The organism is Frateuria sp. (assembly GCF_035943815.1).
Lineage (GTDB): Bacteria > Pseudomonadota > Gammaproteobacteria > Xanthomonadales > Rhodanobacteraceae > Frateuria_A.
Genome location: NZ_DASZBU010000014.1, coordinates 111491 through 169161 on the forward strand (window position 1 = coordinate 111491; position 57671 = coordinate 169161).

45 protein-coding genes (1 of these 45 cut by a window edge) are annotated in these 57671 nt (G+C 66.6%); 26 read left to right on the forward strand and 19 right to left on the reverse strand.

All coding sequences use genetic code 11. From position 1 onward, the window contains the following. Positions 1–20 precede the first annotated feature (20 nt). Positions 21–308: a YcgL domain-containing protein gene (locus VGU65_RS09880; RefSeq protein WP_327475233.1), complete on the forward strand. Its 288-nt coding sequence runs from the start codon at positions 21–23 to the stop codon at positions 306–308. A gap of 63 nt (positions 309–371) precedes the next feature. Next, the gene (locus VGU65_RS09885) at positions 372–3812 is read left to right on the forward strand and encodes an ankyrin repeat domain-containing protein (protein WP_327475235.1); all 3441 of its coding nucleotides are present in this window, start codon (positions 372–374) and stop codon (positions 3810–3812) included. A 117-nt stretch (positions 3813–3929) separates the two neighbouring features. On the opposite strand, the gene VGU65_RS09890 is transcribed toward VGU65_RS09885, so the two are convergent. Both VGU65_RS09890 and hemB read right to left on the reverse strand, forming a co-directional pair. Next, a complete protein-coding gene (locus VGU65_RS09890; RefSeq protein ID WP_327475237.1) occupies positions 3930–5735 on the reverse strand; it encodes a monovalent cation:proton antiporter-2 (CPA2) family protein in 1806 nt (601 codons plus the stop codon). A 110-nt stretch (positions 5736–5845) separates the two neighbouring features. After that, positions 5846–6838, reverse strand: coding sequence for a porphobilinogen synthase (hemB, locus tag VGU65_RS09895; protein ID WP_327475239.1), 993 nt, complete (start codon positions 6836–6838; stop codon positions 5846–5848). A 187-nt stretch (positions 6839–7025) separates the two neighbouring features. Between hemB and glk the strand changes: the two genes are divergently transcribed. Genes glk through VGU65_RS09910 form a run of 3 tightly spaced genes read left to right on the forward strand, consistent with a single transcriptional unit; the run spans position 7026 to position 10004 of the window. After that, complete coding sequence (gene glk / locus VGU65_RS09900) at positions 7026–8042, forward strand: glucokinase (protein ID WP_327475241.1); 1017 nt, start codon at positions 7026–7028, stop codon at positions 8040–8042. A gap of 52 nt (positions 8043–8094) precedes the next feature. Continuing rightward, on the forward strand, positions 8095–9324 hold the full coding sequence (locus VGU65_RS09905; RefSeq protein WP_327475243.1) for a hypothetical protein: 1230 nt from the start codon (positions 8095–8097) through the stop codon (positions 9322–9324). Next, on the forward strand, positions 9321–10004 hold the full coding sequence (locus tag VGU65_RS09910) for an HAD family hydrolase (RefSeq protein WP_327475245.1): 684 nt from the start codon (positions 9321–9323) through the stop codon (positions 10002–10004). Before VGU65_RS09905 ends, VGU65_RS09910 begins: the two co-directional genes overlap by 4 nt. A gap of 125 nt (positions 10005–10129) precedes the next feature. Here the strand turns inward: VGU65_RS09910 and VGU65_RS09915 are convergent, their stop codons facing one another. The 3 genes from VGU65_RS09915 to secB form a co-directional block, all read right to left on the reverse strand. Beyond that, entirely contained in the window at positions 10130–13153 is a 3024-nt protein-coding gene (locus tag VGU65_RS09915; RefSeq protein WP_327475248.1) for an SNF2-related protein, read from the reverse strand. Positions 13154–13276: 123 nt separating this feature from the next. Then, positions 13277–14302, reverse strand: a complete 1026-nt coding sequence (locus tag VGU65_RS09920; protein WP_327475249.1) for an NAD(P)H-dependent glycerol-3-phosphate dehydrogenase — start codon at positions 14300–14302, stop codon at positions 13277–13279. Between the two features lie 12 nt (positions 14303–14314). Further along, the gene (secB, locus tag VGU65_RS09925; protein WP_327475250.1) at positions 14315–14821 is read right to left on the reverse strand and encodes a protein-export chaperone SecB; all 507 of its coding nucleotides are present in this window, start codon (positions 14819–14821) and stop codon (positions 14315–14317) included. A gap of 301 nt (positions 14822–15122) precedes the next feature. Here secB and rpmB point away from each other — a divergent pair, with 301 nt between their 5' ends. The 3 genes from rpmB (at position 15123) to VGU65_RS09940 (ending at position 16378) form a co-directional block, all read left to right on the forward strand. Further along, a complete protein-coding gene (gene rpmB, locus VGU65_RS09930; protein WP_209619039.1) occupies positions 15123–15359 on the forward strand; it encodes a 50S ribosomal protein L28 in 237 nt (78 codons plus the stop codon). 10 nt (positions 15360–15369) lie between these two features. Continuing rightward, positions 15370–15537, forward strand: coding sequence for a 50S ribosomal protein L33 (gene rpmG, locus VGU65_RS09935; RefSeq protein ID WP_017463578.1), 168 nt, complete (start codon positions 15370–15372; stop codon positions 15535–15537). Positions 15538–15865: 328 nt separating this feature from the next. Continuing rightward, entirely contained in the window at positions 15866–16378 is a 513-nt protein-coding gene (locus VGU65_RS09940) for a DUF3016 domain-containing protein (RefSeq protein ID WP_327475255.1), read from the forward strand. A 72-nt stretch (positions 16379–16450) separates the two neighbouring features. On the opposite strand, the gene VGU65_RS09945 is transcribed toward VGU65_RS09940, so the two are convergent. Next, entirely contained in the window at positions 16451–17644 is a 1194-nt protein-coding gene (locus VGU65_RS09945; protein WP_327475257.1) for a DesA family fatty acid desaturase, read from the reverse strand. Positions 17645–17778: 134 nt separating this feature from the next. Here VGU65_RS09945 and VGU65_RS09950 point away from each other — a divergent pair, with 134 nt between their 5' ends. From VGU65_RS09950 to mutM, 6 genes are all read left to right on the forward strand, one after another. Further along, positions 17779–18513, forward strand: a complete 735-nt coding sequence (locus VGU65_RS09950) for an ABC transporter ATP-binding protein (protein ID WP_327475259.1) — start codon at positions 17779–17781, stop codon at positions 18511–18513. Then, the gene (locus VGU65_RS09955) at positions 18510–19259 is read left to right on the forward strand and encodes an ABC transporter permease (protein WP_327475261.1); all 750 of its coding nucleotides are present in this window, start codon (positions 18510–18512) and stop codon (positions 19257–19259) included. Before VGU65_RS09950 ends, VGU65_RS09955 begins: the two co-directional genes overlap by 4 nt. Beyond that, the gene (locus tag VGU65_RS09960) at positions 19259–20614 is read left to right on the forward strand and encodes a GldG family protein (RefSeq protein ID WP_327475263.1); all 1356 of its coding nucleotides are present in this window, start codon (positions 19259–19261) and stop codon (positions 20612–20614) included. Before VGU65_RS09955 ends, VGU65_RS09960 begins: the two co-directional genes overlap by 1 nt. Next, a complete protein-coding gene (locus VGU65_RS09965; RefSeq protein ID WP_327475265.1) occupies positions 20614–21099 on the forward strand; it encodes a hypothetical protein in 486 nt (161 codons plus the stop codon). Before VGU65_RS09960 ends, VGU65_RS09965 begins: the two co-directional genes overlap by 1 nt. Positions 21100–21171: 72 nt before the next feature. Further along, positions 21172–22581, forward strand: coding sequence for an NADP-dependent phosphogluconate dehydrogenase (gene gnd / locus VGU65_RS09970; protein WP_327475267.1), 1410 nt, complete (start codon positions 21172–21174; stop codon positions 22579–22581). Between the two features lie 80 nt (positions 22582–22661). Then, positions 22662–23489 carry a bifunctional DNA-formamidopyrimidine glycosylase/DNA-(apurinic or apyrimidinic site) lyase gene (mutM, locus tag VGU65_RS09975; RefSeq protein ID WP_327475269.1) on the forward strand — a complete coding sequence of 276 codons (828 nt, stop codon included), beginning with the start codon at positions 22662–22664 and terminating at the stop codon, positions 23487–23489. A gap of 40 nt (positions 23490–23529) precedes the next feature. Here the strand turns inward: mutM and VGU65_RS09980 are convergent, their stop codons facing one another. Then, positions 23530–24294, reverse strand: coding sequence for a hypothetical protein (locus VGU65_RS09980; RefSeq protein ID WP_327475271.1), 765 nt, complete (start codon positions 24292–24294; stop codon positions 23530–23532). Positions 24295–24371: 77 nt separating this feature from the next. Further along, positions 24372–25004, reverse strand: coding sequence for a thymidine kinase (locus tag VGU65_RS09985; RefSeq protein ID WP_327475488.1), 633 nt, complete (start codon positions 25002–25004; stop codon positions 24372–24374). A 475-nt stretch (positions 25005–25479) separates the two neighbouring features. Between VGU65_RS09985 and VGU65_RS09990 the strand changes: the two genes are divergently transcribed. From VGU65_RS09990 to VGU65_RS10000, 3 genes are read left to right on the forward strand one after another with little or no spacing between them, the layout of a single operon-like run. After that, on the forward strand, positions 25480–27582 hold the full coding sequence (locus VGU65_RS09990) for a class I SAM-dependent DNA methyltransferase (protein ID WP_327475273.1): 2103 nt from the start codon (positions 25480–25482) through the stop codon (positions 27580–27582). After that, positions 27579–28712, forward strand: coding sequence for a restriction endonuclease subunit S (locus tag VGU65_RS09995; protein ID WP_327475275.1), 1134 nt, complete (start codon positions 27579–27581; stop codon positions 28710–28712). The genes VGU65_RS09990 and VGU65_RS09995 overlap by 4 nt, the downstream gene beginning before the upstream one ends. 43 nt (positions 28713–28755) lie before the next feature. Beyond that, positions 28756–32229 carry a type I restriction endonuclease subunit R gene (locus VGU65_RS10000; RefSeq protein ID WP_327475277.1) on the forward strand — a complete coding sequence of 1158 codons (3474 nt, stop codon included), beginning with the start codon at positions 28756–28758 and terminating at the stop codon, positions 32227–32229. A gap of 154 nt (positions 32230–32383) precedes the next feature. Here the strand turns inward: VGU65_RS10000 and VGU65_RS10005 are convergent, their stop codons facing one another. From VGU65_RS10005 to VGU65_RS10045, 9 genes are all read right to left on the reverse strand, one after another. Then, positions 32384–33190 (reverse strand): hypothetical protein, encoded by an 807-nt coding sequence (locus tag VGU65_RS10005; RefSeq protein ID WP_327475280.1) that lies wholly within the window; start codon positions 33188–33190, stop codon positions 32384–32386. An 8-nt stretch (positions 33191–33198) separates the two neighbouring features. Then, positions 33199–33606 carry a helix-turn-helix transcriptional regulator gene (locus VGU65_RS10010; protein WP_327475282.1) on the reverse strand — a complete coding sequence of 136 codons (408 nt, stop codon included), beginning with the start codon at positions 33604–33606 and terminating at the stop codon, positions 33199–33201. Between the two features lie 164 nt (positions 33607–33770). Next, on the reverse strand, positions 33771–34577 hold the full coding sequence (locus VGU65_RS10015; RefSeq protein ID WP_327475284.1) for a TIGR04255 family protein: 807 nt from the start codon (positions 34575–34577) through the stop codon (positions 33771–33773). Positions 34578–34859: 282 nt separating this feature from the next. Then, positions 34860–35714, reverse strand: a complete 855-nt coding sequence (locus VGU65_RS10020) for a site-specific integrase (RefSeq protein WP_327475286.1) — start codon at positions 35712–35714, stop codon at positions 34860–34862. Positions 35715–35890: 176 nt separating this feature from the next. Next, entirely contained in the window at positions 35891–37048 is a 1158-nt protein-coding gene (locus VGU65_RS10025) for a hypothetical protein (protein ID WP_327475288.1), read from the reverse strand. Positions 37049–37254: 206 nt separating this feature from the next. After that, positions 37255–38139, reverse strand: coding sequence for a hypothetical protein (locus VGU65_RS10030; protein ID WP_327475290.1), 885 nt, complete (start codon positions 38137–38139; stop codon positions 37255–37257). Between the two features lie 66 nt (positions 38140–38205). After that, positions 38206–38421, reverse strand: a complete 216-nt coding sequence (locus VGU65_RS10035; RefSeq protein WP_327475291.1) for a helix-turn-helix domain-containing protein — start codon at positions 38419–38421, stop codon at positions 38206–38208. A 629-nt stretch (positions 38422–39050) separates the two neighbouring features. Next, positions 39051–40376, reverse strand: a complete 1326-nt coding sequence (locus VGU65_RS10040) for a tyrosine-type recombinase/integrase (protein ID WP_327475292.1) — start codon at positions 40374–40376, stop codon at positions 39051–39053. Positions 40377–40610: 234 nt separating this feature from the next. After that, entirely contained in the window at positions 40611–41909 is a 1299-nt protein-coding gene (locus tag VGU65_RS10045; protein WP_327475293.1) for an NAD(P)/FAD-dependent oxidoreductase, read from the reverse strand. Positions 41910–42046: 137 nt separating this feature from the next. Between VGU65_RS10045 and VGU65_RS10050 the strand changes: the two genes are divergently transcribed. Together VGU65_RS10050 and VGU65_RS10055 are read left to right on the forward strand one after the other, a co-directional pair. Further along, positions 42047–44026 (forward strand): UvrD-helicase domain-containing protein, encoded by a 1980-nt coding sequence (locus tag VGU65_RS10050; protein ID WP_327475295.1) that lies wholly within the window; start codon positions 42047–42049, stop codon positions 44024–44026. Between the two features lie 25 nt (positions 44027–44051). Then, positions 44052–45626 carry a tetratricopeptide repeat-containing sulfotransferase family protein gene (locus tag VGU65_RS10055; RefSeq protein ID WP_327475297.1) on the forward strand — a complete coding sequence of 525 codons (1575 nt, stop codon included), beginning with the start codon at positions 44052–44054 and terminating at the stop codon, positions 45624–45626. A gap of 51 nt (positions 45627–45677) precedes the next feature. On the opposite strand, the gene VGU65_RS10060 is transcribed toward VGU65_RS10055, so the two are convergent. Further along, positions 45678–48518, reverse strand: coding sequence for a TonB-dependent receptor domain-containing protein (locus VGU65_RS10060; RefSeq protein WP_327475298.1), 2841 nt, complete (start codon positions 48516–48518; stop codon positions 45678–45680). Positions 48519–48697: 179 nt separating this feature from the next. Then, positions 48698–49732, reverse strand: coding sequence for an AI-2E family transporter (locus tag VGU65_RS10065; protein ID WP_327475299.1), 1035 nt, complete (start codon positions 49730–49732; stop codon positions 48698–48700). A gap of 145 nt (positions 49733–49877) precedes the next feature. On the opposite strand from VGU65_RS10065, the gene VGU65_RS10070 reads away from it, so the two are divergent. The 7 genes from VGU65_RS10070 to VGU65_RS10100 all read left to right on the forward strand — a co-directional run. Continuing rightward, the gene (locus VGU65_RS10070; RefSeq protein WP_327475301.1) at positions 49878–50750 is read left to right on the forward strand and encodes an HAD family acid phosphatase; all 873 of its coding nucleotides are present in this window, start codon (positions 49878–49880) and stop codon (positions 50748–50750) included. 837 nt (positions 50751–51587) lie between these two features. Continuing rightward, positions 51588–51962: a hypothetical protein gene (locus tag VGU65_RS10075; RefSeq protein ID WP_327475303.1), complete on the forward strand. Its 375-nt coding sequence runs from the start codon at positions 51588–51590 to the stop codon at positions 51960–51962. A gap of 42 nt (positions 51963–52004) precedes the next feature. Further along, complete coding sequence (gene plsB, locus VGU65_RS10080) at positions 52005–54617, forward strand: glycerol-3-phosphate 1-O-acyltransferase PlsB (RefSeq protein WP_327475305.1); 2613 nt, start codon at positions 52005–52007, stop codon at positions 54615–54617. Between the two features lie 98 nt (positions 54618–54715). After that, positions 54716–56035 (forward strand): metal-dependent hydrolase family protein, encoded by a 1320-nt coding sequence (locus VGU65_RS10085; protein ID WP_327475307.1) that lies wholly within the window; start codon positions 54716–54718, stop codon positions 56033–56035. A 103-nt stretch (positions 56036–56138) separates the two neighbouring features. Beyond that, a complete protein-coding gene (ubiE, locus tag VGU65_RS10090; RefSeq protein ID WP_327475309.1) occupies positions 56139–56891 on the forward strand; it encodes a bifunctional demethylmenaquinone methyltransferase/2-methoxy-6-polyprenyl-1,4-benzoquinol methylase UbiE in 753 nt (250 codons plus the stop codon). 13 nt (positions 56892–56904) lie between these two features. Beyond that, a complete protein-coding gene (locus VGU65_RS10095; protein ID WP_327475311.1) occupies positions 56905–57543 on the forward strand; it encodes a TMEM175 family protein in 639 nt (212 codons plus the stop codon). 76 nt (positions 57544–57619) lie between these two features. After that, positions 57620–57671 carry the 5' portion of a DUF2249 domain-containing protein gene (locus VGU65_RS10100; protein ID WP_327475313.1) on the forward strand. Its footprint extends 215 nt past the window's final position, so the window shows 52 of its 267 coding nt (coding positions 1–52); its start codon is at positions 57620–57622; the stop codon falls past the right edge of the window.

Genomic DNA, 57671 nt, shown 5'->3' on the forward strand with positions numbered 1-57671 from the left:
GCCGCCCATCGGAGCCGCCCATGCATTGTTTCGTCTACTCCAGCCAGCGCAAGCCCGATACCTACGTGTGGCTCGCCGCACGCGACGAATTCGGCGTGATTCCCGAGTCGCTCTCGATGTTGCTGGGCGACTTGCGCTTCGTGCTCGAGGTGCAGCTGGACGAGCAACGCCGGCTGCCGCACGAGGACAGCCGCGTCGTGCTCGACCATTTGCGCACTCAGAGCTGGCACCTGCAGTTGCCGCCGCAGGAAACGCTCGCCGTGGCCAACCAGGCGCAACGCGCCATGCCGGACGATCGCGACGCCTGATTGTGGCCCCGTGGTTAACGCGACGTTACCGTCTGGCGCTTCGACGCTTCCTATACTGGCGCAATGACTGAGCCCCGAACGCGCCACCGCCCGCCCTCCCTGCTCCGCGGAGCGGCCTGGTTTCTGCCCGGATGGGCCGCCGTGGCGATCGCCGCGCTCGGGGTCCATCCGCTGGCGCTGATCCCGCTGCTGCTGGCCAATGCGCTGACGATGGCGGCGGTCTGCCACGCGATCGGCTTCGACCCCGAGCCGCGCTTCGGCCGCACCGTGTTGCGTCGGGGCGCCGCGCACTTGGTGATGTTCACCGGCTACGTGGCGCTGGTGTTCCTGCTGATCGCCTGGCCAATGCTGCTGCTGCACCAGCTGCCCAGCCTCGGCGGCGCGCTGATGCTGGCTGCCGCGCTGGTGGTGGCGCTGGTGGCGCTGTGGCGCGTGTGGCCGGCATTCGGACTGGTGTTCGTCTGGGACGACGCTTACCCCGCACAGAGCGAGGGCTCCTGGATCTTCACCGCGACCGCGCGCAGCCTCGCCTTCGGGCGCCACCTGGCGCGCGAGGAGCGTTTCTTCAGCCACTTCCTGCCAGCCTCCTTCATGCTGCTGGTACTGGCCTTCGGCGCCATCGCACTCACCGGCCTCTACGGCGTGCTGCCGACCGAGCTGCGCACAGCTGCGCTGGTGGTCTACGGGCTGGCGGTACTGCCGCTGGGCTGCCTGCTGATCGCCAACCGCACGCTGCGCGCCCTGCTGTGCGAGCGCACGCGCCCGCGCCGCCGCGCCGAGGATGTGCACCTGCCGGCCGACTTCCCGGCGGCGACCCCGCGGCCGGTCACGCTCAGCGAGGAAGAGCGCACCGCCGGCGCGCCGGGGCAGGACGCGGCCTTGCTGGCGGCGGCTCGCGAAGGCGACATCGAACGCGCAATGGCCCTGCTCGAAGCCGGCGCCGATCCCAACGCCGCGCCCGCCACGGGCGAGCGTGACCAGCGCCCGGTGCTCACCCTGGCCGCCCTGCTGCCCGACACACGTCTGCTGCGCGCGCTGATCGCCAAGGGTGCCGACGTCAACCATGCCAGCGGCGGCCTCACCGCATTGCTCGCGGCCACCCGCGACAGCTGGCATGGCCGCGCCGAAGCGGTGATGACCCTGCTCGCCAACGGCGCCAGTCCGCTCGCCGCCGACGGCGAAGGCAACACGGCGCTGCACGGCGCGGCGCTGAGCGAGGAGCCGATCGTCGCGGCGATGCTGCTGGATGCGGCCGCGCCGGTGAACGCACTCAACAAGGCCGGGGTCAGCCCGCTCGCCGCAGCCTGCCGCGCGGCCAACTGGCCACTGGCGAAATTCCTGTTGGAGCACGGCGCTAAGCCCGCGCCCGCCCAAGGCGAGCCTGCCCTGGTCGCGGCCGCCGGCATCGCCGATGACGATCCGGCGGGCGTCAAGCTGCTGCTCAAGCATCGCGCGCCGGTGGATGGCGCCGACGCGCACCAGCGCAGCGCGCTGATGGCCGCTGCCGCCGAAGGCCACGAGCAGGTCGCCCGCGCCCTGCTCGCTGCCGGCGCCGACCCGAACCTGGCCGACCGCCACGGTTCCACCGCGCTCATGGAAGCGGCTCGCAGCGGCGCCGGCTCGCTGGTGCAGGCCTTGGCCGACGCCCACGCCGATGCCATGGCGCGCGACAACCACGGCCGCGACGCGCTGACGCTCGCCTGCCAGTCCCCGCGTGCGCATGCAGGCACCGTGCGCGCACTGCTCGCGCTGGGCGCAGATCCGAAACGCACCGGCGGCGACGGCCGCAGCGCGCTCGACCACGCCGCCGCGGCCGGGCGCTGGGACCTGGTCGCACTGCTCGATCCGCAGTCGCCCCTGCCCTCGAGCCTGGACAGCGACGACGAGGAAGACGCGGACACGCCCGTGCGCCTGCTCCAAGCGCTGCGCCAGGGCCAGTGGGCCACGGTCGCCGCGTTTGCCGAACGCGCCCGCCGGTGGCCGCAGGCGCAACTGGCGCAACTCTATCTGGACCTGTCCGCGCCCGGCCTGAGCGCCGCACGGCATTGGCTGCTCGAACACGGATTGGCATCCGAGGCGCGCCTGCCGGCTCCGGTCGAAGCCGCCGGGAGCACCTATCGAGCTACCGGGCAGCGCCTGTTCGATGCCTTGCTGCCGCAGCTTCCCGCGGCGACCGAGGCAGTCGACGACCTGCTCAAGGCCGGCGCCTCGCCGGCCGGTTGCGGCCTGCTGGCGCAGGCGTTGGCCGCGCTGGGCGACAGCGTGCAGGGGGCCGCCCTGCCGTTGAAGCTGCTGGAAGCCGGCGCCGACCTGTTCGGTGTGGACGCACGCGAGCGCACACCGCTGCACCTGGCCGCCAGCCACCGCCATGCCGCGCTGCTCGACGCCCTGCTGGCGCGCGGCTGCAACCCCGATGCGCGTGACGGCTGCGGCCGCACGCCGCTGTTCGCGGCCATCGAGCACGGCGAAAGCGGGTTGGGGCTGGTACGCGCGCTGATCGCCCACGGCGCCGATGCCGAGGCAGCCGACGCCAACGGTGAAACGCCGCTCGGCCTGGCGCTGGAACATGACGCGATCCAGCACTGGCTCGACTGGGGCGAGTGGTTGCGCCCGCGCCGTGCCCTCGCAGCCACGGATCTGCCCGCCGCCACCCGCAGCGGCGCCCTGACTGCCGTCGAGCGCCTGCTGGAATTGGGCTTCGCCGTGGACACGCGCGATGCGCAGGGCGCCACCGCGCTACTGCATGCCTGCGGCGGCGGCCACCGCGAGATCGCCACACGCCTGCTCGATGCCGGCGCGGACCCCTCGCTGGCTGCCGACACCGGCGTCACGCCGCTCGCCGCCGCGGTGGGCGCGCGCCGCGATGCGCTGGTGGACCTGCTGCTCGAGCGCGGCGTGGCGACCGACCAACGCCTGCCGGGCGAGACCACGGCATTGATGGTGGCCGCGGCGCTGGGTTATCCGGAGATCGTCGAGCGCCTGCTGACCCACGGTGCGGACATCCATGCGCTGGATGCACGCGGCCGCAACGCGCTGCATGCCGCCGCGCAATTCGGCTTCGAGCACAACGACAGCCTGCGCGTGCGGCGCCTGTTCGACGCGCTGCTCAAGCACGGTGCCGAGGTCAACCACGCCGACGCCGAAGGCAAGACGCCGTTGCTGCTCCTGCTCGGCGCGCAGCTCAAGCCGGGCGCCGCCTGCGACCCAACCCATCTGGCCGCGCTGCTGCCGGTGCTGCTGGACGCCGGCGCGCGGCTGGAACGTGCCGACCAGCGCGGCGTCACCGCCCTGCATGCCTGCGCCATGCATGCGCTGCTGCCGGCCGCACGCGTGCTGCTGGCGCGCGGTGCGGACCGCCAGGCTGGCGACGCCTTCGGCCGCACGCCGGCCGACGTCGCCCGCCACCTGGGCCTCGTCGACATCGCCCATGAACTGGCCGCGCGCAGCAACGCCGTGCCCAGCGTACGGCAGATGCTTCGCCAGCCGGCGCAACCGGCGGAGTGACGGGCGTCGTCACCTGACGCTGCCGCGGCGTCCTGTTCCCCGACCTGTCCGCGATACCCCATCGAGCTTTCCCTCGTCGACGGGGGGGGGCGGATCTGCCGGCCTTGGCGTGATCGCTCAGCCGGGCGAGGAGGGCTCCGGACGCTCGCGCTCGGCGTCCGCCTCGAACAGCCGCTCCAGGTCGGCCAGCGCCTCGCGCGTGGTCTGCACGATGCGCGCATCGTCGTCATAGACCAGGTATTGCCGCCTGAGCAGCTCGGCATCCTGCTGGCGGAAGCGCTCGACCCGCGCGGCCGCCACGTCCGCCGGCGTGCCCAGCGCCTCCAGCGTCATCCGGGTCATCTGCAGGCTGGCGCACAGGGTCTCGCGCACCGGCTCGTCGATGCCCAGATCCATCAGGCGCCACACGTGCTGGCGGTTGCGCGCACGCGCGATGACCTTCAGGTGCGGATACTGCCGGCGCACCAGCCGCGCCACGCTCAGGCTCGATTCCGGGTCGTCGCTGGCCAGCACGAACACCTCGGCCTTGTCCGCCTGCGCGGCGCGCAGCAGCTCTGGCCGCGCCGGGTCGCCGTAGAAGATGTCGTTCCAGCCGCCGAAGCGCTGCACCAGGTCGATCTGCTCCACCGAATGGTCCAGCGCCACGAAGCGGATGCCCTGCGCGCGCAGCACGCGCGCCACGATCTGGCCCATGCGGCCGTAGCCGGCGATGATGACCTTGGGCGTCTCGGTCTCGATGGTGTCGTACTCGCGCACGGCCTTCTTCGGCCGGGCGCCGAGCAGTCGCCCGGTGAACGCCACCAGCAACGGCGTCAGCGCCATCGACAGGGTGATCGCCAGCACCAGCCGGTTGTGCACTACGCCACCAAGCACGCGCTGCCCGGCGGCCAGGTTCAGCACCACGAAGGCGAACTCGCCACCGGACGCCAGCAGCACGGCCAGCCGCAGGGCCTCGCCGCGGTCGAGCCTGCCGACCAGCCGCCCCAGCGGCCACAGCAGCACGCCCTTGACCAGCAGCAGCCCGGCGACCAGCGCCAGCACGCGCAGCGGCTCGCGCAGCAGCAGCGAGAGGTCCATCGACATGCCCACGCTGATGAAGAACAGCCCCAGCAGCAGCCCCTTGAACGGCTCCAGATGCGATTCGAGTTCGTGCCGGTACTCCGAATCGGCCAGCAGCACGCCGGCCAGGAACGCACCCAGCGTGGACGACAGCCCCACCCGTTCCATCAGCCAGGCGGTGCCCATCACCACCAGCAGCGCGGTGGCGGTGGACACCTCCACCGCATCGGCCTTGGCGACGAAGCGGAACACCGGCCGCAGCAGGTAGCGCCCACCCACCACCACCGCCACGATCGCGCCCACCGTGCGCGCCACGCCGGCCAGCTCCACGCCCTGTCCGCCGCTGCTGGCCAGCAGCGGCACCGCCGCGATCAGCGGGATCGCCGCCAGGTCCTGGAACAGCAGGATCGCGAAGGCCTGCCGCCCGTAGGCCCAGCCGGCCTCCTTGCGCTCGGCCAGGATCTGCAGGCCGAACGCAGTGGAGGACAGCGCCAGGCTGCCGCCCACGATCACCGCCGCCGCCCCGCTCAGCCCGAACCACGCGAAGCCCACCGCGCCGATCGCCAGGCCGCAGGCCAGCACCTGCATCAGGCCGGTGCCGAACACCGCGCGGCGCATCACCCACAGGCGCTGCGGCGAGAGCTCCAAGCCGATCACGAACAGCATCAGCACCACGCCGAACTCGGAGATGGTCGCCACGCCGGCGGTGTCGCTGACCAGCCTCAGCACCTGCGGCCCGATCACCACGCCAGCCAGCAGGTAGCCCAGCACCGAGCCCAGGCGGAAGCGCTTGGTCAGCGGCACGGCGATCACCGTCGCCAGCAGGAACACCAGCGCGGTCTGGAGGAAGTGATGGCTGTCCATGCGCGCTCTCGGCCGAGGGAGGGAGAGGCGATTATTCCATGCGCCGGAAGCTCATCGGCCCCGTGCGGCCAGACACACCGCGGGGAGGTTGGCTTCGCGCACGCGAGCGGTCACTCGCCGCGCAGCCAGCGCGCGGCGTCGATGGCGTAATAGGTGAGGATGGCGTCGGCGCCGGCGCGCTTGAACGCGGTGAGCGATTCGAGCACCACCGCCTTCTCGTCCAGCCAGCCGTTCTGCGCGGCGGCCTTGAGCATGGCGTACTCGCCGCTCACCTGGTAGACGAAGGTCGGCGCACCGAAGGCGTCCTTCACGCGGCGCAGCACGTCCAGGTAAGGCATGCCGGGTTTGACCATCACCGCGTCGGCGCCTTCGGCCAGGTCCAGCTCCACCTCGCGCAGCGCCTCGTCGGAGTTGGCCACGTCCATCTGGTAGGTATGCTTGTTGCCCTTGCCCAGGTTCGCCGCCGAACCGACCGCGTCGCGGAACGGGCCGTAGAAGCTGGAGGCGTACTTGGCCGAATAGGCCAGGATGCGCGTGTGTATATGCCCTGCCGCCTCGAGCGCGTCGCGGATGGTGCCGATGCGCCCGTCCATCATGTCCGAAGGCGCCACGAAATCCATGCCGGCCTCCGCCTGCGCCAACGACATCTTCACCAGCGCCTCGACGGTGGGCTCGTTCATCACGTAGCCGTGCGCGTCGATCAGGCCGTCCTGGCCGTGCGTGGTATAGGGGTCGAGCGCCACATCGCCGATCAGGCCGAGCTGCGGATACCTGGCCTTCAGCGCGCGGGTGGCGCGATGCATCAGGTTGTCCGGGTTCCACGCCTGCGCCGCATCCTCGCTCTTGACCGATGGATCCGGCGAAGGGAACAGCGCCAGCGCCGGGATCCCCAGCCGCACGCATTCGCCGGCCAGCTCGAGCAGCTGGTCGATCGAAAGCCGCGCCACGCCCGGCATCGACGGCACGCTCTGGCGCCGGCCTTCGCCCTCGATCACGAACGCGACCATGATGAGGTCGCTCGGCAGCAAGGTGTGCTCGCGCATCAGCGCGCGGGAGAAGGCGTCGCGGCGCATGCGGCGCATGCGGATGGCGGGGAAGGTCATAGACGGTCCGGTGCTACGGAAAACCCTAGTGTACGCCGCGCCATTGCGCGCTCCGGCCGCTGCGGCGTTCCGACCGGGCGGCCCGGGCTTCCGGATGCGGCCGCAAGTAGCCAGCCCAGCCGGTTTCCGATACCTTCCCCCGATTGCCGCCGCGCCCGCGACGCTGCGCCCACCGCACAACGACTGCATGAGCTTCGACACCCCATCACCCGTCCTCCTCGCCGACCTCGGCGGCACCAACGTGCGCCTTGCCCTGGCCGACGTCACTCGCGCGCAGCCCCTGCTGACCGACAGCGTGCGCCGCTACCGCGTCCGCGATTTCGCCACGCTGGCCGGCGCGATCCGCCGGTATTTCGCCGATACCGGCCTGACCGCTCCGAGCGCGGTCATCGCCGCCGCCGGGCGCATCGCCGACGGCGAGACGGTGAAGATCACCAACAACCCATGGGCGGTCGCCGCGCACGCGTTACAGGCGGAACTTGGCATGGATTCGGTGCGGCTGGTCAACGATTTCGCCGCGCAGAGCATGGCCGTGCCGCTGCTGCGGCCGGAGCATCTGCAGGCGGTCGGCGAACCGCCGCTGCCGCAGCTGGACAGCTGCAACCACCAGACCTTCGTGGTGATGGGGCCGGGCACGGGCCTGGGGGTCGGCGGCCTGCTGCGCCGCGACGGCCATTGCAGCGTGCTGGAAAGCGAGGGCGGCCACGCCGGCTTCGCCGCCCATAGCCGCGAGGACATCGAGATCCTGCACCGGCTCAACGAGCGCTTCGGGCGCGTCTCCAACGAGCGGCTGATCTGCGGTGCGGGCCTGGTGAACCTCTACACCGCGCTGGCCGACATCGCCGGCGTGCGAGCGCAGGAGTACGCGCCCGAGGACATCACCGCGCACGCCAGCGCAGGGACCGACCCCCTGTGCGTGCGCACCGTCGAGACGCTCGCCGGCATCTTCGGCTCCGTCGCCGGCGACCTGGTGCTGACCCTGGGCGGCTGGGACGGCGTCTTCCTCACTGGCGGCCTGCTGCCCATCCTGCTGCCCTGGCTGCAGCGCGGCGGCTTCCGCCAGCGCTTCGAGGCCAAGGGCCGCTTCAGCGACACCATGCGCCAGGTGCCCACCGTCGCCGTGCTCCACCCGGAACCGGGCCTGCTCGGCGCGGCGGCGCTGGCGGTGATGGGCTCCGGCCGCTCGTTGCTGCCACAGGCGTAGACGCAGGCTGCGCACCCCCTCGGTATCCTTGGGTGACTCACTCGGGATGCCGATGAACCGTCCACGCGCCATCTGTCTTTTGCTGTGCCTTGCCGCGGCCACGCCGGCATCGGCGGCGGCGGCGCCCGTGCAGGCGGTCACTCCGGCCCCGGCATTGCGTTATCCCGCCAGGCCCATCGCCTCGCGCGCCCAGCTCGATGCCTACCTGCGCGACACGCCCGTCGCCACTTCGCCGCTAGGCGCACTGACGGCCGCCGGTCGGCAGCGTTTCCTGGCCACCCTGGCGTTCAGCGAGCACGGCCTGGGCGGCTTCGGCACGGACGATCTGCGCTACGACCTCACCCGCACGCAAGCCTGGCAGGTCCTGCGGCTGTTCGCCGTGGAGGGCTACGCCGCCGAACTGCCCGCGCGTACCCGGCCGCGCCCGTCGGATGGCCCAGGCGCCACGCTGGAGGCGGCCTACGATCGGCTGGCGGCGACGCCGGGCGATACGGCCTCGGCCGCCGCGCTCTACGTGCAGGCCTTCGCACCGTCGCAGGCAAGCCTGGCCTCGCTGGGCGGCCGCGACGTGGAACTGCTTTTCCGCGCGACGGCCCGCATGGCGCACGCCCAGCCCGGCCTGCTCGCCGACCTGCGCCGCGACTTCGGTGAACTGGCCCGGCGTGACCGGATCGATCGCCCGCACGCCAGCGCCTTCTACGACGCACTGCTGGCCGCCCATCGCAGCGACGAGGCCCGTGCGCTGCTGGAGGCCTACCCCGTACTGCGGCGCACCGCGCCGCCCACCCTGCGCAGCGCCTCCGACCTGCGCGATGGCCGGCCCAGCGTGTGGATCGCGCACGGCGGGCACGAACTCTGGCGGGTGCGGTTGACGCTCGACAACGCCACGCAGGTGATCGTGCTGGGCTCGCCGCGTTGCCATTACTCGCAGGCCGCCGCCCGCGACATCGACGCCGATCCGCAACTGAGCGCGTTGTTCCGCGCCAACGCGCAGTGGGTGGCGCCGCCCGGCGACATCGTCGACTTCGACGCGCTCGAGGCATGGAACCGCGCCCACCCCTCCCAGCGTCTGGCCATCCTCAACGCCGCGGGCGAACTGCCGTTCGTGCACGAGCTCGACACGCCGGTGTTCTACCTGTTGCGCCACGGCCAGTTGGCGGCGACCGTGGTCGGCTGGCCTGGCCCGCAACAGCGCGATGCGTTGCGCCGACGGCTCGCAGAGGTTGGCCTGCTGCAATCATCAGGGCCGTCGCGGTCCCCACCCTCCACGGACATCCGATGAGCCTCCCGAAAACAGCCTTCCTTTTCGATCTCGACGGCACGCTGGTGGACAGCGTCTACCAGCACGTGCTGGCGTGGAAGGAGGCGCTGGACCGAGAGGGCATCGAGCTTTCGGTGTGGCGTATCCATCGCAAGATCGGCATGAGCGGCGGGCTGTTCACGCAGATCCTGCTGCGCGAGACCGGCATCGAGATCACCGAGGAGCGCGTGGCGCGGCTGCGCCGCTGGCACGCCGAGGCGTACACCCGGCGCGCCGAGACCGGCGGCGTGCGGCCGCTGCCCGGGGCGCGCGAACTGCTGGCATGGCTCACCGAGGCCAGCCTGCCGTGGGCGATCGCCACCAGTGGCCGCATGCAGACGGCAGCGCACAACCTGGAGGCGCTCGGCGTGGACCCCTCGAAGGTGCCGGTGGTCACGCGCGACGACGTGCGCCACGCCAAGCCCGATCCGGATCTGTTCCTGGCCGCCGCCGAGCGGCTCGGCGCGGACATGCGCCACGCGCTGGTGCTGGGCGACAGCATCTGGGACATGCTCGCGGCGCGGCGCTGCCATGCGCTGGGCGTGGGCCTGCTCTCCGGCGGTTACGGCCAGGAGGAGCTGGAGCACGCGGGCGCCTTCCGCGTCTACGAGGATCCGGCCGACCTGCTGCGGCACATCGACGAAGTGGCCGCGCGGGATTGATGGCCGCGCAGCCGCCGTACCTGTGGCAACGAGCCGGCCTCGCATCGCCGCGGCAGGCCTACCCGACCCACGCGCCGCGGGAAGCCGCGCCTCGCCAGCGGTAGCGCCGCCGGTGCGCAGCGGCGCTAGCCCGGCGCCAGCAGCGCGTCCAGGTCGTCCTGGTCGAAGCTCAGCTTTTCGCGCGCGCCGCCGCCTTCGAGTACGGCCTCGGCCAGCTCGGCCTTGCGCGCCTTCAGCTCCTCGATGCGTTCCTCGACCGTGTTGGCGGTGATCAGGCGGAACACGAACACCGGCTTGTCCTGGCCGATGCGATGGGCGCGATCGGAGGCCTGCGCCTCGGCGGCCGGGTTCCACCATGGGTCGTAGTGGATCACCGTGTCGGCGGCGGTGAGGTTCAGGCCCACGCCACCGGCCTTGAGCGAGAGCAGGAACAGCGGCACGTCGCCGTCCTGGAACCGCTGCACCGGCTCGGCGCGGTCGCGCGTCTCGCCGGTGAGCATGACGTAGCGGATGCGCCGGCGATCCAGCTCGGCCGCGATCAGCTTGAGCATTTCCGTGAACTGCGAGAACAGCAGCATCTTGCGCCCTTCGGCGAGCAGCGCCGGCAGCATGTCCATCAGCAATTCGAACTTGGCCGACTCGCGCACGCCGCGCGCGGCCTCCAGTTTGACCAGGCGCGGGTCACAGCAGACCTGGCGCAACTTGAGCAGCGCGTCGAGCACGACGATCCCCGAATGGGCGATGCCGCGCTGGGCGATCACCTCGCGCAGCTCGTCGGCGAGGGTCAGGCGCAGGCTCTCGTAGAGTTCACGCTGTCGTCCATCGAGGACGACGCGGCGGGTGATCTCGGTCTTGGGCGGCAGCTCGGCGGCGACCTGTGCCTTGGTCCGGCGCAGGATGAAGGGTGCGAGGCGATGGTTGAGGCGCGCCTGGCAATCCTGGTCGCGCTGCTTCTCGATCGGCAAGCGGTAGTGGCGGCGAAACGCGCCTTCGTCGCCAAGCAGCCCGGGCACGGCCAGGTCGACCTGCGACCACAGCTCGCCCAGGTGGTTTTCCAGCGGCGTGCCGGTCAGGCAGATGCAGCGCGGCGCGCGCAGGCTGAGCACGGCGCGGCGGGCCTGGGTGCGCGGGTTTTTCACCTGCTGCGCCTCGTCCAGCACGATCAGCGCGAACGGCTGTTTCCTCAGCGTGACCACGTCGCGCGGCAGCAGCGCATAGCTGGTCAGCACGATGTCCTGCGCACCCAGTTGCAGGAAGTCGCCGCTGCGCTGCGGGCCGTGCAGCGCGAGCACCTTCAGGCCCGGCGCGAAGCGCGCGATCTCGGCCTGCCAGTTGGGGATCAGGCTGGTGGGCACCACCACCAGCGCGGGTTGCGCCAGCGCGCCGCGTGCCTTGAGCGCGAGCAGGTGGGTGATCAGCTGCAGCGTCTTGCCCAGCCCCATGTCATCGGCGAGCACGCCGCCGACGCCCGCCTCAGCCAGCGCGTTCAACCAGCGCAGGCCTTCGCGCTGGTACGGGCGCAGTTCGACAGTGAGGCCGTCGGGGATCGCATCGCTGGCGCGTTCGGCGGCGTCGCGCAGGCGCGCGGTGAAACCGCGCAGTGCCTCGGGTGCGCGCAGCTCGCCGCCGCTGGGCAGCGCCTCGACCAGCTCTTCCAGGCGGCCGGCCTGCACGCGCGGCAGGTGCAGCTTCTTCTTTGGGCGCTCCAGGTACTCGGCCAGCGGCGCCAGCAGGCCGCGCAGTTCCTTCAGCCGGACCGGAACGCGGCGACGCTCGTCCACCGGTGCGTACCACACCGCGTCGTCCGGCTCGTTCGGCGCCGGGCTCAGGTTCAACTGGTGCTCGGCCAGCGCCTGCGCCACGGCAGGCAGCAGGTTGTGGCGCTTGCCCTCGACCTCGATGCCGATCTCCAGGTCGAAGGCGTGGTCGTCGGCATCTTCGGTGGCATTGCCGTACCAGCGCACCGGACCCTCGAGCACCTCGAAGGGGAAGCTGGGCGCGTATTCGAGCATGAAGCCCTCGGCCTCGAGCTTGGCGCGCAAGGCCAGCCAGCGCGCGGGCGTGTTCACCTCGAGCGCGCCGGCGTAGCCCTTGCCGGGGAACAGCCAGGCGTCCTCGGGCAGGGTGTCGGCCAGGTCCCAGGGCAGGCCTTCGGTGTCAACGCCGGGGGTGAGGCCGGCGCGTTCGAGCTGCTCCATGGCCGAGAGCTCCTCGGCGCGGCGGCGTGCGATCTCGACCAGATGACCGTTGCGCACGCGGCGCACCAACGGTTCGCCGCCGCGGCCGGGCAGCCGCTCGCCAGCGTAGTCGAACGCCAGCCGCGCGTAGGCCAGCGGCGGTGTGCCGGCGGCCAGGCGCGCGTGGCGGGTCAGCGCGTGCAGGGTCAGCACCGGCTTGGGTGCCAGCTCCGCGCGGCGCAGCTCGTCGAACACCTGCGGCGGCGGCAGGCGCTGGCCGAGCGCACTGTTCTTCAGCGACCTGAGCAGCGGCCGGCTGTATTCGTGCCCCAGCGGCGGCAGGTCGAGCCAGTGCGATTCGCGCGGCTCGGCCTCGAGCAGGCCGACGCAGGCATGTTCGGCATCGAGGTACCACAGGTTGTCCAGCCGCAGCAGGCGCTGGTTGTGGCCCAGCCGGGGCAGCAGGCGCTGGCTGCCGTCCTGCTCGAGCTGCCATTGCCAGGTGAGCGGATGGGCCTTCCCGCGCGAGAGCCGCAGCCCGGCCAGCCCGCCCAGGAAACAGGGCGCGGTATCGAGCATCTGCGCCAGCAGCGCGTCGCCTATATGGCCGGCCAGTCGCACGTAGCTGCGGCCCTTGCGCACGCTTTGCGGCAGGCCCAGCACCGCGGCCGCAAGGTGCTGTTCGTGCGGTTCGAGCGGCGCGTGCGCCAGGTGCCGACTGTCCAGCGGGGCGGGGCGCACGTAACGGCCCTGCTCGGCGACGCCCAGCGCCACCGGCGCCACGTCGAGGTGGGCATAGGATGCGCCCTCTTCGGGCACCACTTCGAGGAAGAAGCCCAGGACCTGGGTCTCGGCCGCCGCCGCGGCCGGCGGCCTGAACAGGCGGCGCCAGGCCAGCGGCAAGCCGCCCCCGGCCAGGTCTTCCGGGGGGGAGACGCGGTCGGCAGGCTGCTTTTCGTCCGGTTGCTGCATGCGCGTGCGGTCCGCCCTGCCGGCCAAAACTGCGAGCTTAGCAAGGGGATCGGTGGTGTGCGCGTCGAGGACGCAAGTTCGTACGGCCGCGCCGGGCCGCAGTCGCCTCCCGGCGGCAAAACCTCAGTTGCGGCCGAACAGGCCTTGCGGATATTCCGGCTTCTGTTCGCGCGACATCAGCTGGCGCACGCCCTCGACCGGGGTGACCTCGCCGTGCAGCACGGCGCGCACGCCGCTGGCGATGGGCAGGTCCAGGCCGTGCTGTTCGGCCAGACGTGCTACCTCGTCGGCCGTCACCACGCTCTCGACCACCTGGCCGATCTGGCGCACCGCCGCATCCAGCGCGATGCCCTGGCCCAGGGCCAGGCCCAGCCGGCGGTTGCGCGAGAGATCGCCGGTGCAGGTAAGCACCAGGTCGCCCAGGCCGGACAGGCCCATCAGCGTCTCCGGCCGCGCGCCGAGGGCCAGCCCCAGGCGCAGCATCTCGTTCATGCCGCGGGTGATCAGGCCGGCGCGGGCGTTAAGTCCCAGTTGCATGCCGTCGGCCACGCCGGTGGCCACCGCCAGAACGTTCTTCATCGCGCCGCCGAGCTCGGCACCGAGCACGTCGTTGCCCGAGTAGGCGCGGAAGTTGGGCGCGTGCAGCAGCGCGGCGAGCGCCTTGGCGAAGGTTTCGTCTTCCGAATGGACGGTGACGGCACTGGGCTGGCCGGCCGCCACTTCGCGCGCGAACGAGGGTCCGGTGACCACCGCCGCCGGACGGCCCGGCAGCTTTTGCGCCACCAGCTCGTGCAGGAAGCGGCCGGTGCCCGGTTCGAAGCCCTTGGTCGCCCAGGCGATCGCCGTGTCCGGACCGAGCAACGGCACCAGCTCGTCCAGCATCGAGGCGAAGGCGTGGCTGGGCACCACGATCAGGATGATGTCCGCGTCGCGCACGGCGGCGGCCAGCTCGGGCTCGTAGCTCAGCCCGACCGGCAGCTCCAGGTCAGGCAGGTAGCGCTGGTTGCGGCGGCTGACGGCCATCGCCGCCAGTGCCGCGCGGTCGCGGCCCCACAGCCGGGTAGCCACGCCGTTGCGTGCAGCCAGCGCGGCCAGCGCGGTGCCCCAGGAGCCGGCGCCGAGCACCGCAAGGGTCGGTTGGTCCCGCATGGATCGCTTTCGTCAGCTGTTGAGCGTCGGCGCCTCGCCGCCGCCCATCGCACGGCGCTGCTGCTCGGCGAACAGGGCGTCGAAATTGATCGGCTGCAGCAGGAACGGCGGGAAGCCGCCCTCCAGCACCAGCGAGGAAATCACCTGGCGCGCGTACGGGAACAGCAGGTTCGGGCAATAGCTGCCGATGATGCCGGCATGGTCCTGCTCGGCGAAGCCGGCGATACCGAACACACCGGCCTGGTGCACCTCGGCCAGGTAAGCGGTGCGCTCGCCCAGCGTGCAGGTCAGGGTCAGGCTCAACACCACTTCGTAGAGGTCGTTTCCAAGGTCGGTGGCGCGCTGGCCCAGGTTAAGCTGCACCTGCGGCTGGGCCTGATCGTTCTCGCCGATCTCCTGGAAGATCTGCGGCGCGTTGGGCGCCTCGAAGGACACGTCCTTGACGTAGATCTTCTGCAGCATCAGCTGCGGCATGGCCGGGCCGTTGGCCTGGCTGGGGGCGGGCGTGACTTCGGCCATCTTCGAATCCCTCGGAATCGTGAATGCAGTGGAGCAAAGAGCACGATTGTTCCATACATCCGCCGGCCCCGCCATCCGGGACGAACCGCGAGGCTTGCGCAGGGGCCTGTTTTTCCGGGAGAATACGCGGCTCGACTCTTGGCCGCCCCGGCTCACCGGGCCTTCCGCGACGCGATGCGGAACACCGCCGGCCACCGTTCGAAGTGCAACACCCTCCAGCCATCGCGTGGCGCCCCAGGCGTCGCTGGGCCGATGCCGCCCTGGCCAACGGGCGGTCAAAACACCGATTACGGAGGCCCTCATGGCCCGTGTATGTCAAGTCACCGGAAAGGGTGTGCAGACCGGCAACAACGTCTCGCACGCCAACAACAAGACCCGCCGCCGCTGGTTGCCCAACCTGCACGAGCGCCGCTTCTGGGTCGCCAGCGAGAACCGCTGGGTGAAGCTGCGCGTTTCCAACGCCGCGCTGCGCACCATCGACAAGAATGGCATCGAGGCCGTGATCGCCCAGCTGCGTGCCCGCGGCGAGAAGGTCTGAGGATTGAACCATGGCTAACAAGACCCAAGACAAGATCCGCCTGATCTCCTCGGCCGGCACCGGCCACTTCTACACCACGCAGAAGAACAAGAAGAACACGCCGGAAAAGTTCGAGTTCAAGAAGTACGATCCGGTCGTGCGCAAGCACGTGATCTACAAGGAAGGCAAGATCAAGTGATCTTCCGGAAAAACCCGCCCACGAGGCGGGTTTTTCTTTGGGCGGCCGTATGCAGCGGCCGCTTGCCACCCGCCGATCGATGCATCCCTCGCGATGTTTTTGGCTCTGCTCGGCGAGCAACGGCACTGGCTGACAGGCCGGTGCGCCGGCTGCCGGCCCGCCCGAGCGGGCGCAGGCCTGGTGTTTGCTCGATCAGATGCGTCCCGGGGGTCCTTGTGGCACGTCCACCGGCAATCTGATCGGGACGTTGAGATGAAGATGGGAAACCTCGCGCCGCGTTGGCGTCCGGCGTCGTAGGGTGGCTTCGCTTGTTCACCGGAGACATGCCATGTCCAAGCTCCCGTTCCGCTCGACCTTCGGCCTGGCCCTTGCTCTGGTGACCCTCGCCGCCGCCGCCAGCGGCGGCACGGTCACCGTTCGCTACGACCATCCCGAGAATTTCACCGAGACACGCGAGGTGAGGGCGTTTGCGCCCTCCCGCGCCGACCCCGGCTATCTCGATACCCTCAAGGGCTACATGGAAAAGCAGGCGGCCGCCGTGCTGCAGCCCGGCCAGAAGCTCGATATCGTGGTGACCGACCTCGACCGCGCCGGGTCCTATCTGCCCTCGGCGGGCGCGCTCAACCCCGTGCGCGTGGTCAAGGACATCTATCCGCCGCGCATGGCCTTGCACTTCCGCCTGCTCGACAGCCAGGGGCAGGTGATCCGCGAAGGCGAGCGCAAGCTCGTCGATCCCGCCTTCATGTACGACAGCCCCGGCGGCTTCGCCAACACCGATCCGCTGCGCTATGAGAAGCGACTGATCGATCGCTGGCTGGGCAAGGGGGCGGCGAAGCTTTGATCCAAAGAAAAAGCCCGCCGAGGTGGCGGGCTTTTCTTCAGGTCGACAGAGTCGTTGGTTTGAACAACGGACTCAGGCGCTGGTGACGCGATAGCCCTTCAGGCGCGCGGCGAACTCCTGCAGCGAGCGGATGCCGCTCTGCTCGGCCTCGACGATCCACTGCTGCAAGCCCTTCAGGGCCTGCTCGGCCCCGCGCTGCTCCATCAGTGCTGCCAGGCGGGTGCGGAAATCGCACACGGTGCGCAGGGTCGGGCGCTTGGCCAGCACGGCCTGCAGCTTGGCGCTGCCGTCATGGTCGAGCCAACGGCCGCCATCGGCCAGTGCGCGACGCAAGCGACGCGGCATCGACTTGAGGTTGTCTCCGGCATGGGCCGCTTCCTCGCGCAGGGTCGGCACGATGACGCCGCGGTAGTAGTCGGTCATGGCCTGGAAACGATGCGTAAGCACGGCTTTGAGCGTCTCCGCGTCAGGCAGGTGCACGTTCGGGCGCACATCGAGCGAGGGCGCCACTCGCAATACCTTGGCGAGGCCCATCGCACGCAACCCACAGATTGCAGCCCAGCCGATGTCGAACTCCCACTTGCGCAGGGCGAACTTGGCCGAGCTGGGGAAGGCGTGGTGGTTGTTGTGCAGCTCTTCGCCACCAATCCAGAAGCCCCACGGAATGAGGTTGCGGGCGGTATCGGCGCTCTCGAAGTTGCGATAGCCGGCCCAATGGCCGACGCCGTTCACGAAACCGGCCGCCCAGAACGGGATCCAGATCATCTGCACGGCCCACAGCGCCGCACCGATCACGCCGAACAGCGCCAGGCTGATCAGCAGCATCAGGGTCGGACCCCAATACGGGTGGGCGCCATAAAGCTTGTGTTCGACCCAGTCGTCCGGCGTGCCGCGGCCGTACTGTTCCATGTCCTGCTTGGACTCGCAGGCATCGCGGTACAGCGAGACGCCATCCCAGAACACCTTCTTGATGCCGTAGATCATCGGGCTGTGGGGATCTTCCTCGGTCTCCACCTTGGCGTGGTGCTTGCGATGCACCGCGACCCATTCCTTGGTGACCATGCCGGTGGTCAGCCAGCCCCAGAAGCGGAAGAAGTGCGCCAGCACCGGGTGGAAATCCACACCACGATGGGTCTGGCTGCGATGCAGGTACAAGGTCACCGTGAAGATGGTGAGCTGGGTCACCACCAGCATGTAGACGAGCATGGCGAGCCAACTGGCGTGGGCCACGCCGTTGGAAAGGAAGGTCAGCACCGTGTCGAGCATCAGGAAAACACCGGGGAAGTTGAAAGGCAGTCTATCGGAGGGGTTTCCGTACCCGCCAGCATGGCGCGTCGCATTTCACGCGCGCGTGAGCGCCCGCTGTTGTGTAAAGGTGGGGGCGCCGTGACAATCATGCAATGACTCTGCCACAACCGCTGTTAAAGCTTGAGCAAGTGAGCCGTCGCCGCTCGGGGCGGCCCGCGGTGCAGGGCCTCGACCTCGCGCTCGGGCGTGGCCAGGTGCTGGGTCTGTTGGGCATCAATGGCGCCGGAAAATCGACGACGCTGGCGATGATCGCCGGCGCTTTGGCGCCCGACAGCGGCCGCGTCCTGCTCGATGGACAGGAGCTCGCCGAACAGCCGGCACTCGCGCGCCGCCTGGTGGGCTGGCTGCCCGAACGTGCCCCGCTGTGGCAGGAACTGACGGTGGGAGAACACCTGGACGCCCATGGTCGCCTGCGTGGATTGAAGGGCGCTGCGCTGAAACGGGCGCGCTCAAGCATCGTCGAACGGCTCGAACTCGCGCCGCTGGAACGGCGCCTGGCCGGCGTACTGTCGCAGGGCCAGCGCCAGCGCCTGGGCCTGGCCTGCGCGCTGGTGCACCAGCCCGCCCTGCTGGTGCTGGACGAGCCCGGCAACGCGCTCGATCCGGTGCAGCTCGCCGCGCTGCGCGCGCTGATCCGCGAGCAGGCCGCCGCCGGCACCGCAGTGATCCTTTCCACCCACGTGCTGGCCGAGGTGACCGCCGTGTGCGACCGCGTGGCGATCCTGCACGAGGGCACGCTGCGCCACGACGACGTGTTGGCGGAGCACGACCACGCCGCGCTGGAGCAGCGCTTTTTCGCCATCGCAACCACGAAGGCCGCCGCATGAGCGCAATGGCACGACTGGAACTGCGCCGGCTGTTCATGCGCCCGCTCGCCTGGGTGCTCGGTGCACTGACGCTGGCCTGGCTGGCGTGGAACTTCACCCTGCTGCTGGGCAACTTCCTGGCTGCGCAGATCCGCCTGGCCGCCCTGCCCGACGGTCCCGGCTATACCGACCTGGTCGGCGTGCCGCTGCTGGCCCAGCTCGCCCAGCTCGCCTTCCTGGTGGTGCCGCTGCTGTCGATGTCGACGCTGGCCGGCGAGCGGCGCGAAGGCCGCCTGGCGCTGCTGCTCGGCATGGGCCTCATGCCCACCCGTATCGTGCTGGGCAAGTACGCCGCCGTGCTGGCATGGCTGCTGGCCTGGCTTGCGCTCACCCTCGCCATGCCACTCGCCCTTGCCCATGCCACCAGCATCGACTGGGGCAAGCTCGCCGCCGCAGCGCTGGGCGTTGCCCTGCTGCTGGCCGGGTTGGCCGCGCTGGGACTTGCCTGCTCGGCCTTCGCCTCGCATCCGGCGCTGGCGGCGGCCGCCGCGCTGGTGATCACGCTGGGCCTGTGGGCAGTGAACCTGGGCGCGCAGGTGGCCGGGGTCGACGATGGCGCGCTCAACTGGCTGGCGATGAGCTCGCACCTGCAGCCGATGCTGCGCGGGCTGGTCGCCAGCCCGGACGTGGTGTGGTTCGTCCTGCTGGGGGTGGTCTGCCTGGCCCTGGCGATCCGCCGCGTGGGCGCCGAACGGGAGCGCGACTGATGCGCAAGCTATTCGGACGGCTGGACGGCTGGCTGTTCGCGCTGGCCCTGCTGGCCGCGGCCGGTGCGGTCGGCTTTCTATCGACCCGGCACGCCTGGGTCGCCGACTGGACCATGGGTGGGCGCGCCAGCCTCTCGGCCGAGAGCCGCGCCGTGCTGGGCAAGCTCGATGGCCCGGTCGAAATCGTCAGCTATGCCAACCCGCAGGGCGACCTGCGCTCGACCATCGCCGGCTTCGTCGAGCGCTACCGCCGGCTGAAGAGTGATCTGACGCTCACCTTCGTCGATCCCGAACAGGATCCGGCGAAGATGCGCGAGCTCGGCATCACCGTCGACGGCGCCATCGTCGTGCACTACCGCGGCCGCGAGCAGCGGCTGGACGAGCTGTCCGAGCGCAGCCTCACCAACGCGCTGGAGCGGCTGGCGCGCGGCGGCGAGCGCATCGTCGCCTTCGTCACCGGCGACGGCGAGCGGCGCGCGGACGGCCAGGCCAACGCCGACCTGGGCACCTTCATGGCGCAGCTGGAAAGCCGCGGCATGCGCGCGGTGCCGCTCAACTTCGCGCAGGTCACCGCGGTGCCCGAACACACCGACCTGGTGGTGCTGGCCAGCCCGACGCTGGCACTCCCGCCCGGCGCGGTGCGCGCGCTGGTCGACTACGTCGGCAACGGCGGCAACCTGCTGTGGCTCACCGAGCCGGCCGACAGCGATCTCAACCTCGCGCCGCTGGCCGACGCACTGGGCCTGCACGTGCTGCCCGGCGTGCTGGTCGACGGCGGCGGCGCCGCACTGGGCCTGAAGGACCCGCGCATGATCGCGCTGGGCGCCTATCCGCCGCACACGATCACCCGCGGCTTCGTGCTGACCACGCTGTTCCCGCAGGTCGCCGCGCTGGCGCAAGTCAACCGTAACGACTGGACGGTGCAGGGCTTCCTGCGATCGGGTCCGCAGAGCTGGACGGAATTCCAGCCGATCACCAACGACGCCAGCTCGACCATCCGCTACGACGCCGCCGCCGGCGAGCTGAAGGGCCCGCTGGACTTCGGCCTGGCGCTCACCCGGCTCTCGCCCAGCCCCGACAAGAGCCAGCAGCGCGTGGTGGTGATCGGCGACGGTGATTTCCTCTCCAACACTTTCCTGGGCAACGGCGGCAACCGCGCGCTGGGCGAACGCGTGTTCGACTGGCTGCTGGGCGACGACACGCTGGTCAGCCTGCCGCCGCGCGGCGCCCCGGACCGCACGCTGGACATCTCGCAGGCCGAGCTCAACGTGCTGAGCCTGGGCTTCATGGTCGCCCTGCCGCTGGTGTTGCTGGCCGTCGGCGGCCTGCTGGCCTGGCGCCGGCGCCGACGCTGATGCGGCGGGCAGCACGCCAGCGCTGGCTCGTGCTGGGCATCGCCGCGGCGCTGCTGATGCTGGCTGTGCTCCAGTACCTGCACGACCGCGCCCGGGCGCCCGGCACCCTGCTCGGAATCGATCCGACATCGATCACCGCGGTGACGCTGGACATGGCCGGCAAGCCGCCGGAACGCTACCGCAGGCGAAACGGCCACTGGTGGGGCGAACACGGCCAGCGCGCGGACGACGGCCGGCTTGACGACCTGGCCGGCATCGCCGCGGCGCCGGTGGCCGGCTGGCGGCCCGCCGGCAACTTCGACCTGGCCAAGATCGGCCTCGCTCCCCCGCTCGCGCAGCTGCAGCTGGACGATCGCACGATCGAGTTCGGCACCACCGCCGTGACCGGCCCGCTGCGCTACGTGCGCGTGGGCGAGCGCATCGCGCTGGTGCCGCTGCGCTACACGCCGCGGCCCGCGGCCAAAGACGCCGAACGCATCCACTGACGCGACCGGCGCTTGTGGCGTGCGCGGACGGGCCCATATCGAGCGCATCGAAGTCTTCCGAAGGAGCGCACGATGAGCCAGCAGGTGATGGGGGTGTTCGGCATGGGCGTGATGGGCCGCAGCCTGGCGCTGAACATCGAGAGCCATGGCCATGCCGTGTCGGTCTACGACCACGACAGCAGCTTCACCGACCAGGCGATCGCCGCCCATCCGGACCGGCGGCTGGTGCCCTTCCACGACCTGCCGGCCTTCGTCGCCTCGCTGCAGCGCCCGCGGCGGATCCTGCTGATGATCAAGGCCGGCGCGCCGGTGGACGCCATGCTGGAGGCGATGAAGCCGCTGCTGCAGCCGGGCGACATCGTGATCGACGGCGGCAACAGCTATTACCTGGACACCATCCGCCGCGAGCGGGAGATGCAGGCGGCCGGCTTCAACTTCATCGGCTGCGGCATTTCCGGCGGTGAGGAAGGCGCGCTGCACGGCGCCTCGATCATGCCCGGCGGCCCGCGCGAGGCCTACGCCAACGTCGAGCCGATCCTTAGCCAGATCGCCGCGCGCGCGCCGGATGGCACGCCTTGCGTGGCCTGGATGGGCCCCGACGGCGCCGGCCACTACGTGAAGATGGTGCACAACGGCATCGAGTACGGCGACATGCAGCTGATCGCCGAAAGCTATGCGGTGCTGCGCCGGGTGCTCGGCCTGTCCAACGCCGAGCTCGCGCAGGTCTACGCGAACTGGAACCAGGGCGAGCTGGACAGCTATCTCATCGAGATCACCGCGCGCATCTTCACCCGCAAGGACGAGGGCACCGGCCACGACCTGGTGGACATGATCCTGGATCGCGCCGGCCAGAAAGGCACCGGCCAGTGGACCTGCCAGGACGCGCTCCAGATGCGCGTGCCGCTGCCGCTGATCACCGAGGCGGTGTTCGCCCGCGGCCTGTCCGCGCAGAAGGACGAGCGCATCGCCGCCAGCCGCGTGCTGACCGGCCCCACCGCGGCGTTCGCGGGCGACCGCGCCGGCTTCGTCGAAGCGGTGCGCCGCGCGCTTTACCTGGGCAAGCTGATCTCCTACGCACAGGGCTTCGCCCAGTTGCATGCCGCCTCGCGGGCGCACGGCTGGGACCTGGACTACGCCACCATCGCCAGCATCTTCCGCGCCGGCTGCATCATCCGCGCGGGCTTCCTTTCCCGGATCATGGACGCCTACACGCGCGATCCGGCCCTTTCCAACCTGATGCTCGACCCCTATTTCTCCGACATCGCCGGACGCTACCAGCAGGCGCTGCGCGAGGTGGTCGCCACCGCGGTCACCTGCGGCGTGGCCACGCCCTGCCTGGCGTCGGCGATCGCCTGGTTCGACGGCTACCGCAGCGAGCACCTGCCGGCGAACCTGCTGCAGGCACAGCGCGACTACTTCGGCGCGCACACCTTCGAACGGACGGACCGACCGGGCAGCTTCCACGTCGAATGGGAGGCTTGAGGCAAGGGGCCTCTCGTCGGATGGCCTGCTACTCCCAAGGCCACGCCTTGCCACACACGCCCCTCCCCACCCTCACTCCCATGCCCGAACTCCCCGAAGTCGAAACCACCCGCCGCGGCATCGCTCCGCACGTAGTAGGCCGCCGCGTGAGCGAAGTGATCCTGCGTCGCCCGGACCTGCGCTGGCCGATCCCGCGGGAGGTGAGCGAACTGTTGCCAGACCAGCGCATCGACTCGGTCGAGCGCCGCGCCAAGTACCTGCTGCTGCACACGCAGGCCGGCAGCGCCCTGCTGCACCTGGGGATGAGCGGCGTGCTGCGCGTGCTGCCGCCGGACGCCCCGCTGGGCGCGCACGATCACGTCGACATCGCGCTGGCCGCGGAGCCCGGCCGGCCCGCCCGCGTGCTGCGCTTCACCGACCCGCGCCGGTTCGGCTGCCTGCTGTGGCAGCCGCCGGGCCAAACACACGAGCTGCTCGCCGCACTCGGCCCGGAACCGCTCACCGACGCCTTCGACGGCGACCTGCTGTGGCACGTCTCGCGCGGGCGAAGCGCAGCGGTGAAGCTGTTCCTGATGGACAACGCGGTGGTCGTCGGCGTGGGCAACATCTACGCCAGCGAGGCGCTGTTCGCCGCGGGCGTCGATCCACGGCGCGCCGCCGGCAGGGTTTCGCGCGAGCGCTATGCGCGGCTGGCGCAGGAGGTCAAGCGCATCCTCGGCTGGGCGATCGAGCGCGGCGGCACCACGCTGCGCGACTTCCTCAATCCCGACGGCGCGCCGGGCTACTTCTTCCGCGAGCTCAATGTCTACGGCCGCGTCGGCGAGCCGTGCAAGACGTGCGGCTCGCCGATACGGCAGGCCACCCTGGGCCAGCGCTCGACCTTCTGGTGCCCGCGCTGCCAGCACTGAGCCGATGCCCCGGTCCGCCGCCTGACACGGTCGGACCCCATCAGACCGGCCAGTCGAACGCCACGTGGCTATTGTTGAAGCGGGGATCCTCCAGGTCGCCGCTGCGCCGCGCGACGAAGCCGCCGGGCAGGCCTTCCACCTCCAGCGGCTGGCCATCGGCGAAGTGCGCACCCAGCGCCTGCAGTTCGACCAGCCGCTCGCACAGCATGCCGGCCTGGTCGGCATGTGCGTCGGGCACGTGCTCGAAGCTCAGGTCCGGCCGGCCGAACTTGCGCAGGCCGCGCGTGTGCACGTGCGAGCGATCTTCGTCCCCGGCGGCGTTACGCAGGATCAGCACGTGATTTCGCGGCGGCGCGCCGCCCGGGACGAGATAGTGCCGACGCCAGGCGGCGGCATCGAACAGGGTGAGGATCTGCGGGTCCAGCACGGCCTGCCCGCCGACGTCGAGCAGGCCGGCGAGCACGCCCAGCGTGTCGCGCAGGTAGTCCAGGCTGTCCCGGTCGGCCAGCTCGCCGCGCACCACCAGCACCTCGGGCGCGGCGCGCGCCAGCTCGAAGGCTTCCGGCGCGTCCTCCTTCAAGAGCTCGCCCAGCGAGCCCTTGAGCGGATAACCCTCCCAGCCGCGCAGCGCGGTATGCGCGAAGCGCTGCAACGACACGCCCTCGGGCAGGCCGTTGCTGGCATAGCGCGCGGCGGGAATGGCCAGGTCCTCGGCGAAACGGCCGAAGACGTGGAAGTTGAGCACGATGGTTTCGTCGCTCGGTTGCCAATAGGGGCGTGGCCAAGCTTCCGGGGGGGAGGTCATGGGATTCCTTGGATTCCAGGATCAAGAGCTGCAGGCCTTCCCTCTCCCCGCCCGCTTTCATCGGGCGGAGCGAGCGGTCAGCGCGAGTGGTCCAGCGGCAGCACGCTCTGCTGCAGCTCGATGCGGCCGCGGCCCTCGGTGATGTGCTTGAACTCGGCGCGGCTGACCGAGACATAGCGATCGTTGCCACCGATCTCAACCTGCGGGCCTTCGGTCACCGCGCGGCCCTGCTCGTCGACGCGCACCACCATGGTGGCCTTGCGGCCGGTGTGGCAGATGGTCTTGATCTCGTCCAGGTGGTCGGCCCAGGCCAGCAGGTAGCGACTGCCCTCGAACAACTCGCCGCGGAAGTCGGTGCGCAGGCCATAGGCGAGCACCGGGATATTGAGCCGGTCGACCACGTCGGTGAGCTGCCACACCTGCGCCTTGGAGAGGAACTGCGCCTCGTCCACGAACACGCAGTGCAGCGCGCCGCGTTCGGCGATGTCCGCCTCGACCAGCACGAACAGGTCCTCGCCGCCGCCGAAGCGGCGCGCATTGGCCTTCAGGCCGATGCGCGAGGCCACCACGCCGTGGCCGTAGCGGTCGTCCAGCGCCGGTGTCAGGATCAGCGTGCGCATGCCGCGCTCGTGGTAGTTGTACGCGCTCTGCAGCAGCGTGGTGGTCTTGCCGGCATTCATCGCCGAGTAATAAAAATAGAGCTTGGCCACTTTGAAAACCCGCATGTTATTGATAACGCAGTGAACTTAAACATCTTCCTACCTTGCAAGCACTTCCATGCCCCCAGCCCTACCCCCACCAATTTGGGCTCCTTCCAAGTCATGGGGAAGGGATCGGTCAAGCTTCACGGCTCCCTACTTGCTGGCTGTGAAGTGAGGTGCCGAGGGCGACCCATCGAGGCTACGTGTCGACGCTTAGGGCCCATCGAAGCGGCCGCGACGCGCCACCAACCCAGATTGAGGAGGCAACATCGCTCCGGGCCACTTTAGCGGAGGTCGGCACCCTGAGACCTGCCATGCGCCGGTACAAATGGCCGCAACTCAAGCATCAGGGCGACTGCGCGTCTAGCGAGTTATGCTGATTGGACGGACTAGGACGCATCGGGCGTCCGGCTAGTCGAGGAAGCTCGGCCAGGCGACAAATTGCGCCACAGCGGTGCAGCGGTGCAGCGGGTGAAAGAATCTAATGTTTGCTGATCATTTCGCCGGCCTCGGACAATTTGAGGCGGGCCTTTGGAAAATTGCGGACGACCTGCGGGCAAATTCCGGTCTCGCCTCCAACGAATACTTCATGCCGATCATGGGGTTGCTCTTCCTGCGCCAGGCGAGCAACCGGTACCGTGAAGCACTGAGCGCGATCGAGGCAGATCAGGCCAGTGGCAAGATGCCAAGGCGCGCCCTGGTTGAGGCGGATTTTCGTAGCCGCCGCGCATTGAAGCTGCCCAAGTCAGCACGCTATGAGACGCTGCTGGAGCTGCCGCAGGACGGTACGCTTGGCAAGGCCATCTCCAAATCCATGGAGGACGTAGAGAAGGGCTTCCCTCCACTGGCTGGCCAGTTACCCAAAGGCTATGAGCGCTTCGATGGTGAGCTGCTGGACCGTATGCTGCGCACCTTCGACACCGAGGCGCTGCGCACCGCCTCGGGCGACGTGTTCGGTCGCATCTACGAATACTTTCTGGCCGAATTCTCCAAACAGGGCGCTCACGACAACGGCGAGTTTTTCACGCCGCCCTCGATCGTGCAGACCATCGTCAACGTGATCGAGCCCGATCACGGCATCGTCTTCGATCCGGCCTGTGGCTCCGGCGGCATGTTCGTGCAGTCCAGCCATTTCATAGAGGACGCCGGCCAGGACACCATGCAGCGCGTCACCTTCTACGGCCACGAGAAGAACGAAACCACCGCCAAGCTCGCGCAGATTAATCTCGCCGTACATGGCCTGCAGGGGTCGATCCGCGCCGGCAACGAAGCGATCACCTACTACAAGGACCCGCACGAGCTGGTCGGCAAATGCGACTTCGTAATGGCCAATCCGCCGTTCAATGTGGACGAGGTGGATGCGGAGAAGGTCAAGGGTGATCCTCGACTGCCGTTCGGCCTGCCCGGCGTCAACAAGGGCAAGAAGGTTTCCAACGCCAACTATCTTTGGATGTCGTACTTCTACAGTTACTTGAATCAAAACGGCCGTGCTGGCGTAGTCATGTCCTCGCAGGCGTCGAGCGCTGGGCGCGATGAAGCTCTGGTGAGGAAGAAGCTCGTCGAAACCGGCGCCGTAGACGTGATGATCGACATCCGCGGCAACTTCTTCTACACACGCACGGTGCCCTGCCAGCTGTGGTTTTTTGACCGCGCCAAGGAGCGCGACAAAACCCGGTGTGACCAAGTGCTGATGCTTGATGCGCGCAGCATCTATCGCAAGGTGACGCGCGCCATCTACGACTTCAGTCCCGAGCAGCAGAAGAACATCACCGCCATCGTATGGCTCTATCGCGGTCAGTCAGATCGATTTCTGCAATTGATTGCATCATATTTGGCGCAAGCCATAGCGGCGAGCGCGGCGACTGTCGAGCGTCTGATCGCACTCGAAGGCGCGCTGAGCCAACTGGCCGCGTTGATTCAGCCATTCGCCACTACAAAGCGCGAGGCCGATCCGCTGGCTGAGCCGTGGGCGGAGTTGGCCGCCGCGTGGGCTACGCTGGCGGATGACATCAAGGCGTTCGAGGCCGACGCAAAGGCGCAGGCAAAGGCCTGGGCCATGCCGGCACGCACCAACGCCGCGCTGCATGCGGCGCGCGAGCGTCTTCAGCCGCTGGCCGAACGAAGCCGCGATCTCACGAAACAAATCGACCTTGCAGCGAGACTGGTCGGCCGCCTAATCGACATCGCGGTAAAAGAGCTCGACGCGAAAGACGCCGAGGAGTGGCCTACCAACGAAGTGAACCGGGCGCGTAAGGCGCTGGAAGGCGCGTGCGCCGAGGCTGTCGAGGCGCTGCGCAGGGCGAGGTACTTCGTGAAGCAAGCGGACTGGTTGCAGGAGCGTTTCCCGGACGCGCAGCTGCGTGACGTCGAGGGGCTGGTGAAGCTGGTGAATCGCGCTGCGATCGAAGCGCATGACTGGAGCTTGACGCCTGGACGTTATGTGGGTGTGGCGCCCGAAGCGGTGGATGATGACTTCGACTTCGAGGAAGCGATGCGGTCGATTCATATCGACCTGAAGGGCCTGAACGAGGAGGCCGCGGATTTAGCCTCTCGTATCGCACGCAACTTCGAGGGGCTCGGCGCGTGACCCGGTCGGTTGCTGCCATCAAAGAATTCGCAATCGGCATCTTCGATGGGCCACACGCCACACCGAAGCCATCTGAAGACGGTCCTATTTTTCTCGGGATTAAGAATGTCACCGACGAAGGCAGATTAGACTTTTCTGAAATCCGCCATGTTTCGGAGGCCGATTTCGCGAAATGGACTAGGCGGGTCAAGCCTCAGCAGGGGGACATCGTATTCTCCTATGAAGCCACGCTTCATCGGTACGCTTGTATTCCAGATGGCTTCGAGGGCTGCCTCGGTCGGCGAATGGCGTTGGTGCGGCCCGATCTGCGAAAGGTTGACCCAAGGTTCTTGCTCTATTTTTTCCTTTCGCCAATTTGGCGGGCAAAGATGGAAGCAATCACGATAACCGGCGCAACAGTAAATCGAATTCCACTTACTACGGTTCCCAACACCGAAGTATCGCTCCCAGGCTTAAGGGAACAAGTTGCAATTGCAGAAATCCTATCTGCGTATGACGAACTGATCGAGAACAACCGACGGCGGATTGCGTTGCTGGAAGAGGCGGCGCGGATGCTCTACCGCGAGTGGTTTGTCCACTTCCGCTTCCCCGGCCACGAACACGTCAAGGTCTTCGACGGTCTTCCCGCGGGGTGGGAGAGGTGCAAGGTCGGGGACCTTCTGGAGTTGCGCTATGGAAAAGCGTTGAAAGAAGAGAATCGCACTGGGGGACCTATCCCGGTCTATGGCTCCAGTGGGATTATAGGCACTCACCAAACAGCGCTCGCTGCAGGTCCGACGATCGTTGTCGGGCGAAAAGGAAATGTCGGAAGCGTCTACTGGTCGCCGGTCGACCTTTGGCCTATAGACACAGCCTATTTCGTTCCAAGGGAACAGGCCGACTTATGGCTTTACCTAGCTCTACCTTCCGCAGGTTTCCAGAACACCGATTCGGGTGTGCCCGGCCTAAATCGCAATTTCGCCTATAGCCGAAATTTAATCCGACCACCTGAATCCCTACGACGCACCTTCATCGATACGGTGGAGCCAATGTTCGCGCAGCGAACTGCGCTTGAGAACTACAACAAGAAGCTTGCCCAGGGCCGCGACCTTCTACTCCCACGTTTGATGAACGGCGACATCGCGGTCTGACACAAGGATGAGGCACTAGTCACAGGGGACAGGCACGATGGCGATGACATCCATCAACAGCGAGGACAGGCTGGTGCAGGCGACCTTTGCCGAGCACCTTGAAGTGCTGGGCTGGGACAGCGTAACCGCGTGGAACGCGGAGACTTTCGGCCCGGACGGCACGCTTGGTCGCAACGATACCCAGGAAGCTGTTCTCACTCGCGACTTGCGCGCGGCGCTGGAACGGCTCAACCCTAGCTTGCCGACCGCGGCGATCGACGACGCGCTGCGCGCGTTGACCGTGTATGACGTGAGCCGCTCGATGGTGCAGCACAATCGCGATTTCTACAGGTTGATTCGCGGCGGCGTGCCAGTGACCTACCGCGACACGGCTGGGCATCAAAAATCGGCCCGCGCACGCGTGATCGACTTCAACAATGCCACGTTGCCCAACGGCGGGAGCCCCAACCGCTTCCTTGCCGTGCGCGAACTCAAGCTCACCGGTATCCGCACGCCAAACTACAACCGCCGTGCCGACCTGGTCTGCTTCGTCAATGGCCTGCCGCTAGTGTTCATTGAGTTGAAGGCGGTCTACAAAAATATTCGCGCCGGCTTCGATGGCAACCTACGCGACTACATGGACGAGCACGTCATTGCCCATGCGTTCCATCACAACGCTTTCCTGATCGTGTCCAACGGCGACCGCGCCCGCTACGGCTCAATCACGAGCGAGTGGGAGCATTTCAACGAGTGGAAACGTCTAGACGAGGCGGGAACAAGCCAGGTTGATGCGAAGCGCTTGCTGGACGGCATGCTTGCGCCTGAGCGCCTGCTGGACCTAGTCGAAAACTTCATCCTGTTCGACGAGAGCAAGCCTGGCACCACCCGCAAGGTGGTAGCGCGCAACCATCAGGTGCTGGGCGTGAATCGCGCGGTGGCGTCGGTGGCCCGGCAGGAGGAACTCAAGGCGAAATTCCCGCTGCAATTGCGGATGCAGAATCGCGCGGTAGAGCTACCGCTAGAAAGACGCCCGCCGAAACAACGCAAGCGGCCAGCCGAGCTTGCATGGCCAGCGGTCGCCGATGTGCCAGGCGTGTCCTACATCCCAGACGGTCCTATCGAGATCGTCGAGCGGGCGCATCCCGAGTTAGGACGGCTGGGCGTGTTCTGGCATACACAAGGGAGCGGCAAATCCTACTCGATGGCGTTCTTTGCAGAGAAGGTACGGCGGAAGGTACCGGGCAACTTTACCTTTCTGCTGATGACAGACCGCAACGATCTGGACAGCCAGATCTACAAAACTTTTGTCGGTTGCGGCGTCGCCGGCCAGCAGACACCACGGGCTGAGTCTGGCGACGACCTTCAGCGGGTGCTGAAGCAGAACCACCCGTACGTCTTTAGTCTGATCCACAAGTTCAACAAAAACGTGGATCCCGCCCAGCCTTATAGCGAGCGCGACGACATTATCGTGATGTCCGACGAGGCGCACCGAACACAGGCCGGACGGCTCGCGCGCAATATGCGGGTCGCGCTACCCAATGCTGCGTTCATCGGCTTTACTGGAACGCCGTTATTCAAACAAGACGAGATCACCAAGCGGATCTTCGGCGACTACGTCTCACGTTACGACTTCAAGCGCTCAGAGGAGGACGGTGCGACAGTCAAGCTCATCTACGAGAACCGCGGCGAGAAGCTTGGCGTCGCCAAGCTCGATTTGAATGATCGCATCGCTGAAAGAATCGAGCAGGCCGAGCTCGACCCGGATCAGATGGCATTGCTCGACAGGCTGCTGGGCAAGGATTACGAAGTAATCACCGCCGACGAGCGGCTAGACAAGATCGCCGCCGACTTCGTCGAGCACTGCACGACGCGCTGGGAGTCGGGCAAGGTGCTGTTTGTGTGCATCGACAAAATTACCTGTGCGCGGATGCACCAGCGGATCATGCCCCACTGGCAGGCGAAAGCGGCGCAAGTGCGGGCGGACGCCGATGCCAAGCATGCGCAAGCCGAGGGGGAGAATGACCAACTGCTGCGGGCTGCCCTGAAGGCTCAGGCCACCAAGCTGTCCGCGCAGGCAGAGTGGCTTGACGAGACCATCGTGGAGATCATCATCAGCGAGGCCCAAAACGAGGTCGTGGACTTCAGAAAATGGGGCTTCGACATCATTCCGCATCGGGAACTAATGAAGAAAGGTTTCGCCACGGGCGATGGCCAGCGCGTGGATATCGAGACCGCGTTCAAGAACCCCAAACATCCGTTTCGGGTCGCGATTGTCTGCGCCATGTGGCTGACTGGCTTTGACGTGGAATGCCTCTCTACGCTCTACATCGACAAGCCGATGAAGGCGCACACCTTGATGCAGGCGATTGCGCGAGCCAATCGCGTCTATCCGAGCAAGGACTTCGGCCTGATCGTGGACTACAACGGCATGCTGAAAAGCCTGCGCGCGGCGCTGGCCCAATACGCGCTTGGCGATGACGGCTCCGGCGACGAGGAAATCATCGCACCGATAGAGGAGCGGGTGCAGGCGTTGCTCGAAGCCATCGAGGCAACCGATGCGCACCTTCGGGGACTAGGATTCGACCCGGCGACGCTGATCGGTGCCAAGGGCTTTGACCGAATCAAGGGTCTCAAGGACGCCGTGGAGGCGGTTTATACGAGCGACGATAGCAAGCACCGGTTCGAGATTCTTGCGCGGCAGGTGTTCGTCCGCTTCAAGGCACTGCTGATGGAGCCCAGCGCTTGGGGCTACGCGGAACGGCACGATAACATCGAGGCGATCTATAAGAAGCTGACCGAACGCCGTGATACGGCCGATGTAACGGAGCTACTGAAAGCGCTTCACCGGATAGTCAACGAGGCCATCCGCACCCAGGCACCCGGTGATGACCAAGCCGGGGGACTGACCTTTGACCTCAGTCAGATCAATCTGGAGCGCCTCCGCGACGAATTCGCGAAGAAGGTACAGCGCAAGGCGACGGCGATCGAGGACATTCGGCTGCTCGTTGAGAGGAAGCTAGCCCAGATGCTTGCGCGTAACCCAGCACGGATGAACTATCAGCTCAAGTACGAGGGCATCATTGCTGACTACAACGGTGAGAAAGACCGGGTGACGATTGAAGAGACTTTCAGGCGGCTGCTGGAGCTTGTGAACGGCCTTGATGATGAGCTGAAGCGAGCTACACGCGAGGGCCTGGGCGAAGACGAACTAGCGCTGTTCGACCTACTTACGAAAGACGGTCTGGACAACACGGCGCGCGAACGAGTCAAACAGGCGAGCCGTGGTTTGCTTGCCGCCATCAAGGCTCGACTGCAGATTCTCGACCGATTTTGGGAGAAGGAGCAGACCAAGGCGGACGTCGAAGTCCTTATCCTGGATGAGGTCGCAGCGAGGCTGCCCTCGCCGCCCTTTTCCGACATAGAAAAAGAGCTACTGGCGAAGAGCGTTTACATCCACGTCTGGAATATGGCGGTCACAAGAGAGTCTATCGACCGCGTGCGGACCCCGATGGCAGAGATCCGCTCGGGCATGGTCTGAACATCAAGCTGGCGCTACGCCCTTAGGCTAGCCGAGAGGTGCTATGGGACTGAAAGGGCGTATGTGAGCGAGACGGCGACCTCTGGACTGGTCGTTCTAAGAAAGCCCAAAGGCGTGACGAAATGGCTACACACCAGTGCGTGAAACATGCAATTTAACTTCCTTGATCTGGGTAGAGACTAGTTGCCTGCTGACCGCTATAGCTTCGATGATCGACACGCCAAGGCTTAGTACTCAGCGCCAGAGCGAGCGGGAAGACGTCTTCAGCAACGGCGTCGCACCCGGTAATCTCGATACCAGCCCAAAGTTTGGTGGCTGGATCGTAAAACGCCTTGGTGAAAATCTGTTCTAAGCGCGTGGCGAACTCCGCCGCCTCGTTATCCGGAGTAGCAGGGGGATACACGGCGTAGATCGCCAACGCATATGGCTCATCGGCTTCAGAGCGTTCAATAAGCTGGTTATCGTCGACGTCGAAGTACATCGCGCGAATACCCGTTCCATGCGTTTTCGCTAGCCGATCTATGCTCTTCCTGACGCGGTCCATCTGGACTTCGAACGAATTGGCAAATGCTGATCGGGCGTAACGCGCGCTAAGCCAGCGCCTGAAGACCACCAAATCTTGGGTGGCCAGTTGGTACGGGTAAGGTTTAGCGTCTTGGACGAAATCATCTTTACGGATGATGGCGCGTTTCCTGATGTCGAGCTCCGCTATCTTCCGCTGCAGATTGTCATCAAGGATCTCGACATGTAGTCGGCGAGCGTTCTTGCCCAGCGTCATGGACCCGTTAAGTGCATCGATCAGGCCGAAAGGCACATACTCGATGACGTCCTCGATTTCCAAGTCTGCACAAAGATCGCAATCGTGGCTTGCGATAACCCCCATCCGGCTGGGGCCCGCTAAATTTGAGTACGTAAAGACTGCTCCCTGGCGCCAGGCGATGTCACGATACTCGTCCGTCATGGCGCTGCCTACGTCAGGTCATCCGACGAGCCGTCCACCACAGTGCCTTTGGCGCGTTTGGCTGCAAGGCGCTCCGCCATCAACGCCCGCTGATCGGCGCGGCGCCCTTGCGACGCCAAGATGGCGCGAGCCAAGACCTCCGGATCCTCCCCAGTCTGAACCAGCTGCCAGAAATTCTGGCTCGCTCGCAACGGCTGGGTGAGAAGGGGCCGCTGTGGTTGATCGACCGTAAGGAGCGCCTCATGAGCTCTCATTAAGGTATCGATACGTGTCGCGTGGTTCTCGCTGGCTTGATCGCCATTGATCCAGTTGTACAACGTCTGCCGCGACACGCCGAGAACACGAGCCAGAGCAGCGGCCGAAATGCCCATACCGGTCATGATCCGCTTGACTTTGGCCCCGGCGATGCGTCGCACAGGGGACACGGACAATCTCACACCTGCCGGAAGATATCCGACGGCGTTAGGTGGGATCTGCGTGGCGCCACCGGTCCCCGCCAGGCAAACACCCGCCAACAAGGTAGCCAAGGGCATGGGGGCGCGGCGTAGGATGCGTGTGCTAGGGGCGAGCTGTGCCATGGTTACTTCCAGGCTTGGAGGGCGGCGTCTGTAACGACTGCAAGGAAAGAGTCGCGAATGTCCGCTTTGAGGCTCGAGAGTCTATCAACGATCACCCGAGGATCGAACTCCAACGCGATTTCACTGCCAGTCGCGAACCATGAGTCCGTATCGATAAGCGTATGGACCCCGTTAATCTCTGCGAAACGGGCGGGAAGCGTGGGTACGATTGGACCTGCCAAATCCGGCGGGTAGGTCAACTGCCCGTTCTGGGTAAGGATGCGCGTCTTCGTCTGCTGGTCGCCGCGTGTGTGGAGCGATTCGTTAAAGTTGTACGTGATGAACCAGTCATCCCGCGGGGTATTCGTCAGCCCTAAGAATTGCTCTCGAATGTAGTCGCTTAGTGCTCCGCCCGGTGGCGGTACCACCGCGTCGATAAAGCGCATCCCAACCCGCGTGACGGAATCCGGCGCCAAGATCTCTTTGATGACCTCCATCCCACGGCGAAATTTGAGCGAGAAGTCTTCAATCGTTTCGTACTCGACCGTCTGCAGGGCAAAGCCATCCTGACCCACAACAAAGGATTCGGACGGATCGCGCCCGGAAAAGATATGGGAACTCACTTGCCCTTGATTGACCTGGGCCTCACCGGGCACAGCCATATTAGCTCCGACGGTCAGCGTCATTTGCGTATGCTGGCGATAGCCTGGGAAGCCGACCTTCCGCAATCGATCTTGCAACTCAGGAATGAGACTGCCCAGTTTAAGCACGGGGCTGTGAGTCACGTGCGCGACTACAAAGAAGACCGGCGCATACGTGAGCTTGGCCATGGTGGCTCCAACAGAGGTAGAGGTGTCAACTTTACACCCGTAAAGAAACTTTAGGCAGGGGGATGTTTAGCGGACGTCAAAGCCTCACCGGTCATCCGCCGGGACAGGGACCCCTGTCTTAGCGGGCCCTGCCCCCCCCCGAGCCAGCACCAAGGACATCCCGATCCGGGTTCAAATAGGCACCCATCCACGACGCAACGCTACTGAGCACCCGCAGCCCTAACCCACCTCATCAAGCCGAATTGGCCGACTCATCGGCAGCCGGGGCGTAACCCGCCGTCATCACAAGATTGCCCCCGCCGCGTTCTCGACGAAGATATCGGCGTCGCGGATGTACCTCTGAAGCATGGCATCGCTGCGGTGTCCCGTTTGCTGACGAATCTTCCATGAGCTAACTCCGAGTTTGGCGGCGGCCGTCACCAACCCAGCTCGCAGGCTGTGGGCGGAAAGGCCGTCGCAGGAGAGCCCCACACTGGCAACGCGTTTTCGAAGGACGAGGTTAACGCTCTGAGCGGTAAGGGGCCGGCAGCCCGCTCGCCCGCGCTTGCTAACGGGCCGAAAGACGGGTCCGGTGGCAATTGAGGCCCTGTCCAGCCATGCACGCAGCGCTTTAACCGGGCAAGCACGGGTACGCCCATAGGGGATGCCTACCCGTCTACCAATCCCTTGCTGGTCTGTCTTGCTCCGACGCAACGTCACCAGTAGCCCCTCAGGCACGAACTTCAGATCCGCGACATCGATCCCGACCAGCTCGCTACGGCGGAACCCTCCCGCGAACCCCACCAGCAGCAAGGCCCTGTCGCGAACGCCAATCAGGGAATCGGGCAAAGCATCCACCACTACCAGCAAGTCTTCCTTGAGCAACGCGACGGATTGCCGCTGAGGACGGCCATGCACCCGACGGATTCCTCGCAAGGTCGCTCGTACGTGCTCGTCCTTTGTGGGATCGGTGTAGGCCTGCGCCACATGCGCTTTGCCTATCGCCACCGCTCGGCGTTGCAGTGTCGCCGGGCACAAGTTCTCGGCCAGTCCGGCTAGGTAACGAGCCACCTGCGTCGGAGTCGAGGGGATCACGCCTCCCCACGACAGAAAGGCCTCAACATCCGCACGATAGGCCCGCTTCGTCGCTTCCGCCAAGGACGCTTGCAGATATCGGGTCTCAGGTTGCAGTTAGGCGCCTGCAATCGATTGCACGGGCGAGAGGGAGTTCGTCGTGCAATTGATTGCACGGGCCACCGGGACGCGCCTCCTGTCCCCTAGGATAGGTAGCGAGAATGGAAGGTTATCGCTAGTTAAGCCGGCGAGCTGCTTGCTCATATCGCGGCCCCGGAGACCTTGGCGTCGGTCAGATAAGCCCTCCACGCGGCGCGCCGAGCCTTGTTTAACATCGGCAGGTGACATCTGACCAACATGCGTAACGTTGCGCCGGCGGCATCATCCCCGATGCCGATAGCCATCAGTTCTGCACGCTCCGCCTCAATCCGAACCTGGTGCGCATAGTCCTCGGCACGGTCCAGCAGACCGGATTCAACTTGAAACAGGAGCAGTCCTAGCGCTTCGAACCCGTTGTTCGCGCCAGCGTTTCGTAACGTCGCCCGGAGCTCAGCGTCTCCACACAAGAACGTCCGCAGTGCCCGCAGACCTACGCGCGTGTACATGCAAAATGTTGGCGCAATGAGGCCGCCTATGCGCGGGCAATTCTGGATTTCCTCCACGCGCGAAACAATCGGGCGGTGATCAGTCGACTCTCGCAGCAGATGGGCAAACAGCAGCGCGACGTTCAGCGACTCGGTCCCTTTACCCCTGACCACGGCGTAAGCAACCAATGGGTGGGGCTTCAAAGCCTCGACGACCCGCAGCACCGCATGGGGGTTTGCTCTAGAGAGCGTCCGGTAGCCCGCGCGCGTTCTTTCTGTAAGGCCAGCCAACAGTTGGAGGGCCACCACGCGCCGCCAGACCGGGGCGCGTTCGTCCAGAGCCAGGGGTTCCCAGCGCAGCGGCGCTTCCAAGAGCGTGCTGCGAAAACTAGCGGCCTCGGGGGAGCAGCCAATCCTAAGCAAGTCGCAAGCAGTGCGATCTTTTAAGCCCACAGAAAGTGAATGCGCGGTCGCCGTGAGGAGTCGAAGGTCGCCGAAGGCGTCGCGAACTCTTCTTTTTCCCGCGATTGCCAGTACAGCGCTAACGCGTTCGATGTTGCCTAGACCGACATCCTCCAACGCGATTACGCGAAGCCGCCGCCATGCGTACTCGGCATCCATCGCGTGCAGCGCCGCAGCAACTTCCACCGCCTCAGCATGCAAACCACGGCGAATGCATTTCTGCAATGCGCTGGCGAGAAGCCAGCGGTCGGGAACCCCGCGAGATAGCGAACAGGATCGATGCTGCGCTGGGGGCAAGGATACCAGGCCGTGGATAAGCCGTTCTTCCGTCTCCCAAAGCATCGCAGTGAGTTGCGACGAGTTATGTGTCATTTTCAACCCGTGGTGTGGAGGGTTAAGCGTGACACTTGGGCAACGGTTGTATATAGAAAGGTCGTGTATTTGGAAAAATTTATTGATGGCCCATAACTACTCTGGGCTATAACGCTTCCGCAAAGGTGGTGGCGTGCCCAAGCGGAATTTGCGCAGGGCGCGCCGACCCTTTCGGTAACCGAAAGTCCCAACGAGGCTTGCTTCACTTAAGGCTCTGCCAGATAGGCCATCCACCCAAGGCTTGCGGGGAACCCACACCATATGTTGGCGGGCTGCCACCAAGCTGGTTGAAGCTCCTGTAACGCCTGTTGCAGCCCTTTTCTCTGCTTGAGTGGAAAAGATTGGTAGGCCGCCTGGGCAGAGTGTCCCGGCGCTTTAGCGCGCTTAATGAACTCACCTACCGTTGGATCGCTGCTTTTTCCTAGCGCCGCCCGGTTGAGGATAAGCAGCGTCAAAAAAGGCGATGGTTGCACGATGGTTTGAGCGAGCGGGAAGCCTTTGCGGTTTTGCAATATCGCTTCTACGCGCAAGGTGGGCGCGGCATAGATGCCGCCGTAGCTTTGCTCCTTGGACTTGTCATAGACAGTAAACCGTCGGTTGCTCTTTTGGCCGCCTATATACATCGTCCCTGAATGCTCGTAGGCGGCGTTAGATGTCCGTAATGAGGTGTCAACGTACAGATAGTCGCCAAAAACCGCACCGTCAACGTCGATGTTTATCTCCACCCGGCTCATCCATCCGCTGTAGACCAATGTAGCGAATCCGTCTTCCAGAAGAATTGATAGATGGCCCTTGAGCGCGGCCAGATCGTTCGCCGAAAGCTTGGCAGGATTGAATTCGACCCATAAGCTCTGTTTCTTCCCTGCCTCTCCGTACATTAGATGCAAATACCCTCCCTCCGGCAGCTTCTGGTGTACGTTGGTCAGAGAACCCTCTGGGTGGACCTTTTGTAACTTTCCCTTGGTCCCAAAATCCCCCATCAGGCTACTCCCGACCCACCCCTGTAGACGTTGGTAATCGGCGTTACCGCTAATGCTATTCCCATATGTGTACCTGACCCTCATCTTGTCCAGCCCGATGCGAGTGTCCATGGCTATCGGATTGCGGAGTATTTATAGCGGCCTACGGGACAGCACGTTCACTGCAGTCGCGTCCCATCAGCGGGATGAGATTGACACTTTCGAAATGAAAGCCTCTAACTCGCTCGGTTCATAGCGAACCTTGTGGCCGACCCGAACGTAATTCGGCCCCATCTTCTTTGCGCGCCAGTCCTCAAGCGTCCGAGGTGATACGCCGAGGTATTCGGCGGCAACTTTCGTAGGAACGCGAGCGGGACGGGAAGACAGCTGCTCTTCAATATAGCGGCCGACCATGCCAGTTCTCCTGTGGCAAAAAAAGGCAAATCTTGCCTGCCGACGTGTGCGGAAGCACGCGTCGGAGCCAATACTTTTTTGCGTAAGCCAGGTCTAGCGCGACAACTACGAATACGCAGGGACAGTGGCCGCCTTTAGGGCAGGCAGACGCCAAGCTGCGTACGGTCCCCTGGCTGACGGGACCGCTTATTCTTCCAATCGCGCCCTAATGGTCTCTGTGTTCCAATACGGACGCCCTTGTTTGCCGGGCGGCCTATTCGGCCAGTCATAGCCGTCCGGCTTAGGAAATTCGCCCGTTTTCATTCCCTGGTAGATGGTCGTGTGCGAGCAACCGAAGACCGCCATCAGGTTTGCCATCCGTAACCTCCCTGGTTGATTCAGGGGAATAAGGGGGGCCCTCGGCTTGACGGCACGACTTGCCGTCTTCCTACTAAGCGAAGCAGCAGCCGATACTGCCCCCTTCTTTGCTTCATTATTGGACATCTTTCAGCGCTCCCAAACGAAAAAGCCCCCAATGGAGTGAGCGCCAATATCTGGCTTCACTCCATTGGGGGCTTAGTTGATGACAGGCGTTTGGCGCCCTGCCGACTTACAGATTCGCACTAACCGGTATCAATGTCAACAACGGCTTACATACTTTTCTTGAATGGCACGACATTAGTTTTCGCTGACATAACAAAATTGGCCCAAAACTCCATCATTTTGATCCGTTCAGGCCAATACGTCGCGTGATTGTATGACGCTTCTGTCCTGCTCCGCCGCCAATGAGACAGCTGCATTTCCACCACATGCGACGGGAACCCGCGTTCATTGAGCGCAGTCGACGCAGTCGCCCGAAACCCATGCGCCGACAGCTTCCCGTGATACCCGATCCGGTACAGCGTCTGGTTGATCGTGTTGGGGTTCATGGGCCGATCCGGATCGCTCCGGCTGGGGAACAAGTACCGTGAGTGGCCCGTGAGCTTTCGAAGCTCGGCAATCAACTGCAGCGCGGTGCCGGCCAAGGGCACCGCGTGTTCTCGGCTTTTCTTGGTCTTATTGGCGGGGATCAACCAATGCGGACCGAGGTCTGCCGTCCCGGTCAAGTCGAACTCGGACCATTCAGCGTTGCGCAACTCGTTCGTGCGGACGAAGGTTACAGCCAGCAACTTGATGGCGAGCTTCACTTGCTCGCTCGCGCCGGCATTGGTCAGCTCGTGCCAAAGCACCGGGAGCGCATCAGGCTTAAGGTACTTGCTGTGCTGAACTTCGGGTCGGGCGACTAAAGCTCGGAGCGCCCACGTCGGATCATAGGCTGTGTTTATTATTCCCTTGGATGAAGCGTAGGCGAACACGGCATGGGCGATCTGGCCAATGTGAATAGCCGTGGTGGTCGCACCATGCGCGCGCACCCGCACCTTCTTCTGGTGCGGCATCTTTAGTTTCTTGCGGCTTGCTACGGCTTCCATGATGGAGCTGAGCTCCGCTGCGCCCACATCGCCCACGTTGAGCGCACCAACTTTTGGAAAGACGTCCCGCTCCAAGATGCGAAGCACCTTAGTGGCGTAGCCGGCGGAACAGTGTCTGGGATTGTCCGGATTCGCCTTGTGGGCAATCCATGCGCGCGCCACTGCCTCAAAGGTGTTCCCGCCCGCCACCACCGCCTTTTGGAGTTCTGCCTTCTTGTGCTTCCCCGGATCGATTCCTTGCGCAACCTGTTTGCGAGCAAGCTCATGGGCCTTACGAGCTTCCGCGAGGGAAACCTGCGGATAGCTGCCGATCACGAAGGTGCCTTCCCTGCCCAACAGCCGGTACTTGTAGCGCCAACTTTTCGCGTTGCCAGCTGATATCCACAGGTACAGTCCTCCGCCATCTGCGAGCTTCAGGCCTTGGGTCCCGGGTGACACTTGGCGCGTTTGAGCGAGCTTCTTAAACGTACTGCTCTTGACTACGAGGTCGCTTAGCTGGCGCTTCATCTTGAGCAACCCAGAGGCTTGTCGATACCCCCGATTCTACCCCCATCCCCCCTGATTTGGGGGTATGCGCAGATACGCGTCCTTATACCTCACACACATAAACGGCCATAGTTCAATGGGTTATTTACGTCCACTTACGACCATTTAGAACCGTAATAGAAGTAGAGCTTGGCCATGAGGCGCCGGCAGGGCCGGTCGGTCAGCGGAAACGGCGCATTGTAGGCGCGACCGGGCTCACTCGGCGCGCGCCTGCGCAAGACGCTGGCGATGCCCGGCCCACCATCCAGGAAGGTTGCGCAACACCATGATCGCGTAGACCAGCTTGAACAGGCGCAGCCGCAGCAGCACGCGGGGAGCGTCGAACAGGTCGCCGGCGAGCATCGAGATCACGCCCTGCTCCAGCTGCCAGACGTTGCGCGGTGCGCGGAACATCTGCCGCATCACCGGTTCGTTGAAGCGATAGATGAAGAAGGCGAAGCGCGCCATGCCATCGCGCAGGCGCTTCTCCAGCGCGCCCTGCAGCGCCGCCTCGCGCGCGGGATCGCGCAGCGCGCCGTCGACCACCTCGACCGCCCGTTCGGCGGCGTCCATCGCCAGGAACACGCCGGAGGAAAAGACCGGGTCGAGGAAGGCGAAGGCGTCGCCGACCAGGATCCAGCCTGGGCCGGCCATCCGCGCGGAGTCGTAGGAATAATTGCCGGCCGCGCGCACCTCGTCGACCAGTTCGGCGCCTTCCAGCCGCTGCCATAGCGCGGCGTTCCGGCGCAGCGTGTCGAGCAGGAACTCGCGCGTGTCGCCGCGGCGGCGCTTGAGGTACTCGGGCCAGCACACCGCGCCCACGCTCATGCTGCCGTCCGGCAGCGGGATCATCCACATCCAGCCGTGCTCGAAGCGGTAGATGCTGACGTTGCCCTCGTCCTCGCCGGGTCGGCGCGCCGCATTTGCGAAACGGCTGAACAGGGCGGCGCTCTGGTGCAGCCGGTTCTTGCGCTTGAGCTTCTTCCTGGACGACAGGAAGGCGTCGCGGCCGCTGGCGTCGACCACGTAGCGCGCCTGGAGGCTATACCGGCGGCCATCGTCCCCGCGCACTTCGAGCAGGCTCTCGCGCGGCCCGGCCTGCTCGAGCTTGAGCACCTCCTGGCCCTCGCGCGCATCGGCGCCGCACTCGCGCGCGTGGTCGTAGAGCATCTTGTCGAAATCCTGCCGCCACACCTGGTAGCTGTGCGGCGGGCTGTCACCGAGCGCGCGGCCAAAGGAAAACACGTTGTAGCCGCGCTCGTTGGCCGCCTCGAAATCGGCGCCGGCCTTGAGCACGCCCAGCGCTCGCACCTTGTCGAGCACACCCAGGCGCTCGAAGATCGGCAGGTTCATCGGCAACAGCGATTCGCCGATATGGAAGCGCGGGTGGCGTTCCTTTTCCAGCGCGATCACGCGGTAGCCGCGCCGTGCCAGCAGCGCGGCCGCGGTACTGCCGGCGGGGCCGCCGCCGATGATCGCCACGTCGCACCGCTCGATTGCCGATTCCCTCTCCATGCGCGCTCCCCGCGTGCCGACAACGGGGCGATTATGGCGGATGCGGCAAGCCTGCAGGAGCCGGGCATGCCACCTCCATCCGGCCCCGGGAGGGCGCTCTGCTACCATCGTCCCCCGCCCGCACCACCGCCCGTTCCATGCTCAATCCGCAACAATTGGCCGCCGTCGAACACTGCGACAGCCCGCTGCTGGTGCTGGCCGGCGCGGGCTCCGGCAAGACCTCGGTGATCACCCAGAAGATCGCCCACCTGATCCAGCGGCGGAAGCTCGCGGCCGGCAAGATCGCGGCGATCACCTTCACCAACAAGGCCGCCCGCGAGATGCGCGAGCGCGTGGGCAAGCTGGTCAGCAGCGAGGACGCCGCCGCGCTCACCGTGTGCACCTTCCACGCGCTGGGCCTCAAATTCCTGCAGATCGAGCATGCGCGCGCCGGTCTGCGCCGCGGCTTCTCGGTGCTGGACGCCGACGACAGCGAAGGGATCGTCAAGGAGCTGGCTCCAAAGGGCGTCAAGCCGGACGTGCTGTTCGGCCTTCGGAACCTGCTGAGCCGCGCCAAGAACGCCGGCCTCTCGCCGGAGGAAGCGCTGGCCGCCGCGCGCGCACCGCGCGAGCTGGAAGCGGCGACGATCTACCAGATGTACCAGCAGCGCCTGGCCGCCTTCAACGCGGTCGACTTCGACGACCTGATCCGCCTGCCGCTGCGCATCCTCGAATCGGACGCCGAATGCCGCGACGCCTGGCGCGAACGTTTGCGCTACCTGCTGGTGGATGAGTACCAGGACACCAACGACGCGCAGTACCGGCTGCTCAAGAGCCTGGCCGGCGAGCGCGGCCGCATCACCTGCGTGGGCGACGACGATCAGTCGATCTACGCCTGGCGCGGCGCGAACCCGGAGAACATCGACCAGCTCGGCCGCGACTGGCCGAACCTGCGCGTGATCAAGCTGGAGCAGAACTACCGCTGCGGCAAGCGCATCCTGCGCGCGGCCAACCGGCTGATCGCCAACAACCCGCACCTGCACGAGAAGAAGCTCTGGAGCGAGCACCCGGAGGGCGCGCCGATCCGCGTGCTCGAATGCAAGGAGGCCGAGCACGAGGCGGAGAAGGTGGCGGCGATCGTCGCTACGCTGGCGGAGAAGCACAAGGCGCGCTGGCACGACATCGCCATCCTCTACCGCGGCAACTTCCAGGCCCGTCCGCTCGAAAAGGCGCTGCGCCTGGCCCGCATTCCCTACCACCTCACCGGCGCGCTGTCCTTTCTCGACCGCGCCGAGGTGAAGGACCTGCTCTGCTACCTGCGCCTGCTGACCAATCCCAGCGACGACGCGGCCTTCCTTCGCGTGGTCAACGTGCCCAAACGCGAGGTGGGCGCCACCACGCTGGAGAAGCTCGGCCAGCTCGCGCAGTCCAGGCACTGCTCGCTGCTGGAAGCGACCCGCAGCGACGCGGTGCTGCGCCAGCTCACGCCGCGCCCCGCCGCGGCGCTGGCCGGCTTCGCCGAACTGCTCGACGAACTGCGCAGCGCCTCGCTGCACGAAAGCGCCGCCGACCTGGTCGAGCGCATCTTGAAGCGCAGCGGCTACGCCGCGCACATCGCCGCGAGCACGCCCGACGCCGCGCTGCGCGATCGACGCATGGCCAACCTGCAGGAGCTTTGCGACTGGTTCCGCGCCATGCAGAAGGGCAACAGCGCCGGTGACCTGGCCGCGCAGCTCGCCCTGCTCAGCCACGCCGACCGCGACGAGCCCGGCAACGCGGTGCGCATGATGACCCTGCACGCGGCCAAGGGCCTGGAGTTCCGCTTCGTCTTCATCGTCGGCTGCGAGGAAGGCACGCTGCCGCACGAGGGCGCCATCGACGAGGGCCGCATCGACGAGGAACGGCGCCTGATGTACGTCGGCATCACCCGCGCCAAGGAGCTGCTCACCCTGTCCTGGTCGGCCAAGACCCGCCGCTACGGTGAAGTGCACAGCAACCAGCCCAGCCGCTTCCTCAACGAACTGCCGCAAGAGGATCTGCACTGGCAGGGCAAGGACCCGGAAGCGGACAAGGAAGTGGTGCGCGAAACGGCGCAATCGCACATGGCGAAGATTGCCGCACTGCTGGCCGGTGGCTGAGGCCGGCCACGTTCTGGATCTCCGCATGACGGACACCTCACGACTTGCCGACGAGGCCATCGCAGCCTTCAACCGCCGCGACTGGCAGCCCGCCCGCGATCTCGCCTTGCGCGCACTGGCCCAGGCGCCGGCGCAGGCCTCGGGCATGCACTACATCGCCGGGATCGCCTGCCTGGAGCTGCAGCAGCTTGCGCAGGCCATCCCGTTGCTGCAGCACGCGGTCAGGCTCCATCCGACGCGGGCCGATTTCGCCGCCCAGCTCGCCAAGGCGCTTTCGATCGCCCGGCTTTCGCGCGAGGCGCTGGCGGTCGCCGACCAGGCGATGGCGCTGGAACCGGACGATCCCCTGACGCTCGATACGCTGGGCGTGGTCTACAACCAGGCCAATGCATACGCACGGGCGGCCGTGGCGTTCCGCACGGCGGTCATGCGCATGCCGACTGCTGCGCACTATCGGTTCAACCTGGCGACTGCGTTGCTCTTCGAAGGCGACCTGGCGGGCGCCGGGCGGGAACTCGAAGCGTGCATCGCCCTGGCACCGAACTTCTGGAAAGCCCACCTCACCCTGGCCAGCCTGCGCCGGCAGGACAGCGAGTCCAACCACATCGAGCGATTGCAGCGGCTGCTGGGGCAGGGGGGCGACGATCAGCCCGCCCGGCTGTACCTGAATCTTGCGCTCGCCAAGGAATACGAGGACCTGGGCGACTATCCCCTGGCCTTCGAGCATTTGACGCGCGGCAAGGCGGCAGGCCGGAGCACTCGCAACTACTCGATCCGACGCGACGAAGTGCTCATCGAGGCCCTGGAGCGCGCGTTCCCCGAGCCGGTGGCAACCGATATGGGCGACCCGAGCGAGGAACCGATCTTCGTGCTCGGCATGCCGCGTTCGGGCACCACACTGGTCGAGCGCATCCTGTCCAGCCATCCGCAGGTGTACTCGGCCGGCGAACTGCAGAACTTCGGCGTCGAGCTCAAGCGGCTCTCCGGCAGCCGTACTCCGCACATGCTCGACCCCGACACTATCGCACGCGGGCGGCATGTCCACTGGAGCCGCCTCGGGCAGAACTACCTAGCCAGCACCCGCCCGGCGACGGCTGCCCGGCCACGCTTCGTCGATAAGCTGCCGCACAATTTCCTCTATGCAGGTTTCATCGCACAGGCCCTTCCCAAGGCGAGGATCATCTGCCTGCGGCGTGGCGCCATGGATACGTGCCTGAGCAATTTCCGGCAGTTGTTCGCGCAGACCTCGCCCTACTACGACTATTCGTTCGATCTGCTCGACACCGGGCGCTACTACCTCTTGTTCGATCGTCTGATGGCGCATTGGCGGCGCGTACTGCCCGGGCGCATCCTCGAAGTCGGATACGAGGCGCTGGTGGCCGACCCGGAGTCGAACACGCGCAGGCTGCTGGAGCACTGCGGCCTGCCCTGGCACGAGGGGTGCCTGCGCTTCGAATTGAATCCGGCACCGGTGGCCACCGCCAGTGCGGTACAGGTCAGGGAACCGATCAATCGCTCGTCCATCGGCCGCTGGCGGAAGTACGCCGCCGAGCTGCGCCCGCTGCAGGCGCTGCTGGAGGAAGCCGGCATCGCCCTGTAGCAAAAAAAAAGCCCCGCGGATGCGGGGCTTTTTCTTGCTGCGTTGTTTCTCTTACTTCGCGCCGAACTTGTAGTTGGCTTCCAGGTACATCGCACGACCGTAGACGTTGTAGTTGCTGTCGTTGTACGGCGAGGACGAGGTGCCGGGATAGCTGCGGTCGAGCGGCGGCATCTTGTTGAACAGGTTGTTGACCAGGAACGACAGGCCAAGGTTCTTGGTCGGGTTGAAGGTCACACTGGCGTTGTAGAGGATCCACGCGCCCAGCCGGCCGGTACCGGGGCTGGTGTAGTTGTCCAGCGCCGAGGCCAGGTAGTTGGGCGTGCGGCCATAGCGGTTGAAGTACACCGTGCCGCTCCACTGCTCGTTCGGCGTCCAGGTCAGCGAGCCGTTGACCTTGCTCTTGAAGTCCGTTCCGTTGGGGTAGGCCGCCGGGTGGCGCAGTACGTCGATGCTCGGGTCGTTGGGGTAGGCCTGGGTGGTGTGCTTGAGCACGTCACTATAGGAGGTCGCGAACGCCAGCTTGCCCCAGCTGCCGATGTCCTGGACATAGTTGATGCTGGCCGTGATGGCGTTGACCTGTTCGTTGGACACGTTGATCTTCGGCGTGAAGATCTGCTGGATCTGGCCGAGCAGCCCGGGCGTGGTCGAGGTGCCGCGGGTGATCTGGCCGAAGGCATTGGCACAGGTGGCCGAGCCCATCGCCAGTGTGCCGATGTCGCACAAGTATTCGGTCTGCGAAAGCAGATCGGCGCTCTCGGTGTTGACCTCGTTGTTGATGTCCCAGTGCAGATAATCGACGCTGAAGGAGAGCTTGGAGGTCGGTGCCCACACCGCGCCATAGCTCCACACCTTCGCGGTGATCGGTTGCAGCGCCTTGTTGCCTGCCTGCTGGCCGAAGTACTGCGTGCTGTCATACGGCGTGGGGCAGCTGGCGATGTTCGCCGGGCCGTAGCCCAGGCGGCCGCAGTTGAGGTAGTCGGGGACGAAGCTGTAGAAGCCGCTCATGCCCTGGAACTCGTCGGACAAGGTCGGCGCCTTGAACGCGGTGCCGTAGCGGCCGCGCAGCAGCAGCGACTCGATCGGGCGGAATTCCAGCCCCAGGTTGTAGGTGGCGTGGTGGACGTTCTCGCCGGACACGCGGTAATTGTCGTAGCGGCCCGAAGCATCCAGCGTCACCATGCTGAAGACGGGCAGCCGCAGCTCGGTGGTGGCCGCATAGCGGGAACGGTGGCCCGCGCCCTGCACGTCCGTGGTACCCCACACCTCGCCGTCGAGCAGGCGCGGATCGGGCACGTAGGACCAGCCCTGGTTGCCGCCTTCCAGCACCACCGCCAGGCCGGCATCGCCACCGGGCAGCTTGAACAGCGACGCGTTGGTCAGCTGGCCGCGCAGCATGTTGTCCCAGGTCTTGGCGTTGGTGTCGGTGTAACCGGTGAAGCTCCTGAAGTCCGCCTGCGAGATCGGCTTGTAGAACGCCGCGTAGTCGGGGGCGAACACCGGATAGGCGCCGTAGTTAGGGTCCATGCCCTGCTGCGGGCCTAGCACGTGCTGGAGGAAGTAGTTGTCGATCGGGCCGGCGAAGCGCTGGAAGTTGTGCTCCAGCAGCTTGTCGTCCGAATGGGTGAAGCCCAGGTCGTAGTCCCAGTTCGACTCGCCGAAGGTGCCCTTGCCACCCAGGGTCAGCATGTACGACTTCTCGTACTGCTTGTTCATGATCGACTTGAAGCCGCCGGTTTCCTCCGGCGCAAACGCCTTCTGCAGATCGACGTAATCCTGCAGGTTCGGGTCGTAGAAAGCGCCGTATTTGACGCTGGTACCCCACCAGGTGAAGTTGGAGCCGATCGAGTACTTCTGCTCGTCGTAGTTGTAGAGCAGGTCGCCGTACAGCTGCAGGTTGTCGCTGACGTCGAAGCTGGCGTGCGTATAGACGTTGGCCGTCTTCTGGTCGTTTGTGACAGTCGCGTAGCTCGGGGTGTAGAACGAGCCGCAGTAGGTACGCCCACGGGTGCGGGTGCGCAGGCCTTCGGTGCCGCCGAACAGGCTCGTCACGTTCGAGCAGTTGTTGGGATCTTCGAAGTAGTAGTGCCCCGAGAACGGGCTGTAGACCAGGAAGTCGCGCGAGGCGACCGGCGCGCTGGTGCCCTGGGTGAAGTACTGGCGGGTCAGGCTGCGGTCACCGGTCCAGATCGGTTGGGTGCTCTCGAACTGCCCGCCCACCAGCATGTTGAATTTGCCGGCGCTGAAACTGTCGGCGAAGCTGATTCGCCGATCCGCGCCGCCGCCGCCGGAATGCCAGCCGTAGCGTACGTCGATGGTCGGTGCGTCCACGTGCTTCTTGAGCACGATGTTGACCACGCCGGCGATCGCGTCGGAGCCGTACAGCGACGACTGGCCACCCGGCAGGACGTCGATGTGATCGACCATTTCCATCGGGATGCCGCTGAGACTGTTGAAGGTGTCGCTGCCGTTGTAGAGCGCCGGGAAGTTACCCATCGGGCGCCCATCGACGAGATACTTCACGAAGCCGACCGGCAGGCCGAACATGCTGAGCGTCTGCGCGCCCTGGGTAAAGGACCCCGACGAGGAAGTGCCCTGCACGCTGCCCGTGGCGAAGGAGGACTGCTGCAGGGCCTCGGCCACCGTGGTAAAGCCGCGGACCTTCATGTCCTGTGCGGTGATCGTGATGATCGGCGTGGCGGTTTCGATGTCGGTCTGCGGGATCAGCGAGCCGGTGACCGTGACCGTTTCGAGCTTCTTGGCCTTCTGCTCGGCGCTGCTGGACTGGGTGGTGGTGTCCTGCTGGGCGGCGGCAGTCTGGCCGTAAGCGAACGCGGCGGACGGACCGACGCTCAACGCGACCAGCACGGCGGCCGCGAGTTTGGTCTTAAGCATTTGATTTTCCCCAAGATAGAATTTTGAAATCAGTTCGGCTGCCACCGCTCCCCAGCGGTACGAACGGCGAGACCTGCGCTTCCTTGCCACGCAGCTTCCTTTAACGCGAACTAAACGAATTGGTACAGCAATCCGTGACGGAAATCAAATTTCCTGTCGCAACAGCTATCGATGCAGCTTTACAGCAGCGCTTCGCCTTCCAGCTCGCTCTTGAGGTAGGCGTAGTAGACCGGCGCGGCGACCAGGCCGGCCAGGCCGAAGGCCGCTTCCATCACCAGCATGGCGATGAGCAGTTCCCACGCGCGCGCGCGGATCTGGGTACCGACGATGCGGGCGTTGAGGAAGTACTCGAGCTTGTGGATCAGGATGAGGAAGACCAGCGCCGCGATGCCCACGCCCAGGGACACCGACAGGCCGGCGATGGTCACGGCGGTGTTGGAGATCAGGTTGCCGATCACCGGCAGCAGGCCGATCACGAAGGTCAGCGCCACCAGTGTCTTGGCCAGCGGCACGTGGATCCCCAGGAGCGGCAGCACGCCGATCAGGAAGATCGCGGTGAACATCGTGTTGATCAGGGAGACCTTGATCTGCGCGAACACGATGTTGTGGAAGGCCTCGGCCAGGCGCAGGCAGCGCTGGCCCAGCGCCGCCGCGAGCGGTCCTACCTGGTGCGGTGACCGGGCGCTGCGGCTCAGTGCGACGATCGCGCCCAGCACCAGCCCGATGATGATGTGCGCGAAGCCGCGCGCGGTGTCCTTGCCGGCCAGCTGCAGGCTGGCCGCATGCTTGCGGGTCAATTCGCCGGCCATCACGCGCAGTTCGTCGACGCTGTCCGGCAGCGAGCCGACCAGCACGGCCGGCAGTTGCTCGCGCGCCTTTTCCACCAGCGGCATCAGCTGCAGGCGCCACAGGTCCTGCGGGTTGCCGATTTCGCTGCGGAAGAAGCTGATCGCACCCAGCGCCAGCAAAATCAGCAGCGCGACCACCACGGCGCCGAGCAGCGCCACCACGACGACGCGGGCACGGCTGCCGGACAGGCGCCGCTCCAGCAGCGGGCTGATCGTCTGCACCAGCTCGTACACCAGCAGGCCGGCCAGCAGCGCCGAGAGCAGGTGCAGCTTGACCACCAGCAGCAGGGCAATGCCCGCCAGCACGTAACTGGCCAGGCGCACGGCGCGCGAGGGCTCGCGCAGAAGAGAAGGATCGGAACGCATGCCGGAGCTCGGGGGAAAGCACGGGAGCCCAGTCTCGCAGCAGGTCACGCCGTTCGCCAGCCGGACGGCAACCCGCCCGGCCTTGCCACTGGCCTGTCGTAAACTGGCTTGATCCTGTCGGACGCCCTCAATCCTGAGGAACACCATGCCATTGCGCCTGCCCCTCGCGGCCGCCCTCACCCTGCTCGCCGGTTGCGCGGCGCAGCCGCCCCGGCTTCCGCCGCCTGCGCCCGCGGCCCACACGGTGGCCGCGGACGACAACCTCAACGCCGTCGCCTGGGCCCAGACGGCCGTCGAACACGACCTCATCTACCTGCAGACCTACCGCGACGCCCAGGCCCGCCTGCTTGCCGCGCTGGCCGATCCGGACTGGGATGCCTTGTCCAGGGCCGACCGCGTGGTGCCGGCCAAGGGTCTCAGGCCGGCGGTGCTGCTGGACATCGACGAAACCGTGCTGGACAACTCGCCCTACCAGGCCCGCCTGGTGCGCGGTGGTGGCGAATTCAACGAGGCGGACTGGGCCGCCTGGTGCAAGGAGGGCCGCGCGCGTGCGCTGCCCGGGGTGGTCGCCTTCACCCGCTTCGCCGTGCAGCATGGGGTAGAGGTGATCTACCTGTCCAACCGCGCCAAGGACCTGGACCAGGCGACCCTCGCCAACCTGCGCGCTGCGGGCCTGCCGGTGGCCGGCCCGCAGTCGTTCCTGGGGCTGGGCACCTTAGTCGAGGGCTGCGAACAGGTGGGCTCGGAGAAGGGCTGCCGGCGCCAGCTGGTCGCCCGCCACCATCGCGTGCTGATGCAGTTCGGCGACCAACTGGGCGATTTCGTGGACGTGCTGCCCAACACGCCGGCGGCCCGCCGCCAGATGGTCCAGCCTTACCTGGACTGGATCGGGGTGCGCTGGTTCGTCCTGCCCAACCCCACCTACGGCAGTTGGGAGCCGGCGCTGTTCGACAACGACTGGCGGGCGCCCCGCGACGTACGCCGCAAGGCGAAGCTAGACGTCCTGCGTGTTGATTAAAATCAGTCACTTGCTAGTCTAAATATCAAGTATTGCCTTAGGTTCCAAGAGCCATTAAGCTCTCTCCCGCCGAAACCTGCTGACCTCCAAACCGCGGGCAAGGCCATTTCCCTTCCGGCTCGGCCGGATTCCCCCGCGCGGCTCCAGGCCCGCGGGGTTTTTCTTGCCCGAAGGGGTGCAGACGCGCGCCGTGTTTCCACCGGCGGCCCCGTCGCCCGACGGCTTGCCGCTGGCGCGACCGCCCACACACCTTGCCCGTTCGCCCGCGCCACCTCCGCACCGACGAGAGTTCCATGCGCCTGACGCCGCTACGCCGCCTGATGCTGTTGTTTGGCCTGCTGGCCCTGGCCGCCTGCCATTCGCACGACGTGGCCACCGCCTCCGGCGGCCCGTCCCCCGAGGCGGCGGTGCGCGAGTCGATCGCGCTGATCCGCGCGGACGATTTCGCCGGCTTCTGGCGCCACGCCCTGCCGCCGCACGACTACGCCCTGCTGCGCGCGGACTGGGGAAAGCTGCGCGCCGGCGAGGCACCGATGAATAAGGCCGACCGCGAGCGCATCGATGCGGCCCTGCGTCAGCTCGCCGCGCCGGACGCCGAGGCGGCGCTCGACGCGCGCCTGCAGCCCTGGCTTGCCGACACGCAGGCTCGCTACGGCGACCAGTTGCCTTTACTGGTGGGCATCGGCCGCGCGCTCGGGGCCAAGGCGATCGCCGGCAACCCTCATCTTGGCGACGCCCAGAAGCATCACGCCACGGCGTTGCTGGATGCGCTCGGTCCATGGGCGCAGCAGGCACCCTGGTTCGATCCGGCCAGGGCTCGCCGGGCGGTCGGCGTGGTTGTCGCCACCGCGCGCAAGACTCGACCTGCACGACGCGCAGCAACTGCGCGCGATGGATTTCGACCAGGCCATGCGCAGCTACGCCACCGCGTTCGAGGGCCTCAAGCAGGTGCTGGCGATCTACGGGCTTGCGCTCGACCAGGCGCTGGACTCGGCGCGCGTGGTGCCGCTGGACTACCACCCGCCCTACGCGCGCGTGCGCATCGAATACCGTCTGCTGGACCAGCCGCTATCGATGGAATCGACGCTGGTGCTCAAGGACGGCCGCTGGTACGACCAGGACCTGCTGCAGGCCGTGCGCCGCGCCCACCAGCACCTCGCCACCCCGCCGGCCGGCGCCAGCGCGCCTGCGGTGGCCTCGGCGCCACGCTGAGCACCCGGGCGTCCTTTACGAGCCACCGGCTACAATCGGCCGATGCAGAACATGACCGCGGATTATCCGACCCGCAGCCGCGCACCCTGGTGGTTCGGCCTGGCCGGCCAATTGCTCGAACCCTGGGTGCGCATCCGGCGCGACCCGGCCGAACCGGCCAGCCTGCTCAAGACGGGCGCGCCGGTGTGCTACGTGATCGAGCGCGACGGCTTCTCCGACGCGCTGATCCTGGAGCGCGCCTGTCGCGAGGCCGGCCTGCCACCGCCGATGCAGCCGCTGGCCGGCACCCGCCGCAAGCGTTCGGTGTTCGCCCTAGCGCGTCGCGACGGCTGGCTGCTGGGCCGCAACCGCCAGCGTTCGCCCAATGAATCGCTGGCGCAGCTGGTGCGCTCGCTGGAAGGCCAGCCCGGACACGACATCCAGATCGTGCCGGTGTCGATCTACGTCGGCCGCGCACCCAGCCGCGACGCCGGCTGGTTCCGCGTGCTGTTCTCCGAGAACTGGGTGATGGTCGGCCGCTTCCGCCGCCTGCTGGCGCTGCTGCTCAACGGCCGTGACACGGTGGTGCACTTCTCCGCGCCGGTATCCCTGCGCGCGGTGCTGGACGAAGCCGGGCAGGCCGAGCCGGACCGCTTCGTACGCAAGATCGCGCGGGTGTTGCGCACGCACTTCCGCCGCATCCGCGCGGCGGTGATCGGGCCAGACCTGTCGCACCGGCGCACCATGGCCGATGCGGTGCTCAACGCCGAGCCGGTGCGCGCCGCGATCGGCGCCACCGCGGCCAAGGAGCACATTTCCCACGCCAAGGCCTGGCGCCGCGCGCACAAGCTGGTGATGGAAATCGCCGCCGACTATTCGCACCCGGTGGTGCGCTCGGTGTCGTTCCTGCTGTCGAACTTCTGGAACAAGCTGTACGACGGTATCGCCATGCACCACTTCGACAAGGCCCGCGCCGCGGCGCCCGGCTACGAAGTGGTCTACGTGCCCAGCCACCGCAGCCATGCCGACTACCTGCTGCTGTCCTACCAGCTGCACATGTCCGGCGTAGTGGTGCCGCACATCGCCGCGGGCGTGAACCTCAACCTGCCGGTGATCGGTCCCATCCTGCGCCGCGGCGGCGCGTTCTTCCTGCGCCGCAGCTTCAAGGGCAATGCGCTCTATTCGGTGATATTCAACGAATACGTGGCGCAGCTGATCGACCGTGGCGTGCCGATGGAGTACTTCATCGAAGGCGGCCGCTCGCGCACCGGCCGCCTGCTGGCGCCGCGCGCCGGCATGCTGGTGATGACCGTGCGCGCCTTCCTGCGTGCACCGCGCCGCCCGGTGCTGTTCCAGCCGGTCTACATCGGTTACGAAAAGCTGATGGAGGGCAAGAGCTACATCGGCGAGCTCACCGGCAAGCCGAAGGAGAAGGAATCCCTCGTCGGCCTGCTCAAGGGGCTGAAGGTGCTGCGCCAGCGCTACGGCCACGTGGCGCTCAACTTCGGCGAGCCGATCGAGCTGACCCCGCTGCTGGATGCGGCCAGTGCCGACTGGCGCGCCGCCGCGGCGGATCCGGACGCCAAGCCCGAGTGGCTCAACCGCGTGGTGGACGACCTGGCCGAGCGCATCCAGGTCAACATCAACCGCGCCGCCGACGTCAACCCGATCAACCTGCTGGCGCTGGCGCTGCTGGCGACCCCCAAGCACGCGATGGCCGAGAGCGACCTGCTGGCGCAGCTGGAGCTGATGCGCGCGCTGCTCACGCAGATGCCCTATTCCGACCGCGTCACGCTGACGCCGATGGACCCGTCGGCGATCGTCGCCTACGGCGAGCAGATGGGCTGGATCCGCCGCGTGCGCCATCCGCTGGGCGACGTGCTGGTGGCCGACGACGAACCGGCGGTGCTGTTGTCGTATTTCCGAAACAACGTGCTGCACCTGACCGCCACCGCCGCGTGGGTGTCCTGCTGTTTCTTGAACAACCGGCGCATGACGCGCGCCTCGGTGGTCAGGCTGGGCCGCATCATCTACCCGTTCATCCAGGGCGAGCTGTTCCTGCCGTGGGATACGGAGGGCTTCGTGACGCAGATGCAGGGCACGATCGACTTCTTCGTCAGCCGCGGCCTGCTGGAAGCTTCCGCCGACGGCCGCGTGCTCGAGCGCGGGCCGGGCCAGGATGACGCGGCCTTCCAGATGAAGACCATCGCGCGCAGCCTGATCCAGGCCTTCGAGCGCTACTACATCACCATCGCCGCACTGGCCAAGAACGGCCCGCACACGACCACCGCGGCGGAGCTGGAGAACGCCTGCGCGCTCACCGCGCAGCGGCTGTCGCTGCTCAACGAGCAGTCCGCGCCGGAATTCTTCGACAAGGCTCTGTTCCGCGGCTTCATCCAGAAGCTGCGGGAACAGAAGATCGTGTGGACGGATGACGCCGGCAAGCTCGACTACGACCGCGCGCTGGAGGACATGGTGCGCGACGCGCGGGTGATCCTGGCACGCGAGGTGCGCCACTCGATCCTCAAGATCACCGGTGTGGACGGCGACATGGACGCCGCGCCCCTCAGGCCGGCGCCGCACGTGCCCGAGGACAGCGGCAGTGAAGACCTGCACCGGCGCCACGTCGTGACCGAGCAGCACGAGCACGCTCACGAACCGCCCCGGGACGCGTAGCTGCTTTCACCCCAGGGGAGCCTGGCGGGCCTCCCGGTCAGACTACCGGCCGGCCCGAGCAGCCGCCTATGATGGCCGTTCCCGCCGAGGAGGCCGTCATGCCGCTACGCTCTGCGCTCGTCCTGGCCGCCCTGCTGGCGACCGCTCCCGTGCTTGCCGGCGATCCGCCGGTGCAGGCCGCCACCGCGCTGCACTGCGCCCACCTGCTCGACCCGGCAGCAGGCAAGCTGCTGGGCGAGACGACCGTGGTGGTCCGGGAGGGACGCATCCAGGCGATCCATGCCGGCGCGCCTGCCGGCGGCGACGGGCAAGTGCTGGAGCTGGCCGGCCAGACCTGCCTGCCCGGCCTGATCGACGCGCACACCCACCTGACCTCCGAGACCAGCCCCACCGGCTACACCGACCAGTTCCGCTGGAACACCGCCGATTACGCGATCCGCTCGACGGTCTACGCCCGGCGCACCCTGCTGGCCGGCTTCACCGCCGTGCGCAACCTCGGCGACAACGCCAACGAATCGATCGCCCTGCGCAACGCGATCAACGCAGGCATCGTGCCCGGCCCGCGCATCTTCACCGCCGGCGTGCCGATCGGTTCCACCGGGGGCCATGCCGATCCCACCGACGGCTACCGCCAGGACCTGGCCGGCGATCCGGGCCCCAAGGACGGCATCATCAACAGCCCCGCCGATGCCTGGAAGGCCGTGCGCCAGCACTACAAGGACGGCGTGGACCTGATCAAGATCATGCCCTCCGGCGGCGTGCTGGACGAAAGCGCCAGCGCCGACAACCCCCAGATGACGCTCGAGGAGATCAAGGCCGTGGTCGCCGCCGCGCACGACTACGGCTTCACCGTCGCAGCCCACGCGCACGGCGCCGAGGCGATCCGCCGCGCGGTGCTGGCCGGCGTCGATTCGATCGAGCACGGCACCTTCATGGACGACGCCGACATGAAGCTCATGAAGGAACGCGGCACCTGGTACGTACCCACCATCATCGCCGGCAAGTATGTCGAGCAGATGGCGGGCAAGCCCGGCTACTACCCGCCGCAGGTGGCCGCCAAGGCGCGCCAGGTCGGCCCGATCATCCAGGCCACCGCCGGCCGCGCCTACAAGGCTGGTGTGAAGATCGCCTTCGGCACCGACGCGTCGGTGTACCCGCACGGGCAGAACGCGAAGGAATTCGAATATATGGTTCAGGCCGGCATGCCGCCGATGTACGTGCTGCAGGCGGCCACCACGCACGCGGCCGAACTGCTGCACAAGGCCGACCAGCTGGGCCAGATCCAGCCCGGCCGCTCCGCCGATGTCATTGCCGTGCCGGGCGATCCGCTGCAGGACATCACCGCAATGCAAAGGGTGAGCTTCGTGATGAAGGGTGGCACCGTCTACAAGCAGGGCGGCAAGCCGACCCTGCCGTGAGTCCGTAATCCACGCTGCACGCTCCGCCGCCGGAAGGAGCGCGGCCGCGCAAGCAGAAGCCGAACGGCGAGCGGGCGATCCGCATCCTGTAGCATTGCCCGCCATGAACGAGCAGCCACAGACCACCCACTTCGGCTTCCGCGACGTGCCAGTGGGCGACAAGCAGAAACTGGTCGGCGAGGTGTTCACCTCGGTCGCCCGCAACTACGACCTGATGAACGACCTGATGTCGTTCGGCGTCCACCGCCTTTGGAAGCGCCATTTCGTGGCGATCAGCGGCGTACGCGCCGGCGACCGCGTGCTGGACCTGGCGGGCGGCACCGGCGACATCGCCGCCTTGCTCAAGCCCGTGGTCGGCGCCGAGGGCGAGGTGGTGGTCGGCGACATAAACGCCGCCATGCTCGGCGTGGGGCGCGACCGGATGACCGACCGCGGCCTGGTCTCGGGCCTGCGCTGGGCGCAGCTCAACGCAGAATGCCTGCCCTTTCCCGACGCAAGCTTCGACGCGGTGACGATGGCCTTCGGCCTGCGCAACGTCACCGACAAGGACAAGGCGCTGGCCGACATCTGCCGCGTGCTCAAGCCGGGCGGCCGCGCGCTGGTGCTGGAATTCTCGCGCGTGCAGAGCGAGCTGTTCGGCCGGCTCTACGACTTCCATTCGTTCAAGGTGCTGCCCCGGCTCGGCCGGCTGTTCGCCGGCGACGGGGACAGCTACCAGTACCTGGCCGAATCGATCCGCAAGCATCCGGACCAGGCCACACTCAAGGGCATGATGGAGGCGGCCGGCTTCGGCCGTGTGGAAGTGCGCAACCTGAGCAACGGCATCGTGGCGATCCACAAGGCCTACAAGCTCTGACCAAAGGCAACCCATGAACCAGGGACCCGCGCAGCTCGAACGGCTCAAGGCGTTTTCCGACGCGGTGTTCGCCATCGCGATCACGCTGCTGGTGATCGAGGTGCATGTGCCGCGCCTGGACACGCTGGAGGACGCCGCCTACCTGGCCGCGCTGGCGCACCTGGTGCCCAGCTTCATGGGTTTCATGCTGAGCTTCCTCACCATCGGCGCGCTGTGGGTGGCGCACCACCGGTTGTTCGGCGTGCTGGACGGGTTCGAGCCCAGGCTGATGTGGCCCAACATGCTGCTGCTGATGGTGGTGGCCTTCATGCCCTTCGCCACGGCGCTGATGAGCTCGAGCCCGTTGGCGCGCGTGCCGGAGGTGTTCTACTCCGCCACCCTGCTCGCGGCCGGCCTGCTGCAGCTGCTGCTGTTCCGGATCGCGCTCGGACCCGGTCGGACACGCGCGGAGGTGGTCCCGGAAGAGATCAACGCGCTGCGCTGGCGCGCACTGACGCTGCCTACGGCGGCGGCGGTGGCGTTGCTGGCGGCGCCGCACATGCCCGGCAACAACAACTTCTTCCTGCTGTCCATCCCGCTGCTGGCGCGCGCCTATGCCGCCATCGGCAGGCGCCGCGCCTTGCGGCGCATGGCCGCGCAGACGGCCGGCTGAGGGCACAGCTGACCCAGGTCATGGGCGGCCGGCTTGGACGGCCGTAGGGTGGCGCCACTTCCACGGAGCCACCCTCATGCACCCGGACCTCAATCCCGAAGAAAACGTGCACATCTTCGATGCGCGCG

Excerpts from the sequence above, each read along its gene's own strand:
- VGU65_RS09880 (WP_327475233.1), top strand. The coding sequence starts at position 21 with ATGCATTGTTTCGTCTACTCCAGCCAGCGCAAGCCCGATACCTACGTG.
- VGU65_RS10065 (WP_327475299.1), bottom strand. The coding sequence starts at position 49,732 with ATGCGTTCCGATCCTTCTCTTCTGCGCGAGCCCTCGCGCGCCGTGCGC.
- hemB (WP_327475239.1), bottom strand. The coding sequence starts at position 6,838 with ATGACCTTCCCCGCCATCCGCATGCGCCGCATGCGCCGCGACGCCTTC.
- rpmB (WP_209619039.1), top strand. The coding sequence starts at position 15,123 with ATGGCCCGTGTATGTCAAGTCACCGGAAAGGGTGTGCAGACCGGCAAC.
- VGU65_RS09945 (WP_327475257.1), bottom strand. The coding sequence starts at position 17,644 with ATGCTCGACACGGTGCTGACCTTCCTTTCCAACGGCGTGGCCCACGCC.
- VGU65_RS09940 (WP_327475255.1), top strand. The coding sequence starts at position 15,866 with ATGTCCAAGCTCCCGTTCCGCTCGACCTTCGGCCTGGCCCTTGCTCTG.
- VGU65_RS09965 (WP_327475265.1), top strand. The coding sequence starts at position 20,614 with ATGCGGCGGGCAGCACGCCAGCGCTGGCTCGTGCTGGGCATCGCCGCG.
- VGU65_RS10070 (WP_327475301.1), top strand. The coding sequence starts at position 49,878 with ATGCCATTGCGCCTGCCCCTCGCGGCCGCCCTCACCCTGCTCGCCGGT.
- VGU65_RS10045 (WP_327475293.1), bottom strand. The coding sequence starts at position 41,909 with ATGGAGAGGGAATCGGCAATCGAGCGGTGCGACGTGGCGATCATCGGC.
- secB (WP_327475250.1), bottom strand. The coding sequence starts at position 14,821 with ATGGCCGAAGTCACGCCCGCCCCCAGCCAGGCCAACGGCCCGGCCATG.
- VGU65_RS10000 (WP_327475277.1), top strand. The coding sequence starts at position 28,756 with ATGACATCCATCAACAGCGAGGACAGGCTGGTGCAGGCGACCTTTGCC.
- VGU65_RS09990 (WP_327475273.1), top strand. The coding sequence starts at position 25,480 with ATGTTTGCTGATCATTTCGCCGGCCTCGGACAATTTGAGGCGGGCCTT.
- rpmG (WP_017463578.1), top strand. The coding sequence starts at position 15,370 with ATGGCTAACAAGACCCAAGACAAGATCCGCCTGATCTCCTCGGCCGGC.
- VGU65_RS09910 (WP_327475245.1), top strand. The coding sequence starts at position 9,321 with ATGAGCCTCCCGAAAACAGCCTTCCTTTTCGATCTCGACGGCACGCTG.
- VGU65_RS10005 (WP_327475280.1), bottom strand. The coding sequence starts at position 33,190 with ATGACGGACGAGTATCGTGACATCGCCTGGCGCCAGGGAGCAGTCTTT.
- mutM (WP_327475269.1), top strand. The coding sequence starts at position 22,662 with ATGCCCGAACTCCCCGAAGTCGAAACCACCCGCCGCGGCATCGCTCCG.
- VGU65_RS10050 (WP_327475295.1), top strand. The coding sequence starts at position 42,047 with ATGCTCAATCCGCAACAATTGGCCGCCGTCGAACACTGCGACAGCCCG.
- gnd (WP_327475267.1), top strand. The coding sequence starts at position 21,172 with ATGAGCCAGCAGGTGATGGGGGTGTTCGGCATGGGCGTGATGGGCCGC.
- VGU65_RS09890 (WP_327475237.1), bottom strand. The coding sequence starts at position 5,735 with ATGGACAGCCATCACTTCCTCCAGACCGCGCTGGTGTTCCTGCTGGCG.
- VGU65_RS10055 (WP_327475297.1), top strand. The coding sequence starts at position 44,052 with ATGACGGACACCTCACGACTTGCCGACGAGGCCATCGCAGCCTTCAAC.
- VGU65_RS10015 (WP_327475284.1), bottom strand. The coding sequence starts at position 34,577 with ATGGCCAAGCTCACGTATGCGCCGGTCTTCTTTGTAGTCGCGCACGTG.
- VGU65_RS10060 (WP_327475298.1), bottom strand. The coding sequence starts at position 48,518 with ATGCTTAAGACCAAACTCGCGGCCGCCGTGCTGGTCGCGTTGAGCGTC.
- VGU65_RS09955 (WP_327475261.1), top strand. The coding sequence starts at position 18,510 with ATGAGCGCAATGGCACGACTGGAACTGCGCCGGCTGTTCATGCGCCCG.
- VGU65_RS09960 (WP_327475263.1), top strand. The coding sequence starts at position 19,259 with ATGCGCAAGCTATTCGGACGGCTGGACGGCTGGCTGTTCGCGCTGGCC.
- VGU65_RS09980 (WP_327475271.1), bottom strand. The coding sequence starts at position 24,294 with ATGACCTCCCCCCCGGAAGCTTGGCCACGCCCCTATTGGCAACCGAGC.
- VGU65_RS10030 (WP_327475290.1), bottom strand. The coding sequence starts at position 38,139 with ATGGACACTCGCATCGGGCTGGACAAGATGAGGGTCAGGTACACATAT.
- plsB (WP_327475305.1), top strand. The coding sequence starts at position 52,005 with ATGCAGAACATGACCGCGGATTATCCGACCCGCAGCCGCGCACCCTGG.
- VGU65_RS09920 (WP_327475249.1), bottom strand. The coding sequence starts at position 14,302 with ATGCGGGACCAACCGACCCTTGCGGTGCTCGGCGCCGGCTCCTGGGGC.
- VGU65_RS09950 (WP_327475259.1), top strand. The coding sequence starts at position 17,779 with ATGACTCTGCCACAACCGCTGTTAAAGCTTGAGCAAGTGAGCCGTCGC.
- VGU65_RS09885 (WP_327475235.1), top strand. The coding sequence starts at position 372 with ATGACTGAGCCCCGAACGCGCCACCGCCCGCCCTCCCTGCTCCGCGGA.
- VGU65_RS10025 (WP_327475288.1), bottom strand. The coding sequence starts at position 37,048 with ATGACACATAACTCGTCGCAACTCACTGCGATGCTTTGGGAGACGGAA.
- VGU65_RS10040 (WP_327475292.1), bottom strand. The coding sequence starts at position 40,376 with ATGAAGCGCCAGCTAAGCGACCTCGTAGTCAAGAGCAGTACGTTTAAG.
- ubiE (WP_327475309.1), top strand. The coding sequence starts at position 56,139 with ATGAACGAGCAGCCACAGACCACCCACTTCGGCTTCCGCGACGTGCCA.
- VGU65_RS09915 (WP_327475248.1), bottom strand. The coding sequence starts at position 13,153 with ATGCAGCAACCGGACGAAAAGCAGCCTGCCGACCGCGTCTCCCCCCCG.
- VGU65_RS10085 (WP_327475307.1), top strand. The coding sequence starts at position 54,716 with ATGCCGCTACGCTCTGCGCTCGTCCTGGCCGCCCTGCTGGCGACCGCT.
- glk (WP_327475241.1), top strand. The coding sequence starts at position 7,026 with ATGAGCTTCGACACCCCATCACCCGTCCTCCTCGCCGACCTCGGCGGC.
- VGU65_RS10095 (WP_327475311.1), top strand. The coding sequence starts at position 56,905 with ATGAACCAGGGACCCGCGCAGCTCGAACGGCTCAAGGCGTTTTCCGAC.
- VGU65_RS10035 (WP_327475291.1), bottom strand. The coding sequence starts at position 38,421 with ATGGTCGGCCGCTATATTGAAGAGCAGCTGTCTTCCCGTCCCGCTCGC.
- VGU65_RS09905 (WP_327475243.1), top strand. The coding sequence starts at position 8,095 with ATGAACCGTCCACGCGCCATCTGTCTTTTGCTGTGCCTTGCCGCGGCC.